The sequence below is a fragment of the Pseudomonas capeferrum genome, assembly GCF_000731675.1.
Taxonomy (GTDB): Bacteria; Pseudomonadota; Gammaproteobacteria; order Pseudomonadales; family Pseudomonadaceae; genus Aquipseudomonas; species Aquipseudomonas capeferrum.
This window is the reverse complement of the sequence record NZ_JMIT01000001.1, coordinates 225075-276234: the sequence shown is the minus strand read 5'-3', so window position 1 is coordinate 276234 and position 51160 is coordinate 225075. Positions and strand designations below refer to the sequence as shown.

Here is a 51160-nt window from a genome sequence, read left to right as displayed (position 1 = left end):
AGCTGCACACAGGCTGGCTGGGCGGCTGTGCTGGTCTTGTCGATCGAGCCGAAGGTCTTGCTGGTGGATACCGAGCCAGCCTTGACCGTTTTGGCCTCGAGCGATCCCTCGGCCTGCTGTTGGTACAGCTTGCCCTGGGATGCGCACTTGGCCAGCCGGGCGCCGGCCTCCTTCACGTCGTCGGGGATGTCGTCCAGGTCGATGCCAACCAGGTTGAGCGCGGTCAGGTAGGCATTCGCCTCGAAGACCGCTTCTTCCTTGTCGGCGTCGGGAGCCCAGGTAGCCCCGAGGATGCTATCCACGTCGGCCACGGTGATGTAGGTAGCCATCCGGCCTCCGCTTGAGTTAAGTGGGGCCAAGGCCCCGGGATTACTGCTTGTCGAGCTCGGCGACCTGTTTCTGGAGCGACTCTTTCGAGGCGTTGGCGCGGTAGGTGACGCCAGCCTTGTCCAGAGCGGCCTTCAATGCCTCGACCTCTGGGTCGACGGCAGCAGCTTTGAGGGCTTCGATCTGCTTCAGCAGGTCGGCCTTCTCTTGCTCCAGGTCGATTACCTTCTGGACTTCGCCGTCGCGCTCGCGCTGCAAGCTGGCGATGCCGGCATTAACCGCTTCCAACACCTGGAACAGGCGGCAGGCTGTTTCGCCAATCTCACCCTCTGGGTGCTCCAGGCTCTGCACTGCGAACGATTCAACGATTACGCCAATGGCGGCCAGTTCAGCAGTCAATTGATCGACCACGTCCTGGCTCATCCCGCCAGCCTCGACAACAACGGCCACGGCCTTCAGTTCGGGGCGAATGGTCACCTCCGGGACGTCCTTGGCCTCGCCCTTGCGGCTGGTGGCGGCGTTGGCGTCGAGGATGACCAGGCCATGCTCTTTGGCCAATGCCTTCACATCTTCCTGGTACTGGTGGAACGGGCCGGCCAGGTACCAGATGTTGTTCTTGCTCATGAGCTTGTCCTCAGCAGGCCGGGCCATATGCCCAGCCCACCGTCAGGGATTACTTGGAGGCGTCACCGATCAGAGCTACACCGGCAGTGTGCTTGATGCTGGTGGCGGTCTTGTCCCAGTTCGTACCAGTGGCCAGTTCGGCATCGGTCGGAGACTTACCGCCGGCGGTCACATCCCAGGTGTAGCCCTTGAGGCCCAGACCGAAGGTGTAATCGGTCTGCAGAGTGGTCTCGATCCGCTCTTTGCCGTTGTTGGTCTGGACGTTGCTGATGATGTCGCGACCGTCGTGCACCAGAGCCGCACCCTGGACCAGGGACAGGATGATTTCCTTGTCCGGGGTGCCATCCTGCATCAGGGCCGGGGCATCGGTCACAACCGAGACCTTGCCCAGGATGTCGATCACGCGGACGTTACCGGCCTGGAACAGTTGCTGCTGGTTGGCAAGGTTCTGGCCTACCAGCTTGTGGTAGGTGGTGCCCTGCATCACCTGGGTGACCAGGTTCTGGCTAGCATCGCCGAACTTCGCGTGAGCGTTGTTCAGGCCGGCGTACGTGATGCCGGCGGTGGCCGACACGTCGTTGACGGCAGCGGCCTGGGCAGTGATCGCTGCGACCAGGGCGGCGATGGCGGTGTTCAGTTGATCCTTGAGCAGGATCTCGGCGAACGCGCGGGACGCAACTTCGATGCCTTGGGCGGTCGGGCGCTCCAGCCAGGTCATCTGCGACGGCTCGTAGCGGATCGGGCCGAAGCCGCCAGCCACCTTGACCGAGGTGTTTTTCAGCTCGGTCAGGTCGGTGATCGGAGCGGTGCCGTTGGCGGCGTAGCGATCAACGCGGCGCTGGGCGGCGGCCAGGGTCTGGAAGAACGACTCCTGCAGGAAGTCGCCGGTGAAGCCGTCCGGGGACAGCACGATGGCGCCGCGGCTGGCGGCGTTGAACGCAACGAGCATCTGGTCCAGCGTCTCGATGGTCGCCGGCATGATGTATTCGTTGAAAACCTGCATTTGCGACAGGGACATGGGTGTATTTCCTTATTTCAATGGAAGGTCTGGGAACCGGCTGGCCAGTGCCGCCGTGCGTTCCTCTTTGGTGCCGCCGATGTTGCCTCTTGCGGCCCCGCCGCCTTTTCCAGCACCCCCGGCCCCGCCGCCGGATGCCTTGCTACCAGCGATCAGCGGGCCAAAGGCCGGATCGTTGGTGAATTCTGCTTTCAGCTCGTCCAGCGTTGCCGCTGAGAGCTTGCCGGCCGCGTCGAGAACGACGACGGTGGGTCTGCCGTCGCGCTGCTCGACGCTCAGCCGGCGCTCGATGTGGGGAAGCAATGCCTTGGCGCTGCCAGGGACAGCCAGGGTGGTCGCGATCTCGGTAGCGGTGCGGCCCACGGTCAGATCCCGGATCTGGCCTTGCAGGGTGCTGTTGGTGCTTTCGAGCTGGCCGGTCAGTTCTGCCTCACGGCGCGCGTACTTCTCGGACCAGGATCTTTCGAGCTCCTCGACGTTGCCCGACTTGCGGGCCGCCTCTTCGCGCTCGAGGCGAGCGGTTTCCTCGGCCTCCTTGCGCGCCTTCTCGGCCGCCTTCTTCTCGCCGAGCAGTTCGTCGACCTTGGCCTTCAGGCCGGTGACGTCTTCCTGCTGCGGGAGCCCGTCGATGCCGAGGACGAACTTGCCGTCCTTCTCGACATAAAGGGCCTGGATGGATTCGTCGACGCCTTCGAGGCTGTCCAGTTGGAATTTCAAGGTCATTGCTGTCTCCCAGAGACTTGGTGCAGGCCCTGCCTGCGGGCATAAAAAAGCCCCGCACTGGGCGAGGCCTTGGAATTGCGCGCCACGTTCAACGAGGCAGCGTTTTGTGGCGCGGCAGCTCATAACGAAAAAGCCCCGGCGGATGCCAGGGCTTTCGTTGATGTCTGCAGCTCAGGGTTTGTCGAAGTCGTCTTCGAGCTTTTGCAGTACTGCATCTGCCATTTTCTTGCTGAATTCTTTCCAGGCTTTTCCGCCGTCAAAAACGCCAACGCCTTGGGCAAGATTTGCCTGATGCTCACGCCGAGCCTCTTGAATCAACTCCTTCGCGCTTTTTTCGTTGGTCGTCATGATCGCTCCCGACTGTATTTCAAGCCCACCCTACCGCTCAGAATACTCCAGAACTGGTGTTCAGCTTCTGACTGAGTGTGCTCGCGTTCAAGCTCGCCTCGATTGACCAAATCATACACACGTTTGATGGCTTCTTGCTCGACCTGGTCTGACAGCTTGTCTACGACCTCGCCGCTTGGCCATCCGTTGTCAGCAACCATGGTATAGCGCAGGGTCGGGCCAACAGCTCGCAGCTCATGAAGACCAATGTAGGATGCCAGCTCAACATCCTCAATTGAGAACGGGCTATTGCCCGGATGATTGTGCGTGAATGTCGTCCCCCTCAGCTTGCCAAACTCGCTCTCTGGGAAACCAACACGATCAGGCTGGCCCTGGCGCTGAAGCAGGATCGAGCCGTCGTCACCAATGAACGCCCCCGTTTCCAGTGCGTCCCCACGAATCCGATTTTCGATCTCGACTGCGGCACGCCGCGCAGGCGTGGAGACATCCGGTTTTCTGATGGGATAACCAGTGTCATACACCGTGAACTCGCCGGTCGGTTGCCTGAAGGTAACCGCTTCGCGTTGCCGCAGCTGCTGTAGGGTGAGCGTCTTTCCGTTGTCGTCTACGAACTTGTCCAGCGTCAGCTCGCCCTTGCTAAACAACTCATAGCGGGCCGGGCCGAGCACGTCCTTTTGGAACGATGGAGGCTGCCGCGCCAGCCATTCGCCGTAGCTGGTCTTGCTGCTCACCTGCTCGACGCCATTCGGGCCAATAGCCGGCCTGGTGGAGCCGGGGATTTCGCGGGCGAACTCGTCTTTCAGCACCGGGATGAGCGTGGTCCGGCACCGCCAGTGATACGGCGGCTTAGGCCCATCCAGCGGAATGATCGTCTGGTCGATGCTCATGCAGAACAGCGTTGTGCGGCTATCCAGGGTGGCGATCCGGCGCATCCCTTTGAGGATGTCGTCGTTGTCCTTGAGCACTTCCACGCGCGCCGTGGTGGCGATGTGGTTGGTCATGGTGTTGACGAGGGCCTGCGCCTGATCGCGTTGCTGGACGCCCAATGAGGTCAAGCGGCGACTGATTTGGCCGGACGTCTCGCCCAGCGCGGAACCCATGCGGATCTCGCTGATGATCTCAGCGCTCTTCTTGGTGCCGTATTGGTCGAGCGCGCCGTTGATGCTGATGCGCTGGCGGCCTTTGCCGACCTCCAGGTCGAGTGGATCAGCCAGTGCAGCCGCGGCGACCTGCTCGATGCTCGGCCTATTCAGCTGGACGACTGTCTTCACGACCTTGCCCAGCAGGGTCATGTTGAACTCGGCCTCGTAGCCACCGAATTCGGTCAGGTCGAGCACGGCCTGCTGCTTCATCTCGCCGTATACGCCCGTCAGCTCGCCCTGTAGCTCTTGAATCTGCTTCTCGTACCGTTGGGTGCCGTAACGGCTCAATCCTTCTGATACGCGCGATTTGGCGGTGCGGATGGCCTTGGTGATGAACTTCGCCAGGCGCTTGAGGCTTCCCCCGGCGTAGCGCTGCACGTGCACCTGGTGGCGAGTCGCCGCGTCGGACAGGTAGCCGTCACTGCTCATCGCCGCCCTCTCCGGTGTCGTTGCCGGTTACCGGCGGTTGCTGAGCTAGGTCATCGTCGATTTTCTCGTCGCTGCGATCCGCCTCCAGCACGCCACCCTGACGAAGATTGACCCGTACATCCCGCTTGGCGATGAAGCCCTGCTGCCACAGCTGGATCTGGGCCAGGATGTCCTGGGCGGTCATCGTCTCGTCGAAGAATGACTGGTTGAGCCAGAAGACCGTCCCGTCCTCGTCTGGATCGCCCATCATGAAGCGCTCGGCGTCGAGGATGGCCCGCTTGAGGGCCTCAGACACGTTGCCAGCAATGGTGCCCAGCACACTGTTGTCCGAGCTGTAGCGGATGCGCACGGCCTCAGCAGTCTCGGCGCCGCCCGCCTTCTGGACGATACGCGCGCCGATCATCAGCATCTGCTCTTCCTTGTCCTTCAGCAGCGTCCGAGCCAGTTGACTTTCGGTTGCTTGGACCAAGATTGCGGTACCGCTCTTGCCGAGGTTGTAGCCGCGGGTCGAGCCGATATGCATGCCGTTCGGGTTCAGCTTGGCGAAGTCGTCGGCGGTGATGTCCGTGGTGATGAACAGCGTGGGCTGACTGCTGATGAAGCCGCTCTCCTCCACCGTGGCGCTATTGCCGTAGTGCAAGATGTTGACGTCAGCCAGGTCTTCCAGAGGCGACTTGTCGATGCTCGCGTCGTTGTTCTGGGCGCCGTAGAAGCTGAACAGTATGTGATTGAAGGGCTGGCCGTTCTTGTCGAGTGGCTCGGTCTCTGTAAAGGTGCTCTTGTCTTCGCTGTACACGCGTTGGATGTAACGCCCATCGGCCAGCAGCAAGACGCGATATTGAATTCCAGTGGTTCGCTCTAGGCTCTCAGCGCTGAACTCCGAAACGCGTTCCTCCAAGCAGACATAGACCAGGCGCTTCACGCCATCGACCACCTGCTCGTCCCAGTCGATGATCGACTCGGCGCCGTAGTGGTGAATTAGCGCGCTGCGCCCCTGCATGTCAGCCATAGAAGACACGCCCTCAACCGCAGGGAAGTCCACAAGGAACCCACCCCGACCGGCGTCCAGGCACTCGCCCACGGCATCCTTGGACAGCTGCTCCAGGCTCGTTCCGTCGCCGCTGGCATTCTCCTTGAGGTACTCGACCCCGGCGGGCAACTCCAGCTCTGCAGTCTTGCGGAAGACGGCGCCCAGCAGGCCAGTGCGCGTGCGCCCGGTGATGTTCAGGAACATCGCCCGCTTCTTGTACTGCTTGTACCGCGCCTGGTTCTCGGGAGACTTGTTCTCCGGGTCCGGCATCGGCAGGTAGATATCGTGCTTGCGCACCTCGCGGGCGCCCGCCACGCAGCGCTTGACCAGCTGCCAGCCGGGCAAGGCCTCCGAGTACTCTGCCCGGGGGAGGAAATTAGGCATGGATGGCCTCAGAAAGTGAACGAGATTGGAACGTGAGTGACCGGCCTGCTGATCGGGTAGTCGTGGTGGATGAAGTAGCCCCCCGCGTCGTTCGCGTGGTCCACGCCGGACTTCTTGTCGGGCTCGCCGTTTGGTGCCCACACCTGCTGTTCCAGGCCGTCCGCGTAGGTCGGGCAGCGCAGCGGATTGATCAGGTAGCGGCGTTCGCCATTCGCGTTGCAGAACATCGCGTTCATGGCGTTGATGCGATCTTTCACGGGGGGGTTGGCGTCGGGCGCGATCACACTGAATCCAGCCTGGCGCAAGATGGCGATGTCCGTTTCGCTGGCATTGACCGACTTGCGCGAGCCGCCAGAGGCGTCGGGATAGATCCTGATCTCGCAGGTCTTCTCGTAATCTCTGCCGTTGTGCCGCCAGTACCGCTCCTTGATGCGCCGGATCATGTCCGGGGTATCGAAGCCATCGATCAGCTCATCCACCGCCCTGGGCTTGCCGTCTGCGCGCTTGACGTGCGTGATCGCAGCCATCTTGCCGACGTTGAAGTCCATGCCGATGAACAGCGGCTCGCCCGCCTCGACCGTGTCGAAACAGGAGTTCAGCTTGCGGTCGTAGGCGTGGTAGATCGACCCGGCATTCAGGTTGACGAACTGGCCGTTCAGGTAGGCCAAGATCAACTGGGCCGGGTACGACTCCATCAGCGACGGGATGTAGTCCGGCGGCAGGTTCAGCTCGTTGTCGAACGTGCTCGCCTGCACCAGGCCGTACATGGCGTTCAGCGCCGGCTTCTCGCGCAGCTGCTTCACGAACTGCTGAAAGACGAACTTGAACCCCTCGGGCGTCGTTGTGACGTCTACGCCGTTCTTCAGCCCGTCCACGTTGTAGCGCATGCGGGCGATGATCTTGCGCCAAGCCGTCTCGGCCTTGAGCTTGGGCAGGACGTCCAGCTCATCGACTAAGGCGTGCCCGATCTTGAAGCCGACAATGGTCTGCGGCTTCTCCATCGAGCGGCAGATGGTCGTGCTGCGGTACTGGCCGCCGCTGTAGAACTCGACCTCTTTGTCGCTTTCCTTTGTCTTGACCTTCAGGCCCCAGTCGAAGGCGACTTCCTCGATGGTCGGGAAGAAGATGTCGCGAATCTGCGGGTAGGTCGGGGCGAAGTAGCCGGAGTTGATCCGTGGCCATTCCCACACGTGTTTGCAGATGCCAGCGCAGCCTACCCAGGTCTTGCCCGAGCCGAAACCGGCCACGAACCCGCGAAACTTGTGCGGCATGTTGATGAACTTGGACTGCGGGACGTTAAGCGTCGGCATCTGACTTCCTCGCGTCCCGGACAACCACCTCTACCCGCTGCGGGGCGAGGCCATCGTCGCCACCACCATCCTGCAGGCGCGTGATCTCGGCGCGCTTCTTCTCGATCTCCAGCCTCTTCAGCTCAGCATCAAGGTCGGCATGGCCAGCAGGCACGAACATGCCCAGGTGTCGGCCGATATCGACCAGAGCGCCCTTCTTGTCGTGCAGCTTGACCTTCAGGCCGTCGCGCCCCTGAGATACCTCAGCGATGGCAGCAGCCGTGTCATCGTCAATCTCGGTGGAGTCGACCAAGGCCAGCCCGTGGTACGGAACCATGTCCTCTGCGCACTCTTCCTCACCGTCAACCATGCGGACCATCGTCTCACCCCAGCGGACCACCTTTCGGATGTCGCTGAAACCGATCTTGGCTAGTTCGCGCAGCACCATGTCCTGGGTGATTCCGGTACGAGTGGAGCGTGACTCCATGCCTTTGGCTACCGCGGCAGAAACCATAACATTTGATAACAGGCGAGCACTCTGGACTTGTGCCGTCTTCTTGCTGTAGCCCGCACGGATAGCGGCCTGCGTGGCATTCAGGTCTATCAGATACTCGTCGACGAAGCGCTGCTGTTTTGCTGTCAGCGCCATAGGGATTCCTTGAGACTTTGGTGCCTCGCTTAACTTGAATTTGAAGATATCGCCCATTGCTGGTAAGCAATGGCTTTCAACTACAGCATGGAGTGCCGAAGTGGTCTCATATCCAATCTACGTAACTCGCAACAGCTATCGGGGCAACGACATAAAGAAGCGAGCCAAGGCAAGTCAGGACAACCAGGACGCCGCCCGGATCGAAGAAGCTTGCAACAGACTGATCCAAAATCAGACCCAGCCTATTCAGTCCTACCTTTGGATGGAGGTAAGCAGAGAGTCTGGCGTCGACTACGAAACCGTTCGCCGCCTTGGTTACAGCATTGATGGGGGCTCGAACGGGTTTACCGCTACGAAACCAGGCCTGAGCCAGGAGTAGATCCGGCAAGCCATGCGCGGCAACGACCTGTAGCAAGTGAACTCATTCACGCCGCGCCACGAAACAGCGCATATCGATTTTGTGGCGCGGATTACCTGTAGCTCACTGGCGATCAGCGAGCACAGACGATACGAATGCCTCGCAGGCCTTGTAGTCTTCGCTGCTGCTCCCATGCATGTCTCGGTAGCAGTAGCCAGCATCCCAGGCATCGCCAAGCGTCGCCTCAAGTCTGGCAAGCTCGGCTTGGTACCAGGCGAGAGCTTCACTTTGGCTGCCCCAGGCTTTGCCCCTCGCCTCGTCAATCACGTAGTCGTCGCCGCTCATTTTGAAGCTCCACGCTGAATCTTCGATATGCGGAATGATATCAGCCCTACATAGAGGGGCGTGGCGCGGATCAGCCGAAAACGTGCCCGCGACGGGCCCAGGCATAGGCCACCACCCCAGCGTGGAGCACCACACCAAATGGATTGACCCAGTGGCCTTGCAGAGCGGTGACGAATGCACCGAACCCGCCAATGGCCACCAGGTAGAAGGCGACACTCAGCAGCGGCTGATCCACCGGGCGGACCTTGCGTAGGTAGTCGCATGCAGCGAGCACGACCATGACGCACAGGAACACGTCCAGGGCCGTCATCGCTGAAACCAGGATGTTGTTCATATCAGGCACCTCGCGCCGTGACGAACGACCCCATGGCAGCTTTGAGCGCGGGGATGATGTTCATTGCGGTGAGGCCAAGCACGAACGCTACTCCACACAGCAGATCATCGGTGACCGCTAGATCAAGCTTCGGGGCGAGCCAGGCGGTAACGGGCTGGGTCAGATAGACCGAGAATCCAAATCCAGTGGCAACGGCAGTCGCGGCCTGGAATCGGGTCAGATCCTTCAGGAAACCCAGGGAGAGGATCGAGCCGATGAATGCAGCCATCACCACCCCGTACTTGCCGAGCACTACGCTCGCGGCGGCGCTTGTTGGTTCGGCCATGTTGGTTTCCTATAAATCCCAAATAACTCATAAATGAGTTGCATCATATCATTTATGGTGTATACTGAACTCATCAACCACACAACGGAGGGCAGATGAAATGTAACGAGTTCAAGCGGTGGCTGTTGGCAAGAGGGGTAGAGATTTCGAATACGGCAAAGGGAAGCCACTTCAAACTCTACTTCAACGGCAAACAGACAACCCTTCCAGACCACGGGGCCAAGGAGATGGCCGAAGGGACTAGAAGAGCAATCATCAAACAACTGGGCCTCAAGGATTGAGGCTCTACCCTTTGAGCTCGAAAGACATCTGCCCTGAGGTAATGCCATGTACGACTATGCAATCAACGTAACCCAGGAGGCCGGGTCTTTCTGGTCATCGTGTGACGACATCCCAGAAGCGCACAGCGCGGGCGATACGCTCGAAGAGCTGTTGCGCTTGGCTGCTGAAGGTCTTGAGGTGGCGCTGTCGATCTATGTCGACCAGCTGCGCCCTATTCCGCCTGCGTCGCCAGCCAAGGAGGGCCAGCACGTTATCCGGCTGTCCGCTCTCGTGAACGCGAAGATCGCGCTGTGGAACGCTATGCGGGAAAAGGGTATGCGCAAGGCCGATCTGTGCCGCACGCTGGGCGCCGTACAGAGCAAGGTGGATCGTCTTCTCGACTTCGAACACAGCTCGAAGATCGAGCAAGTCGAGATCGCCCTGGCCGCGCTCGGCAAACGCTTGGTGGTGTCTGTCGAGCCGGCCTGAAATTGCGTGGGTCTTTCCCCACCTGTCCGCCGAAGACCATTCCAGCGCTGGCACCCTGATGCACCAGTCTCGCCGGTCCAGTCTCGCGCCATCCACCTGCATAGTGAGGGAGTGGATGCGCGGGCTGCCGGTGTTTTTCCGTACACCACGCTACCGGCTAGCAGTGTCCAGGCTGTCCTGTTAGGGCCTGCCCTGGCTGCAGTTGCGTTTCTTGCTGGAACAAAAATCCCGGCGCGTGGCCGGGACTCTTGAGGCCCTATTCGGGCAATAAAAACCCGGCGCCTGGCCGGGTTTGGGTGAGCCGCTCAGGCTCGTGTGGAAAGAGGAATTGCACCAGCAGCAACGCAGCTATACCAGACGGCGGACAAACCTTGAGAAACCGGTGTAACCAGCAAATCCAAGACGTCTTTCATCATAAAGCTAACCTCCTTCGCAGACGTAACTGCTGCGATCAGCGAATCTATTTGAGGAACTGCAGAAACTGCTACAGCCAGAGCAAACAAACCCGCCATCCGGAAAGCCGGCATAGCCACTGGAATCGAACCAGTCTTCCCCCGAAGCTATTGGTCACTCCTAAACGCGCAGGAATGACAGGATGGGCGCATATTGGCTCATTGGCTCACTCGCCGTCAAGCGACATTTGCCACCAAAAGGCCTTCATGGTCGAGAATGTGCTGGGCCTCGACCAAAGCGGCGTCTACTTCGCGCTCCAGAGCCTTGCGGATATCGCGCCTCCAGCGCTCCTGAGTCTTGATCGGGTGCGGCTCGTTGCTCCAGTTGTCCATCTCGTACCAGGCGGCTGGCAGGACGCTGGTACTGCGCTTACCGTCCACACCTGGCAGCTTGGGCATGGCCCAGGTCAGGATCGCGCAGTGGCGGAAACGCTCTGGCGCCGGCGAGCGATGAGAACGAGTGATTTCCTCGATCGCTGCATGCTTCCTGTCGACGTGCGTCGAGTACTTCGCCACCAGGTGCCGCCAGTGCTCCGATGCGAGGTTTTTATGAAGCCGGCTGAACACCATGCAGTCGAAGAGGAATGCAGCCTCCTTGCCCACGATGGCGCCCTTCTGCTTGGCCGCTTGAACCTTCGGCTCGAAGTCACACCCTCCCGCGCTGTTGATCGTTTCCGCCGCCAGAGCGCGAACCACTGCCGATACCACGTTCTGATAGTTCATTGCCCACCCCCTGCCCGCTTGGCCTCGCTCAAAATGAATTCTTCGTAGCAGCGCTTGCGGCGCACTGCGCCCGCCCAGGACAACGCCACACCACCCACCACCATGAGGGTGGCCAAAATCAGGAATCCCCATGCTGGTGTCATGCTGCAGCCCTCCTCAGGTCTTTGAGCTTCTGCCTGTACAGGGCCTTGATGGCCTGCAGGTCTTCGATGGTGTAGCGCCGGACTGATTGGTCCCTTTCCAGGGTCTCTACAGCTTCCAGGCCAATGCGCTTGATGAGGCCGATCCGGTAGTCCGCCACGTTCCCGGATAGGTATCGGTTGTCGTGCTTCGACTGTGCGTGGCAGTTGTTCTCGTCGAAGCGCAGGTGCGGGGCGGCACCCGTGCTGCGATAGTGACCGGCATCTACGGCGTTGCCGTTCCAGTCGAGCGGTCGCCCGCTGGAGATGCATGCATAACCCGCCAAACGATCTCTCTCGCGGATGTATGCGTTGAACGCCTGTTGCGCCTCCCGTAGGTGCTCCCCCTTCGTTTTCAACTTCTCGCGGCGTTCCTGGAGGTCCTGGCGTGCCTGCTTGGTAATGGCCTGGGCCGCCACCTTCTGCACCTTCGAATCCTTCGACATCGCCAGCGCACAGGCGATGCTGCACACCTTCTGCGTGGTCATGGCTGGTTTGAAGGGCTTGCCGCAACCTGGTGCCTTGCACTTCTTCGGCTTGATCTCCTTGGCCAATGTCATGCCGCCTCCTCACTCAGCAGGTCACCAAAGAACACCCCCTGCGGCGCGAACTCGGCCACGATGCGGTCCGTGTACTGGCAGCCCTGGGCCCGGTCGAACAACCGCGTAACCGGGAACCCATCCGGCCCGAACATGGCGCACGGCCCCATCAGGCGCAGCTTCACGTCGTAGTCCAGGTGGATGAACGACTCAGCCCAGCCGGCGCGGAACTCAGCGCAGCCGGCGCGCATGATCGGCACGCCCAGGTGCAGCTTGCAGTAACGACGCACGTCCTCGATGTCGCCCATCTCGGTGCTCTTGGCGATACGTTCGTACATGGCGAACCACAGTGCGTTTTGATCCAGTGTGCGGTCCTTGCCCGGGCGCATGCTGACCACGACGAATTTCTTGTCGCGGAACAGGCGGGTGAGCATGGTGATGGCCTCGGAGAGCTTGGCCTGGCTGTTGACGCTGATCTTCTCAGTCATGGCCAAACTCCTTCAGCAGGTTGCGCGCTGCCATGACGGCCCACTTGTCGCCAGAGGTTCTACTGACTTCTGCCAGGAAGCTGCGCATCTTTTCGTTCTCGGCCAGAAGACTCAGGACGACCTGTGGTGAGGCCTCGGCAACGAACGCAGCGTCCGTGTCGGTAGCCCAGTCGGACTCGAACAGAATGGAGATGCCCACGCCAGAGGATGTTGGAAGATCAACGAAGACAATCGGGTTTTCGTCGTCACCATCACCAGGCCCGTAGCGCCAATCACCTACAGTCGGGCCCTCGGCGAGGGCCCTAAGCTTCGTGTGGTTGATGTTCATGGCCAGACCCTCTGCATGATTTTGAGATTGGCGTACGCAGCCCCTAAAAAAACCAGCCCCCAGGCATGCGCATCGGAAAAGAACAGCCCAGCGGCGGCGCAAGACACCAACAGACCAATAACGCCTACAGCGCGCTTCATGGCGCCACCTTCAGGCCCTGGGCCTCGATGGCGGCGATTACTTCATCGACATGAGCCCATTCCATATCACCAACGTCCACCACCACGACCTCGCGGCTGGCCAGCCAGCCTTCCCAGCGGGCGTTTTGTTCGCCGATGGTGTGGATGTTTTTCAAGCTCCAAACATCAACGACCTCGTACATCCCGATGCTTTCCTTCCAAGCCACGCCGGCAGGCACTGGGAACTTTGCTTCAAACTGCCCACGACTGATGTCGCGCATCTTGTTGGTGTCCATCAGTGCTTCTCCTGCATGGCTTTGCCGATCTCGGCGGCGGCGCGGACGATGGCGCGGCGGGGGCATAATTCTGAGAGGCCTATCAGGACAGGGCCTTTCCAGTAAACGCCGGTGAAGTCTTCGCCAAAGCTCACGGTGAGCTCGAGGGTGTGAGCCAGGCGCATTGCCTCGCCGTCGTCGACGAGCGGTTGCCATACCTGGGATTGGTCGGCATCCACATACCAAACTCCGGTCAAATCAACTTCTGACCCGAGAATCATCAACACCTTTCCAAAGCCGCCCGGCATTCCTGCCGCCTTCGCCGCTAGCTCAATCAATTCACGATCTTCCATGCTCACACCCCCTACCCGGCCGGCTGCCCGGCGCGCTTGATGTTCAACTTGGCCAGCAGGTGTGCACGGCACGCGGCTGCACCACTGGGAATTTGCTGGACTTCCAGCAGACGCACCTGGCGCTGGGCGGCGTGCTCGTCTGCGAGCTCCAGCAGGCTTTTCTGGCTGTCGTGGCCGATGCCCGTGGCAATCCTCCCGGCTAGCGGTTCGCCTTCCTGAGCGCGGCGCAGGACGATCTGGTAGGCACGATCGAAGCGGGCCAGTAGCCCCTTGTCGTTCTGCTGGGCGGAGCGCAGGTCGAACAGACCGGTGGCCACGGCGGCGATCTTCACGCCGTCGTGGCTGTACATGCCCATCAGTGCCTCGATCCATGCATCCGCAGGAGCAGGCATACCGAAATCCTCAGGCGTCGGCTGGCACATGGCGATGAACTCGCCCACGCTCGGCGCAAAGGGCTTCTTGAGCTTGCGGCACTTCTCGATACCGAACTCGATCTGCTCGAGCGTGCGGATGCCCTCGGAGGCAAACTCCTTGATCCACTCCTCCTTGGCAGCGGCCAGGGCTTCGGTGGATGGCCACGCTTGGCGCCAGGCCGGGAAGATCCCGCGCAGCCGACGGAAAAGGTCGTTCACCACCTCGGCGGTTTCGAGCGAGACCACCAACGGCCCACCATGAAGCTCCGGCGGACGGTTCTGCATCGCAGCCATCAGTTGGTTTGCTGATTTCATGGGCGCACCATCAGCCCTTCGGCCCAGGTTGAGTCGTTGAAGTCAGGTTCGTTGGTGTGGCGCCGCTGGCCCTGCTGTGCACCCGGCAGCACCTTCTCCGGGAACAGGCCGGTCCAGCCGTTGCTGATGGACTGGTTGATCACGGCGTCAGGTGCGTGGTGTCCGGCCAAGGTCTTGGCTTGGCGGTCGCAGGTGGTCTTGGTCAGGCGCTTGCCGATCTCTTTGCGGTGCTGGCACCAGTCGGCCCATACGGAGGGGGTTACGTTGGTAGGGCAGGCAGTCAGAGGGTCGAACTTCGAAGACTTGCGCGAAGCGGTCGAGGACGCCTTGGCGGCCGCGCGCTCACCCTCAGTTGTACTGTTGCTCTTTGTATTACTCTCCTCCGCCTTTTCCGAATAGGGGTCACCGCCTTTTCCGAATAGGGTCGCCGGGTTTTCCGAATAGGTATTCGACTTTCCGAATAGGTTCGAAAGGCGCACGCGGCGCTCGACAACCTGGCGGCCATCACGGATCAGCTCCACCCGCAAAAGGCCCTTGGCCGACAGAGCACTGATGATCTCTGACACGCGGGAACTCGACAGGCCGAAGAACCTGGCGAAGTGGCTATTGCTGGCGTAGCAGCCGCGCACAGGGTCTTGCAGGCTACCGATCTCAACCATCATCACCTTCTCGGTGATCGACAGGGAGTGATCAAGCCAGACCTCGGCAGGGATCCAGACGCCCTTGAATTGACGCGGGATGTCGGTCATTGGCCGGGGTCCTCGTCTTGCCGAAGTTGAGACTCGGCAGCGGCGCGCGTGATGGCTGCGCGTGTGGTAGCGAACATGCAGCCGGCGAAATACTCACTGGTTGCATTGGCCATACGGATACCGTCTTGGAGAACCTCGACCCAGTTGGAGTGCATGACTACCTGAAGCCTCAGTTTCACTACCAGGCGCAGTGCGTCGCCGTCGTCTTGCAGTGGGTCCCAAGTGCGCGTCACATCGCAGTGCAGCTCTTCGCAGAAGCCGATCCAGTAGGTCCAGCCAGCACCCATGCTGCTTTCGATGAGATTGGCGTCATCGAATGCTGTGGCTGCCAACTTCAATAACTGGGCATCTGTCATTTGGTAGATGCTCATGCTGCACCCCGCACGGCCTTGTCGTGGGTGTGCAGGCCGTCCCAGTTCTTCTTCATGGGCAGCTCGCCGGCCAGGTAGAGGTCGTAGAGGCGTGCTGCACCCTTTCGTAGCAGAATCGGCGTGTAGGCGATGAACGCCTCTTTGCCATGCGGCGTGATCTCGTTGTGGTGCTCAGTCATGTAGCGGTCGCGAGCATAGGAAGTGACGCGCCAGCGAGTGCCGGACCGCCCCTCAGTGAAAAGCCAGTTCTTCTCCTTCAGGTAGGCGTTCACCTGCATGACGTTGATGCCATTCAGCTGCTTGCAGAACTGCGCTGCCGTCTCGCCTTCCTTGAACAGGTTCTCCAGGTGGTCGATCTTCTTGGCCTGGGCCTCGACCTGGACGGTGAGCAGTACGCGGGCCTTCTCCGACTCCAAGGCCATCTGAAGGATTTCCAGCTTGCTCAGGTCGGCGGGCGCGGGCGGCTCTGCCTTGGCGAGGCGCCAGAATTCTTTGACCAGACGCTTTTTGAACTCACGGACGATGGCCGTGTTGCGCATGTAGGTAAGCAGCAAGGTCGCCTGCTGCTCGTTCATCAGCGCTATTTCGCGGGACTGCATGCCTCCTGCAGTCTCGAAGGGTTCGATTTGGAATCGCACCCCTCCGAACTCGCTGAAGTCGGCCTGGTACTTGCGAACCAAGGCAATCACGCTGGCGTGCTCATTTCCGGTTTCGTGGGCGATGGTACCGGTGGTGGTCACCGCTTCACCGTCGACAATGGCCACGATTGGAGTCCGCGCCACGAAATCGTGGTTCGCATTTTGTGGCGCGGGCCGGTTGAGGGCCTGTACACTTTGGGTCTGCATATGCATAATTCCCTTCAGAGTTTTGTGTTGCAGAGAGCCGGGGTGCCACCCGGCTTTTTTGTGTCCGTAATTCGGGCTTATCAGGGCCTGTTCAGGCCTTGCGCTGGAACGGAAGAACCGCTCCCCTCGCGTTTCGAGGTTTCGTTCGGCTGGCCAGCTCTCGATCAATCAGCTCCGCTGCTAGCGCTTCCGGGGTGATCCCCCGCTTTCGCGCCTCTCGCTCAAGCAAATCCATCGATCCCGGGTCCAGACCGAATTGTTCGGTCGGCATAGGGCCTCCTCGCGGCCTTCAGGCTGCGGTTTGATCGCCGGTATTCTCCGAAGCCAGGGCAGCAAGCTGCGCTTCCAGCAGTTCGCGGCACAGCACGGCGCGCTGGGTGCGGTGATACGCGGCTAATGCCTGTATCAGGTTGAAAGTGTCCTCATCGACCCGGACCTTGATCTCGCGGTCATGCAGGTGCTTGGGGTTGGCGTACATGCTTTGGTGGCTCCTTGCGGCTATGGAATTGGTTACGCAGCGCCCTTCAGCGCTTTGCGTGCAAACGGAATGAGGTCTGGGCGCAGTCCGGCGATGGTGATTTCGCCGTTGGATGCGTCTTGCAGGCGTTCAGCAAGATCGACAGAAGCCTTCCGATGACCACCTGCGAGCTGCCAGAGATGGCCGACAGTGGTCTTCGCTGCGGCTGCTACATCCCGCCGGCGATCGTTGGTGGCGGTGGCCAACCATTCACGGAGGTGATCATTCATGTGGGTTCTCCTTACACATACTGCGAAATTTAGCTCATGGCTAATGTTCGAGCAAGAGGAATTTAGCCTTGCGCACATTTAGCATCGAGCTAAACGCTGGCATTCTTCGCGGCATGGATATCTACGAAATTCGCAAGCACAACCTGGTCAGGCTGATTGGCAGTCAGAGGAAAGGGTCCTGCGCCGAGCGCTGGGGGATGGCTCCTGCGCATCTGAGTCAGATCCTTTCGGACAAGACGGCAAAGAACCTAGGCGATGATGTAGCCCGGAGAATTGAGGGCATCGAGGGCCTGCCTCGCGGCTGGTTCGATTCGATAACACTGGATGACGCTATTCCGAACTCGAACCTCAATGGATTCGAGCCGGCGGCCGAACCAGTTATGTCTGCTGCCGATCTCGTTAAACAGATGCTCGCCAAAAGCGGGAGAGGTATTTCTGAAGAAACCCGCCAAAGGCTCCTGGCTGCCGCCGAAGAACCCGAAGATGCCGAAACCGCGCGCGATAATGGGGTTGTGACGGGCGATTTCACCCGGCCTGGCCTAGTGGGTGACGAGGTCTGGATTGCGCACTACGACGTGCGCGGGGCCATGGGCGATGGGGAAACCACTCACGATTTCCCTGAGATGCTGCAGGACGTGAGGGTGAGCCCCACTCACCTGCGCGAGCTGGGTATCGAGTTCAAGGAGCACTTCCACCTGAAGTTGGTCACCGGTCGAGGCCAGTCGATGGCCCCCACGATCAAGAACCGCGATCCGCTCATCGTCGACGTCAGCATCCGCGATTTCGTAGGGGATGGGATCTACTACTTCTCCTGGGGCGGCCACGAGTACATCAAGCGGCTGCAGATCGCGGACGAAGAGTACTTCGAGATGATCTCTGACAACCCGAAGCACAAGGATCGGATGATCCGCAGGGAAGAGACCTACATTCAGGCCAGGGTGTTGCTGGTATGGAATGCGCACCTGGTGTAGTCATGGCCCTCAGCAAGCCCAACTGGCAGCTGAGGCGATATCTCTATACTCCAATTAGCATCAATGTTCCTATACTGTGCCAGTTGCTATTCCGAGAGTAGACTGGCCGGAATGATCGCTCGCTCTCAAAGCGAATAAATTTATGCTACAGTAACACACAGATTAAAAATTAAATTCATACAACCTTTCGAGCATAACATGGCAACTAAATCAATTTGTCTCTTCAACCATAAAGGTGGCGTTAGCAAGACAACTACCACTTTTAACCTCGGCTGGAGCTTAGCAAGGCTGGGCCACAAGGTGCTTATCGTTGATTTAGACTCCCAGAGCAATCTCACTGGATTGGTAATGGGATACACGTCTATCAATGATGACGAAATGGAAGCTTTCTACGAGAGCCGCTCCAACCTCACAATGCAACCAATTGTAGAGGCTTTGATTAACGGCATATCTCCAGCAGAATTCATAAAAAACGACAAAGGGCAGCTAACCTCTACTGGCCATCCAAATTTAACGTTGTTACCTGGCCACCTTGATGTTGCAGACCTTGATGCGCAAATTAGTGTATCCTTAAAAATCGCATCCGGAATTCCAGCAACTCGCAACATCCCAGGTAACCTTCCGCTAGTGCTACAAGAAATTGCGAAATCCTCCGGAGCAGATTACGTCCTGTATGATCTAAGCCCGAACGTTGGAGGACTGAACGAGGTAATCTTAATGTCCAGCGATTACTTCATAGTTCCTGCATCACCAGACTACTTCTGCTTACAGGCCATAGGCTCGCTCGAAAAAAATATCAAAAAATGGCATAGGGAAATAACTCGCTTCAAAGAAGACAACGGCTTCGACAGCAAGTCATTCCCTATTAAAAATAAGCCAAAATTTATGGGCGCAATACAGCAGCGCTATCGCCCTAGAAATGATAAGCCAGCCAAATCTTTCGACGCCTGGATTAATAAAATACGAAACGCCATCGATATCAAGCTGGCCCCAACGCTTGAAAAGATTGACTGCATTATTCCGAGAGCGGAAGTTCAAAAGCAACTGGAGGGAACCGGCTTGAGCGCGTACGATCTAGCTCACATCCCAGACTTTAACTCGCTCATTGCTATCAGCCAGCAACTCTCCAAACCAGTTTTCGCGCTAACCGATGAAGAGATTAAAACTGTAGGCAAAGTCTTTGGGCATGCAGAGCTAACAATGATCGAAAGCCGAGATCGTTTTGATGAAGTATTTGAGGAACTTGGAAAACGAATAGTTTCCCTGACAAGCTGAAAGATCAGCATCTGTAGCAAAGAGCCCGCCCTTATGCGGGCTTTTTTGCCCATCAGAAAGGTGCCCCCTCCTCCAGCTTCTCCTCCTCCCAATCCTTCTCTACGACCAAGTCGTCGCGATCCTCGGCGCTCTGCAGCTCCCATCGCACCGTCACGCTCTCATCGTCATTGAAGGTCAGGTCAAGCTCTGGCGTCTCGGCTAACAGCCCCATCACCTCCTCCCATTCCATGTCGCCATCCGTGTCCAGGCGATGGATCGTCACCCAGCGCTGTGTCTGCGCCAGAGGGTGATTAATCATCGACGATACGCGGAGCCCTAGCCGCTCAACTCCGCTCATTTCCTGGCGCGGCTTGGGGGTGGACTTCTTCTGCTTGGACATTCTCCCTCCTTGACTGCTGTATATTCGTACAGTGCTTTAGGAAAGCATATCTCACTGCTAAATCCACCGTAAAGCCCTAGACGGAAAATTTTCGCTCCGAGGTAATTTGTCGCCCAGCGAAAATAATTTAGCTCTGAGCTATTGACGTAATTTTAGCGTGAGGCTAAATTTCACCTCAAGCAGTCACCGAACAGGGACTGCGGAGGCCCTCAAGCCTCACACCATCTGGACACGCCAGATAGCAGACGGCAGCGAAATGCCGATCCAGGCCCCGCTAGGCGAAAGCATCAAGCGGACCCGACCTGAACAAGCTCTTTAGAAAACGAGATTTCCGGCCCTTTGACTGGGCCGGATGCTCTCCAGGTGACCTTGGCGACAGGGTCTCGTGGAAAGCAGGAGTAGATATGAGTCGAATCACTCACGCAGAACTTCTTCAGTTCGCTCATTACGACCCAGAGACCGGTGTTTTCACTCGCGCGTCTGACGGTTACGTCATGGGTAAGCCAGATCGGAAAGGGTATCTGTCAACGTGGATACCCCCGCACAACTACCGGGTTCACCGGCTCGCATGGTTCTACATGACGGGTGAGTGGCCGACTGCCGAGATAGACCATATCAACGGCAAGACTGACGACAACGCTTGGCAGAATTTGCGCGAATGCACCCACCAGCAAAACAACCACAACCAAGGCAAGCGTGCGCATAACACGTCCGGCTTCAAGAACGTCAGCTGGAACAAGCGCCAAGGGAAGTGGCACGTTCAGGTCTGTCTGAACTACCAAGTTCATCACGGCGGCTTGTTCGATGATGTGCACGAGGCGGACCGTGCGGCGTGCGCTTTACGCAAAAAGCTACACGGCGAATTCGCCAACCACGGATAAATCAACCGTCCTGGAGGGCAAGGCGATGGCAAAGCGGCCAACCAACCGCATCAAGTACAAGCTCTGGGATCCGAACTCCACCATGGAGTACGACGGCACTATCGACGAAGGCATCTACTACGCAGCATGGAGCCTGTCGCTGGAAGATCGGAAAGTGCTCATCGGCAAGCTGGTAGAGCAGCAAGCAAGCGCCACGGCAAAGTCAGCCAGCGCCACGTCAGCCTGACGTTAACTGCCCGATGCCCTGCTCCCCATCGCAGGCTGCATCGGTGATCCACATTGAACGCGAGTTGATCGCCGCGAATTGTGAGCCTGGGTAGCGCCTCGCCCTTTGGTGAGGCGTCCGGTCACCCGGTTTGCCCCGGAATGTGGATCACCGATGCAGTTTTCATCGATTTAAAGCGCATCACCGTGAGCCTTATGCAAGTTAAGGCGCACCACAGTAAACCTTAATAGACGTACACGCAGGCGAATCCGGGGCCTAACCGGCCAGACCAGATGCATGTGAGGTAGCGCTCACCGCCTGCACCCCTTCCCTTCACTTAGACCGCATTGGCGGGTGCCAGGCTGGCTTTTCACGCCCAGTTTGGTCACTGCGCCTGGCGCCCGACCAATGCGGTTGCCGCGCGAGCAAACGAACATGAGCGAACTCGGATATTGCGAGGGCGATACCTGCGGCCGTGACGGCTGCGAGGGCGTCATCGAATCGCACGATGTGCAGAACTGCTGCTGCCATATCAACCCACCCTGCGGGGCATGCACCGCGCCACGCGGCTACTGCGAGGCTTGTGGCTGGGAAGAGTCGGAAGACCCGCCGCCAGCGCCTGAGGCATACAAGGGCAAGCCATGGCAGCCGCCAGAGCCGCGCCCGCTGGACCCTAGCAAGGTCGATTGGCGGTTCGTGCCTCACACCCACTTCTCGATGATCAAGGAAGGGGTATATCCACCGCACATGACCCGCGAGGAGGTTGAGCGCGAGGTCATTGGCACCTTCGGCGGCCGCTTCGAGCAATTCGGCAATGGCCGCTTCAAGTACATCGCATACACCGACTGAACCCACCACCTGGAGGCGACCATGGGCGCACTTCGAGCAGAACAATGGCATTACGATGAGCAGTTGCCTCCGGCGGTGAGTGAAAGCGCCGATGAGGAAGCTGTGCGCATCTGGATCGACAACGGCGTTGCCGAGCTTCTGGCACGCCGGGACTACCTGTTCCCGCTTAAGGGCAAGCAGGTCGGCGTCACCTTCGATCGGCTGGCTCTGGCAGTCGATGAGCACGCCATGTGCGAGCTGAGCGGAAGCGGCAGCAACACGGTGCTTGGTCGCCTGCTGCTGGACACCACGATAGGCACCCAGGGAGACGCCAAGATTTCGGCTATCGAGATCTTGTCGGTTCGTGACCCAGCCAAGCTGTTCGAGCAGCTGGCCCGCGATCTTCTGGAACCCGTCGCCAAAGAAGGAGTTCTGGCCCAGGCCGAGGAGGCTCAATGAAAAGCCCTCACGTCCTGATCGACGAAGAGCTTGAGGCCATGGCTCACCCTGAGACGCCACTGTCCTGGCAGGCCATGGTCCTCAAGCTCCTCACTGAAATGCTGGCCGACCAGCGCATCACCATCGAAGAGTTCAACCACTACTGCGGGCGCCTCAACAAGATCGTTGATGGGCGCAAGGAGGTCGCGTGAGCAAGATTGATTGGGCTCGTTGCCCTGAGGCAACCCACTTTGACCCTGTGGACCAGAACTTCCTGCGCGAGGTTGGTGAGGCGCTTTTGCTGTTCAACAACAAGCGTGGGTGGACAGTGCCGCTGTATACCGCGTACGGCCTGCGCATCGAAGACTGCCATCGCCCGCTGATCAAGCGCCCCGAGTGGAGTGGCGAGGGCCTGCCCTCGGCTGGAGAAATAGTCGAGCGCCTCGACATCAATGCCAACTGGGTCAACTCGCTGGTCATGTATGTGGGCACTGATCGCGTGGTGCTCCGCGACCCATCCGGTCAAGAGTTCGTGCCAAAGCTCCAAGAGCTTGCTGATTCGTCGGAGTTCAAGCGCTTCCGGCCAGCTAGGACAGCCGAGCAGTTGAGCGCCGAGCAGAAAGCTGCTGAAGACAGGAAGCGTCTGATCGACGAAATGTACCAAGGCCTGTCGCACAGCAACGCCAGCGAGACACGGCGCATTTGCGCCGAGATCTTCGACAAGGGCTACCGCAAGCAGGAGGCAACATGACCACGCCACCCATCACCACGCTCATCGACGAGCAGATCGCCGAACTGCCCGAGGCTCAGGCTATGCCGGCCGACCGCGTCCTGATGCTGTTCAAGGGCCCGACTCTGTTCGACGCGAAGAGGGCTGCAGCTGAAGCCTTCATCGAGAATCCCGAGGCAGTCACCCGCAGTTGGTGGATGTGCGGCGAGTGGACGGTCGGGTATGAGGTTCGGGCATGAGGAACCGATTCCCTGGCACCTGCTACCGCTGCGGCGGCCATGTTGCCAAAGGTGCAGGCCACTTCGAACGCTACCAAGGCGGGTGGCGGACCCAGCACGCCGACTGCGCAATCAAGGCGCGGGAGGAAAAGCTGAGGAGCCTTCAGCCATGACGAGCTACCAGCGTGCCCGCCGATTCGCCACCTGGCGCGGCAGCTTCATCGCCCTCACCTTCTGCACCGGCTGGCTCCTCCTGAGCGCCCTGGCCGGCACCATCACACAGTAACCACTTAATCAGCGCCCACCGCATGGATGGCGCGGGAGAAACGCATGTCCGCAGAAAAAGAACTGATCGTCGCTCCTCCGCAGGAAACAGCCCTGGCGGTGTATAGCGCTGAAAAGGGCCTTGAGCCTTGGCTGCAGCAGATCCGCGTCAAGATCGACGAGTTCTTGGCAGTTGTGCCGGACCTGAAAACGGTCAAAGGCCGCAAAGAAATTGCGTCGATGGCCTATGAGGTTGCACGCACCAAGACTGCAATCGAAAACAAGGGCAAGGAGCTGTCTGCCGAGCAGAAGAAGGTGCCAGCCCGCATCGATGCTGAGCGCAAGCGGGTTTGGGACATTCTTGAATCCTGGCAGAAGGAGGTGCGCAAACCTCTGGATGACTGGCAGGCCACCGAGGATGCGCGCATCGACCGCCACAACGACCGCCTGAACTGGCTGAAGACGCTAGCAGACGACCTGGGCGAACTGAACTCCCTGCAACTCAAAGGCCTTATTGCCGAAGCCGAAGGCATGCAACTGGGGGCTCACTGGGAGGAATTCGAGGCAGAAGCGGCAAACACCAAGGATAAGGTGCTGACCAGCTTGCGGGCAGCGCTCCAGAAGCGCGAGCAGTTCGAGGCGGAGCAAGCCGAACTGGCCCGCCTGCGCCGCGAAGCAGAAGAGCGCGCCGAACAAGACCGCATCCGGGTGGCACAGGAAGCCGCTGTCGAGCTGGAACGCCAGCGCGTGGCTCAGGAACAGCAGGAGGCGCGAGAAGCCGCCGCCCGCCGCGAGCAGGAGCTGATTGACCAAGCTGCTGCGCAGGAGCGCGAAGCCGAGAACCAGCGCCTTCAGCTCAAGCTGCAGGCCGAGCAAGCCGAGCGGGGGCGGATTCAGGCCGAGGCTGACCGAGTTGCCGCCGAGCAACGGATGGAGCAAGAACGCCAGGACGCTGCCCGCCGGGAGGAGGAAGCCGCCGAGCAGGCTCGCCAGGAAGAACGCCGCCGCGCCGATGCAGCAGCAGCCGAGATCCTTCGCCAGCAAGAGGCCCGCGAGCGCGATAAGGCACACCGCGCCAGCATCAACCGCGCCGCCCTGGAGGCCTTTGTCGCCGGCGGCATGACAGAGGAATGCGCCAAGCAAGCGATCACCCTGATCGCACAGCGCAAGATCCCGAACATCGCCATTTCCTACTGAGGCACCCACCATGAGCAGCACGATCATTGTGCCGGAGCAGCGCCGCCAGGTGGCCGCGCCCGCGCAGGCAGACAGCAGCATCCTCGCCGTAATCAGCCGGGCGGCCACCGACCCAACCTGCGACATCGACAAGCTTGAGCGCCTGATGGCGATGCACGAGCGCATGCAAGCCCGCGACGCCGAGGCTGAATTCAACGCGGCCATGGCTGCCATGCAGAGCGACATCCCGAGCATTGCCGAGCGCGGCGCCATCGTAGTGAACGGCCAGAAGCGCAGCGACTATGCAACATTTGAGGACATCAACGACGTCATCAAGCCCATCATGCAGGCCCACGGGTTCGCGATCACCTTCAAGGTCGAGAACACGCCGGGCGGCATGAGCGTCACCGGCATCCTGATGCACCGCGCCGGCCACCGTGAAAGCACCACCATGCTGCTGCCGCTCGACACCAGCGGCAGCAAGAACGCTGTCCAGGCAGTCGGATCGTCTACCAGCTATGGCAAGCGCTACGTCATGAGCGCCCTGCTCAACCTCACCACCCGGGGCGAGGACGACGATGGCCATGCAGCCGTGCCGACGGCGAATGTCACCAGCGTTCAGGCGGCCGGCATCAGCGCCCTGCTCGACCGCTGCACACAGACGACCCGCGACTGGTTCATTGGCGAATACGGCTCGGCCGAATGCGTGCCGAAGGGCCGCCACGACATTCTGGTCGCGCAACTGAACAAGGCCATCAAGGCTGCGGAGGCTGCAAATGCAGATAGTCAGTGACATCGAACAAGGCACCCAGGCCTGGCTGGACCTGCGCCTAGGCATCATCACCTGCAGCGAGCTGGACTGCCTGCTGGTGAACGGCAAGGGCGAGGCCGGATTCGGCACCGGCGCCTTCACCTACATGAACACGCTGATCGGCGAACGCATCACCGGTGAAGCGGCGGACCCGTTCAGCGGAAATCGGCATACCGAGCGCGGCCATGAACTGGAGTGCGTTGCACGCAACCTCTACCGCGACAGCGAAGAGGTCGAAACGACCGAGGTGGGGATCATCCTCAATCACGGCATCGGCTACTCGCCAGATGCCCTGGTAGGCGAAAAGGGCCTGACCGAGATCAAAACCAAGCTGCCGAAGCTGCAGGTCGACGTGATCCTGGGCGGCGAGATCCCGAAAGAGCACGTAGCGCAGTGCCAGGGCGGCCTGTGGGTGTCCGAGCGCGAGTGGATCGACTTCATCTGCTACTGGCCGGGCATGCCGCTGTTCGTGAAGCGCGCCTACCGGGACGAAGCGATGATCCGCAAGCTCTCTGAGCGCGTGAAAACCTTCTACGAAATCCTCGACGAGCGCATGAATCGGGTGCTCGGCATCGCAGCATAGGGGGCAGTATGAACCCATCAATCGACCTGGAGGCCGCACAAGCGGCCTTCTTGGCCTCTGGAGGCAGCATCATCGTTCTCGACGGCTTCCAGTACGCACCGCACCGCCCGCACCGCGACCTTGAACAGGTACGAGCTACCCAGCCAAAGCCGCCGAGCCAGAAGGCTCTGAAACGGCAGAAGCAGCTTGCCGAGCTTCGGGAAATGGCCAAGACCATGACCTACGCCCAAGCTATGGAGCGAACCGGTCTGGCACAAACCACACTTTACCGCGCCGCCCAGGACGGAGGGTTTGCGTTCCAGCCCGACCCTCGCCGTTTCCGTGGCGAAAAGAACAGGGTCTATGCAGACCCCGCCGAGGACAAAGCTCTTGCCGCCAAGATCGCCGAGCTTCGTGATGCAGGCCTAAACCGAGCCCAGGCCAAGGCCAAGCTTGGCATCTCTGACCGAAAATTCTGCCGGGTCATCCACCTATTCGGCGTCGAATACCCGAAGGTTGAGGGGAAGCGATGCGACGGTCCAGTTTGAAAAATCAGGTTCGCCAGCGCCGGCGGCAAGAACAGTTCCACCTGCCGCCCAGCGGCCTCACGGAGCACAGACATGCAGAAAGCACCCTCTGGAGTCGTAACCCTGCCGGCCTGGATGAATCGGCCGGTGAAGAAGCTGTACAACACCCGCAGCGGCGGCCAGTACCGGCCTGATGATGTGGCCATGGCTTTCGCGTTGAGCCTGCGCTTCCACGACAGCACCGACCACCTGCGCAGGCTGGCCCGGCGCCTGGTCGACAAAGTCTGCCTTGAGCACCAGCCGAACATGAAGCGCCTGGCCCGAGAGCCGGACGATGCGAAGGTGTTCGACGCAGCGCTCAAGATCATCAACCGGGTGTGCGACCTGCTAGACATCGGGCAGGGCACCACCTTTGTGCGCAATGGAGGCGATGATGGCTCTGACGCAGCAGCAGCGTGATGAGCGCCGGCGCGAGAAGCAGGAACGCCTGGGCGAGCAGGATTTGCGCTTGAAGGTGACCTCCACCCACGCCAGCCAGCTTGCTGACCTGATGTCCTGGGGCGAGATTGAGGAAAGCGGCGAAGCGCTCACCTTGCTGATCTACAACGCCCACAAGCTTGGTCGTTCGAAGTTCCCGTACTTCGCCGCCGTCGCCCACCTTGAGATCGAAAGCGATCAGCACATCAAGGCAGATCGAACTGAAATCAGACTCATGGCAAGGCGCGGCACCATCCAGCAGATCGATGAAATGGGCGAGTGGATCAATGCCACCGACCTGAGCTTCATCGTCCGCCTGCTGATAGGGCGCGCCCATGCACTAGGGCCGATTCAGGCCCTCATGCTTCTGGCGCTTCCTCCGCGCCACGATTTCATTATCAGCAATTCCGTGGCGCGCAGGCTCTACGAGTGGCGCATTCAGCGCGAGCTTCGTGCGCCAGACATCAGGCTTGGCGCAGACCCTGACGATAAAGGCTTGCTGCTGCTAGACAGCGCATAAACAAACCATGCACGGAGAAAGCCATGAGCGATAACCAGACGCCGATGGGCCGCATGGACCACGGAAAGACAGCGTGCGGACGCATCGTCATGAGCCGCTGGGATCAGCCTGAGCGGCCGGATAACGAGGCTGACCGCCGTAGATTCATCAGGGGCGTGCATCGAAGCGGGTTCATCCACTCCACGCAGGTTCGATATGAAGGCGACCAGATGCCTGACTGGGTTGGCCAGAGCCATTGCCAGGACCTCAACTGCAGGTGCCAGGAGTTCCTGAATCGAGCCTGATCCTCCGGCGCTGCCCGCCAGCGCCTTCCCCTATTCAGAAGCCGATAACTTGGCTCCTACTTCTTACTCCTGACATCGCGCCACTCGGCAAATACCGTCCACCATTGCTGGAAGAATGGCTCCACGCAGCGGCGGCGACCTAACTCAATCAATGAGGTCTCTAGCGCTTCAGCCTTAGGCAATGCTTTTGCCACGTAAAGATGTGCATCGTGCGAAGAGCCTTCCTCTAGCAGTCCAAAGAGTTCCTTCTGAAGCTCAAACCAGCAGTCCTGGACCTGCTGCGAATCTGCCTCGTTGAATAGGATTTGTATTAACACCATGTCGCGCTCTAACTCATGGCGTGCAACGGGCCAGTTTTCCGCGAGCACCTTCTTTTCGTACACAGTCAGCCCATCAACCTCATATTCGTTGGACCGGCTTTGCAGAAATCGAACGATCAGGTTGGCTCGGATGAGGGCTTGGCCAGTCTTGTCATAGCGTTCAGCCCAAAGCTTCTCATGCTTCGTCTTGAGCACAGCCGAATAGGCTGCAACAGCTGCAGCGATAAGGGTCAACATCGTTGTAAGCATCAGAACTCCCGGGATCGGCTCGATATCTAGCCGCTCACATTTAACCCACTTCAACGAATCACGCCACCCCGGCGAGGACCGCCCATGTCTGCATTTCAGAAAAAGAACCCGCTCGACTTCAAAACCCAGTACGGCCTTGGCTTCGATCCGCAAGACGACGAGATCGTGGTCGACTTCTTCTGCGGTGGCGGCGGCGCCGGTACCGGGCTGGAAATGGGCTTGGGCCGACCGGTGACCGTGGCCAAGAACCACAGCCCTGCGGCCATCAGCATGCACACCGCCAACCACCCGGCTGCGCGCCACTTCACCACCGATGTTTTCGAGGGCGACCCGGACGAGGAATGCCAGGGTCGTGCCGTGGGATGGTTCCACATGAGCCCGGACTGCACTCACCACAGCCAGGCCGCTGGCGGCCAGCCGCGCAAACGCGAGATTCGCAACTTGTCGTGGATCGGCTTGAAGTGGGCCGGCAAGAAGGCGCCCCGCGTGATCAGCCTGGAGAACGTGAAGCAGATCCTGCAGTGGGGCCCGCTGATCGCCAAGCGCGACAAGGCCACTGGGCGGGTGATGAAGTTGGACGGCACCGTGGCCGCCGTTGGCGAGCGTGTGCCGGTGCAGCAGCAGTTCCTTGTGCCCGACCCGAAACGCCGCGGCATCACCTGGCGTCGGTTCGTGCAGTTGCTCGAAGGAATCGGTTACCAGGTGGAATGGCGAATCATCAAGGCCTGTGACTTCGGTGCGCCAACCAGCCGGGAACGCCTCTTCATGATCGCCCGCTGCGACGGACAACCGATCGTGTGGCCGGAGCCCACCCACGCCAAGAACCCAACCAAGGGCCAGCAGAAGTGGCGCACCGCCGCCGACTGCATCGACTGGAGCGTGCCGAGCAAAAGCATTTTCGGTCGGAAGAAAGACCTCGCGGCCGCCACGTTGCGCCGGGTAGCCAAGGGCATGAAGAAGTTCGTGCTGGACAACCCGCAGCCCTTCATCGTGCCGATAGCCAACTGGTCGGGCGAGCTAGCCCAGTCGGCAGAGGAGCCGCTGCGCACAGTTACCTCCTGGCCACGAGGCGGTTCGTTCGCGATGGCCAGCCCAACCCTGGTACAGACCGGATACGGTGAGCGTGAGGGTCAGCAGCCACGAGCACCTGGCCTGGATCAGCCGTTGGGAACAGTCGTCGCGGGCGGCGTTAAGCACGCACTGGCATCCGCGCACCTGGTGAAGTTCCGCTTCAACAGCGAGGGTTCGGCCGTCACCGATCCGGTACCCACAGTCACCAGTGGCGGTAACTACAAGCGGCCAGCAGGTGCAGCCCACGCGATGGGAATGTGCACCGCCTTCATCGAGCAGGCCAACGGCGGATTCAACACCACGCCAGCCAAGGGCGCGGACGAGCCACTGACCACGGTGACCAACACTGGCAGCCAGCAGCGCCTGGTGACGGCCAGCCTGGCCACGCTGCGTCGCAACTGCGTAGGCCGTACGGTAAATGAGCCGGTACCGACCATGACCGCCGGTGCCGAGCATCACGCCCTGGTCGAGTACAAGCTATCACCGGAGCACGAGGAAGGCGCCCTGCGCGTCGCCGCGTTCCTGATCAGCTACTACGGGACGGAGAACACCAGCGCATGCGATGCCCCAGCGCCGACAGTGACCACCAAGGATCGCCTGGGCCTGGTCACCGTGTTCGTGAGGGGAACGCCGTATGTGATCGTCGACATCTGCCTGCGGATGCTGCAGCCGCACGAGCTCTACCGCGCCCAAGGCTTCCCCGCCAGCTACATCATCGATAAGGGCGCCGACGGCAAGCCGTTCACCAAAACCGAACAGGTGCACATGTGTGGCAATAGCGTTAGCCCGCCACCAATGGCTGCCTTAGCCCGCGCCAACGACCCTTGGCGTGCCGCAGAGCGCCAGAGCAAAGCCGCGTAAGGGGAATTTGATGATCCATTACCACGGCACGCCGATAGGCGGTACGCGGCAAGATGCAGCAAGGCTGCTGGCTGGCCGGCACGCCTTGGTGCCGTTCCCGCGGCAGGACGACATGGGCATCGTCGCCGAAGCATGCCAGTCCTTCGTCTTTGACAACGGAGCGTTCACGGTCTGGAAGAAAGGCGGCCAGGTGGACGTGCACGGCTACATGCGCTGGGTGGACGACTGGCACCGGCACCCTGGCTTCGACTGGGCATTGATCCCTGATGTGATCGACGGAGACGAAGAAGCCAACGACCGCTTGCTCGAGCAATGGCCTGGCCACCTGCCGGGCGTGCCGGTCTGGCACATGCATGAGCCGATCGAGCGGCTGGAGCGCCTGGCAAAGGCCTGGCGAACTGTCGCCCTGGGCAGTTCTGGACAGTGGCGATCACCCGGCACTGCAGCCTGGTGGAAGCGCATGGGCTCGGCGATGGATGCCATCTGCGACGACCATGGCCGCCCAATTTGCCGCCTGCATGGCCTGCGCATGCTTGACCCCGCGATTTTCCAGAGCCTGCCGCTGGCATCGGCTGACAGCACGAACGCCGCAGTGAACGGCGGCAGCATCAGCCGGTTCGGCATGTACACCCCGCCATCGGCAGGTCAGCGCGCCAGCGTGATCGCTGACCGGATCGAAGCGCACAACAGTTCGCCGATCTGGTGCAGGGAAGCCCAAGTAGAAATGGCGCTTTAGAAAACTGCGTCCCACCTCACTTCGTCAGGATCTTGCGTCTCTACAAAGCGCTCCCATTTCTGAGAGCAGGTCTTGCACTTGTAGCCTGTAACCAAGAACACACCTTGCTCTTCAGTCCCGTAATGCTCAAACAACGAGGTTACACCCTCCTTGTCAACTTCATTCATAGCTGAGGCACAGCAATCTTCGGGTTGCAAATGCATTTTCTAGAACTCCTTTTGATGAGCGCCGAATATACCGGCGAGGTATCCCCATGCCCACAGAAACCCGATCCAGCAACACCGAGATGGTCAGCGTGCCGCGTGAAACCATCGAGCAAGCGGAAAAGCTGCTGCAGGAAGACAACCGTTGCACCATGGCTCGAGAGTTTCGCACCATCCTGGCCAAGCCAGCCGATCAGCACCAGGGCGAGCCGGTTGCCTACGCAGACCCCAGGTCATTTGAGAACTTAAAGTCTTTTGGGCGTCTTGGCGGTATCTATCTGCATGAATGGATGTGGGCCGAACCAGAGCCTGGCATGGTTCCGCTCTACACCCACGCAGCGCAGGGCGAGCCGGTGGCGTATCTGTGCAAATCCGAAGGCGCGAAGTGGCTCCAATATGGCAGCAAGGTAGGCGACCCGTGGAAGCCTGGGGAAGTGGAGGTCACACCACTATTCGCTCACGCCGATCCTGGCGAGGTTGAGCGGCTGCGCGAAGAGGTAGAGAAGCAGCGTCGACTCAAGATGCATGTTGCCGAGAACCTGCAGAACGCCCTGGACAACTGCTCGGTCTATCGCGCCCAGCTGGCAGAGCAGAGCGCACTGCTGCAGCTGGGCTTGGAAATGATCAACCGCGGCATCGTCAGCTTCGACGATCAGATCGAATACCGGCAGAAGCTGGCCGCCCTGTCCGCCAGCGCAGAGCCGAGCGCGCCGGTTGAGCGCGATGAGTTCGAAAAAGAATTCCCAGTCCCGGGCGGCGTCAGGTTCCTTGAGGCGGATAACTGCTACGTCGACGAACGCTTTGATTATGAAGGCGGCGGCTCATACCAGCCCGCATGGGAGGCATGGCAGGCCCGCGCCGCCCTGGAGTGAAAGCAGTAACCCTTCCCATTCTGTAACCCCTCTCCCCTCTATTCACTGCCGCCATATGGCGGCCAAGGAATCCCCGTGCGCGAAGAAAAAGTCGTGATGTACGAATCCCCCGAAGCCGCCAGCATTCAGACCGTTACCGGATGGGTCGATCCTTCCGGCCGGTTCTGGGGCAAGGACGAGCACATGGCCCGCTACTGCGGGTCGACACATCGGCGCTGCGCCAAAAAACCTGACCATCCAATTCATGCCACTAACGGGTGGTGCGCGGTCTGTCACACAGAGAGCCGGGCAGCCAAATTCGCAGCCATGCCGAAGCGCGTATGGGCCGGCGAAGCGATCACTGAATACGACGGCGACCGGTACTTCTTCGACGAGGAAGAGCTGCGCGACTACCTGATCGAGCATGAGATCGATCTGACCGACCTGAGACTGGTCTTCTGCACGCCGAACTACCCCAGCGAGATCGATCCAGGCGACCACTTCTGTGATGACCTGCCAGAAGATGGCGAGATCAACGACGACCAGCTGCTTGCAGCGTTCGAACTGCTCAACGAGATGATCCGCAAGTGCCCGCCATTGTCTTGGTCTCCGGGTCATGAGGCGGTCGTGCTGCCGCAGGCCTTCATCGATATGGTTGCCCATGAACGCTTGGAGGCCCAGGAATGACCCGCCTCGCCCTCTGCCTCCTGCTGCTGGCCACCGGCGCCAGCGCAGACCCGCTGCCGCATGGCGTCCGCGTGTTCCATGACGATGAGCGCGGCGCGACCTGCTGGCTGTACGGCTTCAGCTCGCCCGGCGGTATCAGCTGCATCCCCGACAGCCAGCTGCAGGCCGGCAACGAGCGCCAGCGCTCCCCGCTCGAAACACAACCCGAACCTACGCCCGCACTGGCGCCTGGGCGCTGGATTGATGAGAGGTATGAGCTGTGAAAGCACTATCAATCAAGCAGCCATGGGCCTGGCTAATCATTCATGGCGGCAAGGACGTCGAGAATCGAACCTGGCATACAAAGTTCCGTGGTCGGTTCTTGGTGCACGCATCCAAGGGGATGACCAAGGCCGATTACATGGCTGCCCTTGAGGTAGTCAGTGGCGCTGCAAGCTTTGAAGTCTTGAGGGGGCTCCCGATGATGGAAGATCTTCAGCGCGGTGGCATCGTCGGCTCAGTCGAACTGATCGATAGCGTCGATCACAGCGACTCGCCCTGGTATACGGGCGCCAAGGGCTTCGTGCTGCGCGATCCGAAGCCTTTGCCATTCACCCCGTTCAAAGGCCAGCTTCAGTTCTTCGAAGTGCCGGCGGAGCTTCTGCCATGACCGACCTGATCGAAGTGAAGACGGCAGACCTGGTGGGCGAGGCCCTGGGGTGGGCCGTGGGCAAGGCGGAAGGCCTGGATGTGTTCCTGGCCCCGCCAGAGTACGGCAACCCCTGGCGCGTGTTTGCCCGGTACCGCGCCACGGTGACCGAGCACATCAAGCGCTTCAACCCTTGGGAAGACTGGGCGCTGGGCGGGCCATTGATCGATAAGCACCGCGTTCAAACGAGCTTCAACGGTAGCGGCTTCAGCCGAAGCCCAACCGGAGAACACTGGTGCGCGTACGTGTGCAAGGCCAGCGGCCAGGAGGTCTTTCCAAGCGGTGGCGGCCCGAGCACCCTCACTGCCGCCTGCCAAGCAATAGCGCAGGCCAAGCTTGGCGATACCGTCCAGGTGCCTAAGGAACTGGTCGCGGCCGCAACACATAAGTGCGGCCGCATGAGCTCGAACTAACTTCCTTTCTTTAGAGGATTCAGAAGAAGAGCGGCATCAAGCATTGCTTGAACTTCGTCCCTCTCTTTCTTCCTGTGCTGGACCTGCTCCCTATCCAAAGCCGGCCCCTTTTTTTTGCTACTAGGATCGGAATTGTCGTACTCCGGAAAATCCTCGAAAAAATCCACCCAATCATTCACTTCAAGATCCCTCTTCGTAAGGTGAGGGGCGCATTAAAACGCTATTCCAACCTAAAGCAAAGATCAAATCCCCATAACCCAAGCCCGCCGACATGCGCGGGCATGGAGAGCTATTGCCATGACGAATCACAAATACACGCCCGGCCCATGGGAAGTCCTGAACGAAACCGAGGTTTTCACCGGTCTCGGCGCCGACAGCGGCGATGGCGTGAAAGCACTCCCCTCTGACGGCTGGATGATCGCTGACTGCGGCGACTGCGTGACCTTCACCGAGATCGGCCCTGCGGAACTCGGCCGAGACCTGCGCCGGGCAAACGCCAAGTTGATCGCCTCGGCGCCCCTGCTGCTGGACGACCTGACCTCTGCCGCAGCCCAGTTGCGCAAGTACGAAACCCTGCATCGAGCCAAGGGTACCGCTGACAGCCTGGCTAAAGCCGAGGTCAACGCTGAGTTGGCGTCACGGTTCGAACAGACCATCGCCCAGGCCACGAACTGACCACCAACCTGCCGCCACCGGCGGCGTGGAGACCCACATGGCGAATGCCACAGCAGCAAAGCCTTCAAGCATTCAGCCGCGGTTCATCCGGTTTGGCGATGCGCCTGGGTATCTCGGCATGTGTCGGGATGAGTTCAACAAGACGGTCAGGCCGAACGTGCGTGAATTCCCTATCGGAAAACAGGGCGTAGCCTTCGACCGCCAGGAGCTCGACGAGTGGGCTGACGCCTACATCGAAGCCAGGGCAATTGAAAAAGCCACCGGACAGGACAACAATCGGCCCCGCAGCGAGCGCCGAGGAGATGATACATGGCGCGAAAAACGATCACCGGCCTCTACGAGAAGGGCGGTGTCTGGCAAATCGACAAAGTCTACAAAGGGGAGCGAATTCGAGAAAGTACTGGAACTGGTGACCGGGAAGAGGCAGAGCAGTACCTGATCCATAAGCTGGAAAAGCTGCGTCAGCAGAAGGTTTACGGCGTACGGCAGATACGGACATTCGAGGAAGCGGCAATGCGCTACCTCCTTGAGGTCAAGGATCAGCCATCAATTCACCTCACCGCATTGTGCATGAAGCAGCTACACCCATACCTCGGGCATTTGCCACTGACGCACATTGACGACCAGGCGCTGGAGCCCTTCATCCGGGATCGCCAGACGGAAAAAGTGCTGCCAGACGGTTCCATCGAGAAGGCGGTGAGCAACCGGACAATCAACATCGCGATCGAGCGCGCAGTTCGGGTTCTGACCCTCTGCGCAAGAAAGTGGCGTGATGATGATCGGCGGCCTTGGCTGGACAGCGTGCCAATGCTGAAAAAGCTCGAGGAGAAGAAGTCGAGCAGGAAGCCCTACCCGATGTCATGGGAGGAGCAGTCGATTCTGTTTGGCGAATTGCCGGGGCACCTGCAAACGATGGCTCTGTTCAAGGTGAACACAGGTTGCCGGGAGCAGGAGGTGTGCAAGCTCAGGTGGGATTGGGAGATATCGGTGCCGGAACTTGGGACCAGTGTTTTCCTGATCCCCGCTGACTTCGGCGGGAGACACGCCCGGTCGGGCGTAAAGAATGGCGACGAGCGCCTGGTAGTGCTCAACAGCGTGGCCAAGTCGATCATTGAGCGGCAGCGCGGGGTCAGCAATGAATGGGTTTTCCCATACAACGGCACCGCGATGCACCGGATGAACGACTCAGCCTGGAAGAAGGCTCGGGTGAGAGCGGCGAAACTCTGGCAGGAGGAAAACCTTCGCCCCGCTCACCCTGGGTACGCCTCGATCAGGATTCACGACTTGAAGCACACCTTCGGCCGCCGACTGCGGGCCGCGGGCGTTACTGAAGAAGATCGAAAGTCACTGCTTGGGCACAAGAACGGCAGCATCACCAGTCATTACTCCGGCGCTGAGCTGGGAAAGCTGATTGAGGCTGCGAACATGGTATCAACAACGGACTCGCGTGGGCCGGTGCTGACAATACTGAAGAGGAAAATCGGATGATGTCCCGAAAAAGTCCCCACACGAAGAAATGAAAAAGCCACCCGTAGGTGGCTAAGTCATTGGGATTATTGGTCGGGACGGAGTGATTCGAACACTCGACCCCTTGCACCCCATGCAAGTGCGCTACCGGGCTGCGCTACGCCCCGACTCTATTCTCGATACTGCTGAGAACGATGAAGAATCTACCCTAACCTTTTGATAAATGAAAGCTTTTTCTCAAAAAATTTCCATTCGTCGGAGCAGATCACTTCTTCAACACCACCAACACATCCTCCAACTCAACAATCATCTGCCGAATCAGCTGCTTGTACTGGCTTGACTCATCCTTCACCTCATCACTGGAGAGCCTTAACCGCGCCCCGCCAATGGTGAACCCCTGATCATAAAGCAGCGCCCGAATCTGGCGGATCATCAGCACATCCTGGCGCTGGTAATACCGCCGATTCCCCCGCCGCTTCACAGGGTTCAGCTGAGGGAACTCCTGCTCCCAATACCGCAGCACGTGCGGTTTTACCGCACAAAGCTCGCTCACTTCACCAATGGTGAAGTAGCGCTTGCCCGGTATGGGGGGCAGTTCGTCGTTATTGCTTGGTTCCAGCATAGGCCTCAACCCGGGCCTTCAACTTCTGCCCTGGACGAAAGGTGACGACGCGGCGAGCGGTGATCGGGATCTCTTCCCCAGTCTTGGGGTTGCGGCCCGGCCGCTGGCGTTTGTCGCGAAGGTCAAAGTTGCCGAAACCGGACAGCTTGACCTGCTCGTTCTCTTCAAGTGCGTGCCGAATTTCTTCGAAAAACAGCTCGACCAACTCCTTGGCCTCACGCTTGTTAAGCCCCAGCTCCTCGTACAGCCTTTCGGCCATCTCAGCTTTCGTCAGAGCACCCATGCCGTTATTTCCTTAACGTGGTGTTCAACCTTTGTTCAAGCGAGGTGAGGATGTTTTGCAGGGTAGTGTTCACCTCATCGTCGTTAAGAGTGCGCGATGGATGCTGCCAGGTCAAGCCGACGGCCAGGCTTTTTCTATCAGGATCAATGCCTTTACCTTGGTAGACATCAAACAGCCTGAGGTCTGTGAGCCATTCGCCTGCATTGTCACGAATTAATTCAAGCACCGCGCTAGAAGCTACATCACGTCCTGCGATCAAGGCCAGGTCACGACGGGTTTCTGGGAACTTGGACAGTTCGCTGAACTTTGGCAGGCGGCCTTCGACCACGTCGCCCAACACCAGCTCGAACAGGAACACTGGGCGGTCCAGGTCCAGGGCTTTGGCAAGCTCCGGGTGGATGGCGCCGAGGTAACCGACTGGCTTGCCGTCGCGCTCGATGAGGGCGGTCTGGCCTGGGTGCAGGGCGGGGTGTTTGCCGGCGCTGAAGGTGAAGTCGCTCAGGGCGCCGGAATAGCCCAGCAGGGCTTCGACGTCGGCTTTGACGTCGAAGAAGTCGATGCCGTCGCGGCCGTTCGCCCAGCCTTCTGGCAGGCGGCTGCCGGTGACGACGCCGGCGATCATCGGCTGCTGCTCGAGGTTACCGAGCTGGCCGACGAAGCGCAGGCCGCTTTCGAACAGGCGTACGCGGTCTTGCTGGCGGTTGAGGTTGTGCTGCAGCGCCTTGACCAGGCCCGGCCACAGGGACGCGCGCATGGCGGCCATGTCGTTGGAGATCGGGTTGGCCAGCAGCAGTGGCTCGACGCCAGGGCTGAACAGCTCGAACAGTTTCGGGTCGATGAAGCTGTAGGTGATGGCTTCCTGGTAGCCACGGGCAACCAGCAGGCGGCGCAGGTTCGGCAGGTCACCGCGGGTTTCCGGCTTGCCCTGGGGCGCGAGGCGCGCTTGTGGGTAGCGGACCGGGAGGTTGTTGTAGCCGTACAGGCGGGCCAGCTCTTCGATCAGATCGACTTCCAGGCTGATGTCGAAGCGGTGGCTTGGGACGTTGACGGTCCACTGCCCTGCCCCATTGGCCGTGGTGGTCAGCTCCAGGGCGTTGAGCAGTTGCTCGACCTGGGCTGGGTCCATCTGCATGCCGAGCATTTGAGTGATGCGTTCGGCGCGCAGGGTCACCGGGGCGACCTGCGGCAGGTGCTGTTCGCTGACGGCCTCGACGATCGGGCCGGCTTCGCCGCCGACGGTTTCCAGGATCAGCGCGGTGGCGCGTTCCATGGCTTCGCGGGCCAGCTGCGAGTCGACGCCGCGCTCGTAGCGGTGCGAGGCGTCGGTGTGCAGGCCGTAGGAACGGGCCTTGCCGGCAACGGAGATCGGCTCGAAGAAGGCGCTTTCGAGGAACAGGTCGCGGGTTTTCTCGGTATTGACGCCGCTGTGCTCGCCACCCATGACGCCGGCAATGGCCAGGGCGCGAGTATGGTCGGCGATAACCAGGGTGTCGGCGCGCAGGGCAACTTCCTGGCCGTCGAGCAGGACGAGCTTCTCGCCCTCTTCGGCCATGCGCACGCGGATGCCGCCGTTGATTTCGGCAAGGTCGAAGGCGTGCATCGGCTGGCCGAGCTCGAGCATCACGTAGTTGGTGATGTCGACGGCGGCATCGATGCTGCGCACGTCACTGCGGCGCAGGCGTTCGACCATCCACAGTGGGGTCGGCCTGGACAGGTCGACGTTGCGGATGACGCGGCCCAGGTAGCGTGGGCAGGCAGCCGGGGCGGACACTTCGACCGGGCGCACTTCATCGTGGGCAGCCGGCACGGCTGGCACTACCGGGCGGGTGACCGGGACGTTGTACAGCGCGCTGACGTCGCGGGCCAGGCCGGCCAGGGACAGGCAGTCACCGCGGTTCGGGGTCAGGCCGATTTCGATGCTGGCATCGTCCAGGCTCAGGTACTGGCGTATGTCCTGGCCAACCGGGGCATCGGCAGCCAGTTCGAGCAGGCCGTCGTTTTCTTCGCTGATCTGCAGCTCAGCCGCCGAGCACAGCATGCCGAACGACTCGACGCCGCGCAGCTTGGCCTTCTTGATCTTGAAGTCGCCTGGCAGTTCGGCGCCGATCATGGCAAACGGGATCTTGATGCCCGGGCGCGCATTGGGGGCGCCGCACACTACCTGGAAGGTTTCCTGGCCGTTGCTGACCTGGCAGACGCGCAGTTTGTCGGCGTCCGGGTGTTGTTCGGTGGCGAGGATTTCGCCCACGACGATGCCGCTGAACTGGCCGGCAGCGGGGGTCACGCTATCGACTTCAAGGCCGGCCATGGACAGGCGGGCGACCAGTTCGTCACGGGAGACTTGCGGGTTTACCCAACCGCGCAGCCACTGTTCACTGAATTTCATGCTGTTCTCCTGAAAGTTGCGTCGGGCATTGACCTAGCGGAATTGCGCGAGGAAGCGCAGGTCGTTGTCGAAGAACAGACGCAAATCGTTGACGCCATAGCGCAGCATGGCCAGGCGCTCGGCGCCCATGCCGAAGGCGAAGCCCTGGAACTCTTCAGGGTCGATGCCGGACATGCGCAGCACGTTCGGGTGGACCATGCCGCAGCCCATGACTTCGAGCCAGCCGGTCTGCTTGCACACGCGGCAGCCGTTGCCGGAACACATCACGCACTGGATATCGACTTCGGCGGACGGCTCGGTGAAGGGGAAGAACGACGGGCGGAAGCGCACGGCCAGTTCTTTTTCGAAGAACACGCGCAGGAATTCTTCGATGGTGCCCTTGAGGTCGGCAAAGTTGATATCGCGATCGATCAGCAGGCCTTCGACCTGGTGGAACATCGGCGAGTGGGGGATATCCGAGTCGCAGCGGTAGACGCGGCCCGGGCAGACAATGCGGATGGGCGGCTGAGTGGACTCCATGGTCCGCACTTGCACCGGCGAGGTGTGGGTGCGCAGCAGCATGTTGGCATTGAAATAGAAGGTGTCGTGCATCGCCCGGGCCGGGTGGTGGCCGGGGATATTGAGCGCTTCGAAGTTGTGGTAGTCGTCTTCGACCTCTGGGCCTTCGGCGATGCCGTAGCCGATGTGGGTGAAGAACTGCTCGATGCGCTCGAGTGTACGAGTAATCGGGTGCAAGCCACCGGTGGTCTGGCCACGGCCTGGCAGGGTGACGTCAATGCATTCGGCAGCCAGGCGAGCGCTGAGCTCGGCTTCTTCAAAGGCGGCCTTGCGTGCGTTGAGCACCACGGTGACGCGTTCCTTGGCGTCGTTGATCAGCGCGCCGACTTTCGGCCGCTCTTCGGCTGGCAGGTTGCCCAGGGTCTTCATCACCTGGGTCAGCTCGCCTTTCTTGCCGAGATATTGAACCCGGATCTGTTCCAGGGCATTGATGTCTTCAGCGCGCTCTACGGCCTCAAGGGCTTGGGAGACCAGCGCATCCAGGTTTTCCATGTACAGACTCCAGATACGAAAATAGGGGAAGAGCTTTGAAGGCTCTTCCCCTATCGATGACGTTCAATGCCCGACGGCGCAAGCGCCGCCGGGTGATTGTCGCGGGTACTTAAGCCAGAACGGCTTTAGCTTTCTCGACAATCGCAGCAAACGCCGCTTTTTCGTTCACTGCCAGATCGGCCAGAACCTTACGGTCGATTTCGATCGACGCTTTTTTCAGGCCAGCAATCAGACGGCTGTAAGACAGGCCGTTGTTGCGTGCACCAGCGTTGATACGAGCGATCCACAGTGCGCGGAACTGACGCTTCTTCTGGCGACGGTCACGGTAGGCGTATTGACCGGCCTTGATGACAGCCTGCTTGGCAACACGGAATACGCGCGAACGTGCACCGTAGTAACCTTTAGCCAGTTTCAGAATTTTTTTGTGACGCTTACGAGCGATAACGCCGCGCTTTACACGAGCCATGAGTAACTTCCTCTATCTTTGACCAGAATTAACGAACGCGCAGCATGCGCGCGACTTTCGCGACGTCAGACGGGTGCAGCATGCTGCTACCACGCAGTTGACGCTTACGCTTGGTCGACATTTTGGTCAGGATGTGGCTCTTGAAAGCGTGCTTGTGCTTGAAGCCGGTAGCCGTTTTCAGGAAACGCTTCGCAGCACCGCTTTTGGTTTTCATTTTTGGCATGTTGGAACTCCGCATTCGATAAAATTACACATAATCATCAGGCCTGCCGTGCCCGGGAGATTACTTCTTTTTCTTGGGGGCGATGACCATCATAAGCTGGCGTCCTTCCATCTTAGGATGCTGCTCAACGGTGCCGTATTCGGCGAGGTCAGCTTCGACCCGCTTCAACAGCTCCATGCCCAGCTCCTGGTGGGCCATCTCACGACCACGGAATCTCAGAGAGATCTTGGCCTTGTCCCCATCGGTAAGGAAACGTACCAGGTTGCGTAGTTTTACCTGGTAATCCCCATCCTCCGTCCCTGGACGAAACTTGATTTCTTTGATCTGGATGATCTTCTGGTTCTTCTTCGCCGCAGCCTGCTGCTTTTTCTTCTCGAAGAGGCTTTTGCCGTAGTCGAGGACCTTGCAGACAGGAGGTACGGCGTCGGCAGAAATTTCTACCAGATCCAGCTTCGCTTCTTCAGCGATACGAAGCGCTTCGTGGATCGAGACGATGCCCAGCTGCTCACCGTCAGCACCGATTAAGCGAACCTCTTGAGCCGAGATATTCTCGTTGATCGGGGCCTTCGGTGCAGCACGTTTATCGTTTCTCATTTCACGCTTAATAGTCATTACTCCGATTCTTGGCGACCACGCCGGGAAACCGCTTGTGTCAGCAGCTCAGCGAATTGCGCGACGGGCATGGAGCCCAGGTCTGCGCCTTCGCGAGTACGCACAGCGACGGTTTGCGTTTCGACTTCGCGATCCCCTATAACCAAAAGGTACGGGACCTTGAGCAAAGTATGCTCGCGGATTTTAAAGCCGATCTTCTCATTTCTCAAGTCCGACTTGGCACGGAAACCGCTACCGTTCAGAGATTTCTCTACCTGAAGGGCGAAATCGGCCTGTTTGTCGGTGATGTTCATGATCACCGCCTGGGTCGGCGCCAGCCAAGCCGGGAACACGCCAGCATAGTGCTCGATGAGCATGCCGATGAAGCGTTCGAACGAGCCGAGAATGGCGCGATGCAGCATGACCGGGCGCTTACGGCTGTTATCTTCGGCGATGTAGCTGGCATCCAGACGCTCTGGGAGGTTCGGATCGTACTGCAGGGTACCACACTGCCAGTTACGGCCGAGGCAGTCGCGCAGGGTAAATTCGATTTTCGGGCCGTAGAAGGCACCCTCCCCCGGTTGATATTCCCACTCCAGGCCCGATTCATTCAAGGCATCGGCCAGTGCACCTTCGGCACGGTCCCACAGCTCTTCAGAGCCCACACGCTTGGCTGGGCGGGTCGACAGCTTCATGGCGATGTCGCTGAAACCGAAGTCTTTGTAGACGTCCAGGGTCAGCTTGATGAAGTCGGCGGCTTCTTTCTTTACCTGGTCTTCGGTGCAGAAGATGTGCGCGTCGTCCTGGGTAAAGCCACGCACACGCATGATGCCATGCAGGGCGCCGGACGGCTCGTTACGGTGGCAGGCACCGAACTCGGCCAGGCGCATCGGCAGGTCGCGGTACGACTTCAGGCCCTGGTTGAACACCTGCACGTGGCACGGGCAGTTCATCGGCTTGACCGCGTAGTCGCGGTTTTCCGACGAAGTGGTGAACATGTTCTCGGCGTAGTTGGACCAGTGGCCGGAACGCTCCCAGAGAATACGGTCAACGACCTGCGGGGTCTTGATCTCGAGGTAGTTGTTGTCGCGCTGGACCTTGCGCATGTACTGCTCGAGCACCTGATAGACGGTCCAGCCGTCCGGGTGCCAGAACACCATGCCCGGGGCTTCTTCCTGCAGGTGGAAGAGGTCGAGCTGCTTGCCGATCTTGCGGTGGTCGCGTTTTTCGGCTTCTTCGATGCGCTGGATGTAAGCAGCCAGCTGCTTCTTGTCAGCCCAGGCGGTGCCGTAGACGCGTTGCAGCTGCTCGTTCTTGGCATCGCCGCGCCAGTAGGCGCCGGACAGCTTGGTCAGCTTGAATGCCTTGAGGAAGCGCGTGTTCGGCACGTGCGGGCCGCGGCACATGTCGACGTATTCTTCGTGGTAGTACAGGCCCATGGCCTGTTCGTCCGGCATGTCTTCGACCAGGCGCAGCTTGTAGTCTTCGCCACGGGCCTTGAACACGTCGATGACTTCGGCGCGCGGGGTCATCTTCTTGACGACGTCGTAGTCCTTCTCGATCAGCTGCAGCATGCGCTTTTCGATGGCGGCCATGTCTTCTGGGGTGAAGGGGCGCTCATAGGCGATGTCGTAATAGAAGCCTTCGTCAATCACCGGGCCGATCACCATCTTGGCGGTCGGGTACAGCTGCTTCACCGCGTGGCCGATCAGGTGGGCGCACGAGTGACGGATGATCTCCAGTCCCTCTTCATCTTTAGGGGTGATGATCTGCAGGGTGGCGTCGTGAGTGATCAGGTCGCTAGCGTCGACCAGCTTGCCGTCAACCTTGCCGGCCAGGGTGGCCTTGGCCAGGCCTGCACCAATGGAGGCTGCGACTTCGGCTACGGATACGGCGTGATCAAACGAGCGCTGACTGCCATCGGGAAGAGTAATAGTGGGCATGGCGCCTCCTCTCCTAGTGGTGACCCCTACCAAAGGTCACGTGGGTTGGGATGAGCCAGTACAAGATCCGCGCTGTCTTTCTCAAGAGAAAGCCTGCCTCACAGTGGCAGAAGCCTTTCGGCTTACCAGGGGCGAACCAGAGTGACTGGAAAGTAAGAAATAGCTGCAGGCCGCGGCTGCGGTGCTGCAAGCCGAGCATGCTAGCACGCGGGGTTGGGCGCTATGCAGAAATATTTGGAAATTACACCGCAGGGGTGAACTTCCGCGGAAAATTCCCTATCAGACTTTGGGAAGCATCCTACTCTTGATGAGACCTAAACCAAGGAGTGTCTGGTTATGAGATTTCCGTCTCTTCTGGCCCTGAGCGTTGCTGGCGCCCTGCTGCTACCTGTGGCCGCCAATGCGGGTGAATTCCCGGCTGGCGCGAAGCAAAACTACATGACCCAGTGCACCGAGGCCGCCACCGGCCAGGGCCTGGACGCCAAATCGGCGCAGCAGCACTGCACCTGTGGCGCAACCGCTATCGAAAAGAACTTCAGCACTGAGGAAATCAAGGACCTGGACAGCAAGGACGGCGTTGACGCTGCCTTGATGCAGAAGGCACAGAAGGTCGTGCAGCAAGCGTGCATGAAGGGCTGAAACCATAAAGCCGGGGGGTTCGCCACCCCGTGTTTGCGCTGGATCAACATTTGGCGAAGGTAAAAGGCGCTAGATGCGCAGAATTAGACTATGATGTGTCCTGTGCTTCGAAGCCTCGGCAACATCGCACTACTGAAAAAAATCAAATCTGGAGATTCACCCCATGTCCAATCGCCAAACCGGCACCGTTAAATGGTTCAATGATGAGAAAGGCTTCGGCTTCATCACCCCACAAGGCGGCGGCGACGACCTGTTCGTACACTTCAAGGCCATCGAATCTGACGGCTTCAAGAGCCTGAAAGAAGGCCAGACTGTTTCCTTCGTAGCCGAAAAAGGCCAGAAGGGCATGCAGGCTGCACAGGTTCGTCCGGAGTAATTCGGGTAGCTGTAAAAAAACCCGCCCTGGTGGCGGGTTTTTTTATGGGGTTTGCAAAGGCTCAACCACAGTTGACGCGCGTGACCACACCTTGCTCGTCCACATTCAGGTTAAGACGCTCGGAGCGGTACTCCAGCGTCACCACGTCATGCGGCTTGAGGATACGTGCCATCTGCGAGCCACTGGCCTTGCGCGCCTGCTCCAGAAGCTCTGCACTGCCCGGCTTGCCGATGGCGAAATCGGCACCGCTGGCCTCACAACGACCGTCGTTGCCTGCTGGCGCGGCAGGGGCGCCACCACCAGAGTTGCCACCTGTACTGCAACCAGCCAGGACAGCAGCCACCGCCAGGGTTGCCAGGTAAGCACGGGTACGGAACATGAATCCTCCTAAAATCGATCTGGGCACTGTCTGATCCGACAGCTGCGCGCATAGTTTGTTGCAAAACCGCACAAGTCTGCCTGAACACGCCCTAGGAGGCGAAATGCAATCGTGACCGGATTTTGCACAATGGGCTTGGTTTGCTGCGCAAAGCTTTTTATTCTTAGGTCGCAGAGTCATTGACGCAACGGCATGATTTACTGCAAAAAGTGGAGCGCACCGTGCCTCCAGCGAACACCAGGGTCCGGTGTTCGCCCTTCCGTCCCAGGCCCCCAGTGAGAGCCTTTCATGAGCAGCCACAGCATCGATGCCGATATCAAGGTCAAATGGGCCGAGGGCCAGAGCGCCTACAGCCCCAGCACACCGGAAGAGTTGCTACTGATTGCCATCGACCTGCTGGTACGCGATCGCGGCAGTGAAGCGGCGCGCAGCTTCATCGACCAGGTGCTCGAACGCTTCGCACCCCATCCGGCTATTGCAATCGAGCCAGGCGCGCGCTGAGCAGGTCGAACACGCCCTGGGCGTCTCCCTCCTCCACCCACATCACGTTGGCGGGATGTTTAAGCACGCCATACCAGTCGGCGATAGTCTGCCCCAAGGTCGGGCCTTCGCGGCTGTCGATGGCCAAGTGAATGCGCCGGCCGCTGAACAGTTCGGGTTTCAGTAGGTAGGCAATGACGCTGGCGTCGTGCACCGGCCCGCCGGGCATGCCGTACAGGTCCATGTCATGGGTAATGTAGGCGTTGAGAATGTCCACCACCCGCTGGCTGGCCCGGTTGTTCACCGCTGCAAGCTGCTTGAGGCGTGCCTCGCTGGTGAGCAGTTTGTGGGTGACATCCAGCGGCAGATAGGTCAGCGGCACACCACTGGCCAGCACCACCTCGGCGGCATGCGGGTCGGCGTAGAGGTTGAATTCTGCGGCGGGGGTGATGTTGCCGCCATTGAAGTGGGCGCCGCCCATGACCACCACCTCTTTGATGCCTTTGGCGATTTCCGGGCGCTGGATGAGTGCCAGGGCCAGGTTGGTCTGCGGGCCTAGCATGGCGATGGTGATGCTGTTGGGCTTGGCGGCGCCGAGGGTGTCGACCAGGTACTGCACGGCATTGCCCTGGGCCAGGGGCTTTTTCGGCTCATGCACCGGAACGCCGGTCAGGCCTTCTTCGCCATGGACGTCGGCAGCGTATATGGGGGCGCGCACCAGCGGGCGCCCTGCCCCGGCGTAGACGGGGATGTCTTCGCGGCCAGCCCATTCGCGGGCCAGGCGGGCGTTGCGTGAGGTTTTGTCGAGGCGCACGTTGCCGGCCACGGTGGTAATGGCGCGGATGTTCAGCTCATCGGGCGAGGCCATGGCCAGGAACAGCGCGACCACGTCGTCGGCGCCGGGGTCGGTGTCGATGATCAGGTCGCGTGGGGCGGCCTGGAGGGTGGTGGTGGCAGCTGCAGCCATGAAAGTGAGTCCTTGTAGCAGGGGTTTGAGCATGAGGCACTCCTGTTGCCTTGGGGTATTTACCGGGTTTTGTAGGCGCGGCGATGCGATCAGAACGTAACGCCTGAGATCAAAGCAATGTTGCTGTACGGCTGGCACTCCCCCGTGCGCACCACGGCCCGCGCGCTGCGTGAGAGCACTTTGAAATCTTCATGGGGCATCCATTCCCGTTTGCCCAACTTGCCGCGCAAGCGCTCGATTTCCACCAGCCCGGGCGGCACCACTTTCTGCATTTCCTCGGCCAGCACATGCCGCTCCACCTGCAACTCGCTCAGCACCACGCGCAAGACACTGGCGAAATCCGGTATGCCCGGGGTCAACGCCAGGTCGATCAGCTCGACGCCCGGCGGCACCGGCAACCCGGCATCGCCGATCACCAGAATATCGCCATGCCCCAACCCCGCAATGACCCGTGACAGGGCGACATTGAGCAGCGCGGTCTTCTTCATGGCTGCAGCTCCGCAAGGTAAGGGATCGACGGCTGCGCCCCGGCGCGAGTGACCGACAAGGCCGCTGCGCGCTGGCCGAGCGCGATCGCCTCGCCCTCCTCCAGCCCACGCACCAGGGCGGCAGCAAAGCCACCGATGAAGGTGTCGCCTGCCGCCGTGGTGTCCAGCGGTTGCACGCTGGGCGCGGGAAAGTGCCGATGGCCCTGTTCGGTCACCAGCAAGGCGCCTTGGGCGCCGAGGGTGATGATCACTTTGCCAGCCCCCAGTTGCAGCAGCCGTTCGCCGGCGCGCCGGGCGCTGGCCTGGTCGCTGACGGCGATCCCGGTCAGGGCTTCGGCCTCGCTTTCGTTGGGGGCCAGGTAATCGATATGGGCGAACCATGCCGGTGGCAACGGCCCGGTGGCGGGTGCCGGGTTGAGAATGACCTGCTTACCCAGCTCACGCCCCCTCGCCAACGTCCAGGCCACGGTGTCGTACGGCACCTCCAACTGGCAGATGATGACCTCGGCCGCTTGCAGCAGCGCGTCGAAGCGCTGCACCGCCTGCGGTGTCAGCAAACCATTGCCGCCAGGGATGATGACGATGCAATTCTGGCTGGCGGCATCGACGGTGATCAGCGCCACACCACTGGAAACCCCTTCGCACACGCTCACTGCCTGGCAGTCGATACCTTCTACTTCCAGCGCCTTGCGCAGTTGCTGGCCGTAGGCGTCGTCGCCCACGTTGCCGATCATCGCCACGCTGCCGCCCAGCCGCGCCACCGCCACCGCCTGGTTGGCACCCTTGCCGCCGGGCACGGTGAAAAAGGCCTCGCCGGGCAGGGTCTCACCGGCCCGTGGCAGGCGCTGGGCGCGGGCCACCAGGTCCATGTTGAGGCTACCGACCACCACTACCTTGGCATGCATGGGAATTCCTTAGCGGTAATCATTGAACAGGTCCGGGCGTGGCCCGGTGGACTCGCGCTGCACGATGCGCGGGGCAACGATGCGTTGCTCCGCCGAGCCTTGCCGGGGCGTGGCGATGCGTGAAAGCAGCAATGCAGCAGCGCTTTCGCCCAGCTCGCGGATCGACTGGCCCACGGTGGTCAGCGGCGGGTACACGTAGCGGCTGAGCTCAATGTCATCGAAGCCGATCACCGACAGCTCGCCCGGTACGTTGATATTGCGCTCGGCCGCAGCGCGCAGCACGCCAAAGCCGATCATGTCGTTGCCGGCAAAAATCGCCGTGGGCCGATTGCCATCCAGCAACTGTGCCGCCGCCCCGTGGCCGCCCGGGCTGGTGAAGTCGCAATGCAGCACGCGGCTCGCCCCCACCGCTGCGCCCGCCTCGCCCATGGCGCGACGGAAACCGGCCAGGCGCAGTTGGCTGACGCCGGTTTCGGCCGGGCCGCCGATGTAGGCGATGTCGCGATGGCCAAGCTCAAGCAGGTGCCGGGTGGCGAGGTAGGCGCCGTGCTCGTGGTCGATGCGTACCAGGTCGGCGTCGACGCCATCCAGCTCACGGTCGACGATGACCATCGGCGTGCGCACGCAGGCCAGGCTGTGCAGCAGGTCGCTGTCCTCGCCCACGGACGCCACCACCAGGCCGTCGATGCGTTTCTCCAGCAGCACACGCAGGTAGCTGCGCTGCTTTTGCGGGTTGTCGTCGGAGTTGCACAGGATCACGCAGTAGCCGTTACGCTCGCAGGCGTCTTCGATGCCTCGTGCCAGTTCGGCGAAATACGGGTTCACGCTGTTGGGCACCAGCAAACCGATGGTGGCGGTGCTGCGCGCCTTGAGCGAACGCGCCACGGCACTGGGCACGTAGTCGAGTTCGACGATGGCGGCCTCGACCTTCAGGCGCACCTGTTCACTGACTGGGCGGGTCTTGTTCAGTACATGGGACACGGTGGTGTAGGAAATACCCGCCAGTGCCGCGACATCTTTAATGGTTGCCATGTTTTCAGTTCCGCCGGCCTGCACGCCGGCTACGGTAAGTGTCGAGCACCACGGCGATGACGATCACCGCCCCGGTAATGATGCGTTTGGTGGGTTCCGACGCGCCGATCTGCGCAAGCCCTGCGGCCAGCACCGAGATGATCAGCACGCCAAAGAAGGTACTGATCACCGAGCCGCGCCCGCCCATCAGGCTGGTGCCACCGATTACCACGGCGGCGATCACCTGCAGCTCCAGGCCCGACCCGGCGTTGGGGTCGGCGGCTTCCAGGCGTGAGATCTGGAACAGCGCTGCCAGGCCGGCTAGCAGGCCCATCAGGGCGAACACCAGCACTTTGTAGGGGCGCGGGTCGATGCCGGCCAGGCGCACGGCCTCTTCATTGGTGCCGATACCGATCAAGTAGCGGCCGAACACCGTACGGGTCAGCACCAGGTGCGCCAGCACGATCACCAGCAAGGCGATGATGAAGGCCGGCGAGATGCCGAACGCGACCGGGTCGGAGAACCAGGCGTAGGCGTCGCCGATATAGGCAGTACGCGAGTCGGTGAACTGATAGGCCAGGCCGCGCGCCATCTCCAGTACGCCGAGCGAGACAATGAACGACGGGATACGCCAGGCCACGGTGACGCCACCGGTGATGCTGCCAGCCAGGGCGGCCACGGCCATGCCGAGCAACGCCGAGGGCAGCACGCCCCAGCCCCAGCCGAGAATGGCCACGCTGACCGTGGAGGCCGCCAGCGCCAGCACCGAGCCGACCGACAGGTCGATGCCGCCGATGATCAGCACGAAGGTCATGCCGACCGCCAGTACCATCAGGTCGGGGATCTGATTGGCGAGGGTGCTGAAGGTGGCGTACGACCAGAAGTGGCTGCTGAGAAACGAGAACAGCACGATCATCGCCAATAAGGCGCCGGCCAGGCCCAGGTAGGTGCCCAGGCCGAAATACGTGCCAGTGCGGCGCACGGGGGCGGCGCTTTGGCTGTCGAGGGGGGTGGTTTTCATGCATCCGTCCTGGGCGCTGCGTCATGCAGCAGTGCGTCACGTTTCTGATAGCCGGCAAAGGCGGCGGCAAGTAGCTGGTCCTGGCTCCAGTGGTCACGCTCGAACGTGTCTATCAGGCGGCCGGCCGACAGCACGGCAATGCGGTCGCAGATCAGCATCAGTTCGCGCAGGTCGCTGGACACCACCACCAGGGCCTTACCCTGGCGCGCCAGCTCAGCCAGCAGGCCGTAGATGTCGAATTTGGCGCCGACGTCGATGCCTCGGGTCGGCTCGTCAAACAGCAGCACCTGGCAATCACGCTCCAGCCAGCGGCCGATTACCACCTTTTGCTGGTTGCCGCCCGACAATTCACCCACGGCCTGGTGCGGGCCGGCGCTGCGGATGCGCATGGCCTGAATCTGGCGCTCGGCCAGGGCCCTTTCTGCCGCGCCGTCTAACACACCGGCACGCGATACCGCGCCGAGGTTGCCCAAGGCGATATTGGCGCCGATCGACTGGGTCAACAGCAGGCCCTCGCCTTTGCGGTCTTCGGTAATCAGGGCGATGCCGGCTTTTACCGCCGCCTTCGGTGAGTCGATCGTCACGGCCTGTGGCGGCTGGCCCAGCGCGATGCTGCCGCTGTCGGCGCGGTCGGCACCGTAGATCAGGCGCAGCAGCTCGGTGCGGCCGGCGCCGATCAGGCCGGAGATACCGAAGATCTCCCCTGCCCTGACCTGGAATGATACGTCGCGCACCTTGTCGCCGCGGCTGAGCCGATCGACCTGCAGCAAGGGCGCGCCAATCTCGCGGCGGCCCAGATCGATGTGTTCGCCCAGCTCGCGGCCGACCATCAGGTTGACCAACTCGGCGCTGCTGTAACGCTGGATCGGTTCGTCGCACACCAGCTTGCCGTCGCGCAGCACCACAATCCGCTGCGCCACGCGCTGCAATTCTTCAAGGCGATGGGAGATATAGACGATGGCCACGCCGCGCTGGCGCAGGCGCTCGATCTGGGTGAACAACAGCTCCACCTCGCGGGCGGTTAGCATGGCAGTGGGTTCGTCGAAGATCAGCACGTGGCAATCGCCGATCAGGTTACGGGCGATCTCGACCATCTGCTGATGGCCGATGCCCAGCTCGCCGACTGGCGTGTCCGGGTCGATGGCGTCCAGGCCGACCTGGGCCATGGCCGCCGTGGCCAGTTGGCGCAGGCGCTTGTGGCTGATCCAGCCGAAGCGGCTGGGCAGGTTGTCGAGGAACAGGTTTTCGGCCACGGTCAACGTCGCCAGTAGGTTGAGTTCCTGCATGACCATGCGCACACCGAGGCGCTCCGCCTCGCTGCGGCTGCCAGGTGCGTAGGCCTGGCCGCGGTAGGTCATGTGCCCGGTGGTGGGCACTTCCAGGCCACTGATGAGCTTGGACAAGGTGCTCTTGCCGGCGCCGTTCTCGCCCGTCAGGGCCAGCACTTCACCGGCCCGCAGGCTCAGGCAGACGTCACCGAGCACGGGCTGGGCGTAGGTCTTGCCCAGCCCGCTGGCGGCGAGCACCACTTCATTTGCCGTAGCAGGCATAGCCCTCTCTCCTGGCGGGTATCAGGGCTGGGTGATGAGTTC

General features: G+C 60.5%; 75 protein-coding genes, 1 tRNA gene and 1 pseudogene (2 of these 77 only partly in view). 31 read left to right on the top strand and 46 right to left on the bottom strand.

Features of this window, described 5'->3' with window-relative positions; genetic code table 11:
• The 12 genes and pseudogenes from PC358_RS01525 to PC358_RS27535 all read right to left on the bottom strand — a co-directional run.
• Nucleotides 1-329, bottom strand: the 5' portion of a protein-coding gene (locus PC358_RS01525) for a hypothetical protein (protein WP_033697014.1). It extends 64 nt beyond the left edge of the window; only the first 329 of its 393 coding nucleotides appear in the window; the start codon lies at nt 327-329; the stop codon falls past the left edge of the window.
• Nucleotides 330-369: 40 nt separating this feature from the next.
• Nucleotides 370-951, bottom strand: coding sequence for a hypothetical protein (locus PC358_RS01520; protein ID WP_033697013.1), 582 nt, complete (start codon nt 949-951; stop codon nt 370-372).
• A gap of 49 nt (nt 952-1000) precedes the next feature.
• A complete protein-coding gene (locus PC358_RS01515; RefSeq protein ID WP_033697011.1) occupies nt 1001-1969 on the bottom strand; it encodes a major capsid protein in 969 nt (322 codons plus the stop codon).
• 12 nt (nt 1970-1981) lie between these two features.
• A complete protein-coding gene (locus PC358_RS01510) occupies nt 1982-2692 on the bottom strand; it encodes a hypothetical protein (RefSeq protein WP_033697009.1) in 711 nt (236 codons plus the stop codon).
• Nucleotides 2693-2863: 171 nt separating this feature from the next.
• Nucleotides 2864-3040, bottom strand: a complete 177-nt coding sequence (locus PC358_RS27650; protein WP_156056733.1) for a hypothetical protein — start codon at nt 3038-3040, stop codon at nt 2864-2866.
• Nucleotides 3041-3579: 539 nt separating this feature from the next.
• Nucleotides 3580-4611, bottom strand: a pseudogene (locus PC358_RS01505) (structural protein); the annotation flags it as partial.
• A complete protein-coding gene (locus tag PC358_RS01500; protein ID WP_033697008.1) occupies nt 4601-6025 on the bottom strand; it encodes a DUF4055 domain-containing protein in 1425 nt (474 codons plus the stop codon). The pseudogene PC358_RS01505 and the gene PC358_RS01500, both read right to left, overlap by 11 nt.
• An 8-nt stretch (nt 6026-6033) precedes the next feature.
• The gene (locus PC358_RS01495) at nt 6034-7335 is read right to left on the bottom strand and encodes a terminase large subunit domain-containing protein (protein ID WP_033697007.1); all 1302 of its coding nucleotides are present in this window, start codon (nt 7333-7335) and stop codon (nt 6034-6036) included.
• Entirely contained in the window at nt 7322-7963 is a 642-nt protein-coding gene (locus PC358_RS01490) for a terminase small subunit (RefSeq protein ID WP_081874697.1), read from the bottom strand. Before PC358_RS01490 ends, PC358_RS01495 begins: the two co-directional genes overlap by 14 nt.
• A 481-nt stretch (nt 7964-8444) precedes the next feature.
• Nucleotides 8445-8666 carry a hypothetical protein gene (locus PC358_RS01480; RefSeq protein ID WP_033697002.1) on the bottom strand — a complete coding sequence of 74 codons (222 nt, stop codon included), beginning with the start codon at nt 8664-8666 and terminating at the stop codon, nt 8445-8447.
• Between the two features lie 70 nt (nt 8667-8736).
• The gene (locus PC358_RS01475) at nt 8737-9000 is read right to left on the bottom strand and encodes a hypothetical protein (RefSeq protein WP_033696997.1); all 264 of its coding nucleotides are present in this window, start codon (nt 8998-9000) and stop codon (nt 8737-8739) included.
• A gap of 1 nt (nt 9001) precedes the next feature.
• On the bottom strand, nt 9002-9325 hold the full coding sequence (locus tag PC358_RS27535; RefSeq protein WP_033696995.1) for a hypothetical protein: 324 nt from the start codon (nt 9323-9325) through the stop codon (nt 9002-9004).
• A gap of 95 nt (nt 9326-9420) precedes the next feature.
• On the opposite strand from PC358_RS27535, the gene PC358_RS01465 reads away from it, so the two are divergent.
• On the top strand, nt 9421-9606 hold the full coding sequence (locus tag PC358_RS01465) for a type II toxin-antitoxin system HicA family toxin (protein ID WP_033696992.1): 186 nt from the start codon (nt 9421-9423) through the stop codon (nt 9604-9606).
• Nucleotides 9607-9652: 46 nt separating this feature from the next.
• Entirely contained in the window at nt 9653-10075 is a 423-nt protein-coding gene (locus tag PC358_RS01460; protein WP_033696990.1) for a type II toxin-antitoxin system HicB family antitoxin, read from the top strand.
• A 629-nt stretch (nt 10076-10704) separates the two neighbouring features.
• Here PC358_RS01460 and PC358_RS01455 read toward each other — a convergent pair.
• From PC358_RS01455 to PC358_RS01385, 15 genes are all read right to left on the bottom strand, one after another.
• Nucleotides 10705-11250, bottom strand: a complete 546-nt coding sequence (locus PC358_RS01455) for a hypothetical protein (protein WP_033696989.1) — start codon at nt 11248-11250, stop codon at nt 10705-10707.
• Nucleotides 11247-11393: a hypothetical protein gene (locus tag PC358_RS27875; RefSeq protein ID WP_167334454.1), complete on the bottom strand. Its 147-nt coding sequence runs from the start codon at nt 11391-11393 to the stop codon at nt 11247-11249. Before PC358_RS27875 ends, PC358_RS01455 begins: the two co-directional genes overlap by 4 nt.
• Nucleotides 11390-11989 (bottom strand): recombination protein NinG, encoded by a 600-nt coding sequence (locus PC358_RS01450; RefSeq protein WP_033696987.1) that lies wholly within the window; start codon nt 11987-11989, stop codon nt 11390-11392. The genes PC358_RS27875 and PC358_RS01450 overlap by 4 nt, the downstream gene beginning before the upstream one ends.
• Nucleotides 11986-12456 carry a NinB/YbcN family protein gene (locus PC358_RS01445; protein WP_033696985.1) on the bottom strand — a complete coding sequence of 157 codons (471 nt, stop codon included), beginning with the start codon at nt 12454-12456 and terminating at the stop codon, nt 11986-11988. Before PC358_RS01445 ends, PC358_RS01450 begins: the two co-directional genes overlap by 4 nt.
• On the bottom strand, nt 12449-12784 hold the full coding sequence (locus PC358_RS01440; RefSeq protein ID WP_033696984.1) for an ead/Ea22-like family protein: 336 nt from the start codon (nt 12782-12784) through the stop codon (nt 12449-12451). The genes PC358_RS01445 and PC358_RS01440 overlap by 8 nt, the downstream gene beginning before the upstream one ends.
• Nucleotides 12781-12924 carry a hypothetical protein gene (locus PC358_RS27830; RefSeq protein ID WP_162181143.1) on the bottom strand — a complete coding sequence of 48 codons (144 nt, stop codon included), beginning with the start codon at nt 12922-12924 and terminating at the stop codon, nt 12781-12783. The genes PC358_RS01440 and PC358_RS27830 overlap by 4 nt, the downstream gene beginning before the upstream one ends.
• A complete protein-coding gene (locus tag PC358_RS01435; RefSeq protein WP_033696982.1) occupies nt 12921-13199 on the bottom strand; it encodes a phiTE_015 family protein in 279 nt (92 codons plus the stop codon). The genes PC358_RS27830 and PC358_RS01435 overlap by 4 nt, the downstream gene beginning before the upstream one ends.
• Complete coding sequence (locus tag PC358_RS01430) at nt 13199-13531, bottom strand: hypothetical protein (RefSeq protein WP_156056731.1); 333 nt, start codon at nt 13529-13531, stop codon at nt 13199-13201. Before PC358_RS01430 ends, PC358_RS01435 begins: the two co-directional genes overlap by 1 nt.
• A gap of 11 nt (nt 13532-13542) precedes the next feature.
• Nucleotides 13543-14259, bottom strand: a complete 717-nt coding sequence (locus tag PC358_RS01420) for a replication protein P (RefSeq protein WP_033696981.1) — start codon at nt 14257-14259, stop codon at nt 13543-13545.
• Complete coding sequence (locus tag PC358_RS28040; protein WP_241380828.1) at nt 14256-15008, bottom strand: helix-turn-helix domain-containing protein; 753 nt, start codon at nt 15006-15008, stop codon at nt 14256-14258. The genes PC358_RS01420 and PC358_RS28040 overlap by 4 nt, the downstream gene beginning before the upstream one ends.
• A complete protein-coding gene (locus PC358_RS26615; protein WP_050506026.1) occupies nt 15005-15379 on the bottom strand; it encodes a hypothetical protein in 375 nt (124 codons plus the stop codon). The genes PC358_RS28040 and PC358_RS26615 overlap by 4 nt, the downstream gene beginning before the upstream one ends.
• Nucleotides 15376-16230, bottom strand: coding sequence for a Rha family transcriptional regulator (locus PC358_RS01400; protein WP_033696980.1), 855 nt, complete (start codon nt 16228-16230; stop codon nt 15376-15378). Before PC358_RS01400 ends, PC358_RS26615 begins: the two co-directional genes overlap by 4 nt.
• 85 nt (nt 16231-16315) lie before the next feature.
• A complete protein-coding gene (locus tag PC358_RS01395; RefSeq protein ID WP_033696979.1) occupies nt 16316-16495 on the bottom strand; it encodes a hypothetical protein in 180 nt (59 codons plus the stop codon).
• A gap of 18 nt (nt 16496-16513) precedes the next feature.
• On the bottom strand, nt 16514-16702 hold the full coding sequence (locus tag PC358_RS01390; RefSeq protein WP_004573832.1) for a hypothetical protein: 189 nt from the start codon (nt 16700-16702) through the stop codon (nt 16514-16516).
• A gap of 32 nt (nt 16703-16734) precedes the next feature.
• A complete protein-coding gene (locus PC358_RS01385; RefSeq protein ID WP_033696977.1) occupies nt 16735-16971 on the bottom strand; it encodes a helix-turn-helix domain-containing protein in 237 nt (78 codons plus the stop codon).
• A gap of 113 nt (nt 16972-17084) precedes the next feature.
• Here PC358_RS01385 and PC358_RS01380 point away from each other — a divergent pair, with 113 nt between their 5' ends.
• Together PC358_RS01380 and PC358_RS01375 are read left to right on the top strand one after the other, a co-directional pair.
• A complete protein-coding gene (locus PC358_RS01380; RefSeq protein WP_033699948.1) occupies nt 17085-17942 on the top strand; it encodes a S24 family peptidase in 858 nt (285 codons plus the stop codon).
• 198 nt (nt 17943-18140) lie between these two features.
• Nucleotides 18141-19217, top strand: coding sequence for a ParA family protein (locus PC358_RS01375; RefSeq protein WP_033696976.1), 1077 nt, complete (start codon nt 18141-18143; stop codon nt 19215-19217).
• A 52-nt stretch (nt 19218-19269) separates the two neighbouring features.
• On the opposite strand, the gene PC358_RS01370 is transcribed toward PC358_RS01375, so the two are convergent.
• Nucleotides 19270-19596 (bottom strand): DUF1654 domain-containing protein, encoded by a 327-nt coding sequence (locus tag PC358_RS01370; protein ID WP_033696975.1) that lies wholly within the window; start codon nt 19594-19596, stop codon nt 19270-19272.
• 404 nt (nt 19597-20000) lie between these two features.
• Between PC358_RS01370 and PC358_RS01365 the strand changes: the two genes are divergently transcribed.
• The 14 genes from PC358_RS01365 (at nt 20001) to PC358_RS01300 (ending at nt 27517) form a co-directional block, all read left to right on the top strand.
• Nucleotides 20001-20477, top strand: a complete 477-nt coding sequence (locus tag PC358_RS01365; RefSeq protein WP_033696973.1) for an HNH endonuclease — start codon at nt 20001-20003, stop codon at nt 20475-20477.
• A 25-nt stretch (nt 20478-20502) separates the two neighbouring features.
• Entirely contained in the window at nt 20503-20703 is a 201-nt protein-coding gene (locus PC358_RS01360) for a hypothetical protein (RefSeq protein ID WP_033696972.1), read from the top strand.
• A gap of 414 nt (nt 20704-21117) precedes the next feature.
• Nucleotides 21118-21531, top strand: coding sequence for a hypothetical protein (locus PC358_RS01355; RefSeq protein WP_033699946.1), 414 nt, complete (start codon nt 21118-21120; stop codon nt 21529-21531).
• A gap of 21 nt (nt 21532-21552) precedes the next feature.
• A complete protein-coding gene (locus tag PC358_RS01350; RefSeq protein WP_033696970.1) occupies nt 21553-21969 on the top strand; it encodes a hypothetical protein in 417 nt (138 codons plus the stop codon).
• Nucleotides 21966-22160 carry a hypothetical protein gene (locus tag PC358_RS01345; protein ID WP_014859727.1) on the top strand — a complete coding sequence of 65 codons (195 nt, stop codon included), beginning with the start codon at nt 21966-21968 and terminating at the stop codon, nt 22158-22160. Before PC358_RS01350 ends, PC358_RS01345 begins: the two co-directional genes overlap by 4 nt.
• On the top strand, nt 22157-22699 hold the full coding sequence (locus PC358_RS01340) for a hypothetical protein (protein ID WP_033696968.1): 543 nt from the start codon (nt 22157-22159) through the stop codon (nt 22697-22699). The genes PC358_RS01345 and PC358_RS01340 overlap by 4 nt, the downstream gene beginning before the upstream one ends.
• The gene (locus PC358_RS01335; RefSeq protein WP_033696967.1) at nt 22696-22917 is read left to right on the top strand and encodes a hypothetical protein; all 222 of its coding nucleotides are present in this window, start codon (nt 22696-22698) and stop codon (nt 22915-22917) included. Before PC358_RS01340 ends, PC358_RS01335 begins: the two co-directional genes overlap by 4 nt.
• A 309-nt stretch (nt 22918-23226) precedes the next feature.
• A complete protein-coding gene (locus PC358_RS01330) occupies nt 23227-24357 on the top strand; it encodes a coiled-coil domain-containing protein (protein WP_033696966.1) in 1131 nt (376 codons plus the stop codon).
• A 10-nt stretch (nt 24358-24367) separates the two neighbouring features.
• Nucleotides 24368-25129, top strand: coding sequence for an ERF family protein (locus PC358_RS01325; RefSeq protein ID WP_033696964.1), 762 nt, complete (start codon nt 24368-24370; stop codon nt 25127-25129).
• Nucleotides 25113-25730 (top strand): lambda exonuclease family protein, encoded by a 618-nt coding sequence (locus tag PC358_RS01320; RefSeq protein WP_033696963.1) that lies wholly within the window; start codon nt 25113-25115, stop codon nt 25728-25730. The genes PC358_RS01325 and PC358_RS01320 overlap by 17 nt, the downstream gene beginning before the upstream one ends.
• Nucleotides 25731-25738: 8 nt before the next feature.
• A complete protein-coding gene (locus PC358_RS01315; RefSeq protein ID WP_050506025.1) occupies nt 25739-26257 on the top strand; it encodes a hypothetical protein in 519 nt (172 codons plus the stop codon).
• A gap of 72 nt (nt 26258-26329) precedes the next feature.
• Nucleotides 26330-26695: a DUF7740 domain-containing protein gene (locus PC358_RS01310; protein ID WP_033696962.1), complete on the top strand. Its 366-nt coding sequence runs from the start codon at nt 26330-26332 to the stop codon at nt 26693-26695.
• Complete coding sequence (locus PC358_RS27530; RefSeq protein ID WP_081874696.1) at nt 26670-27233, top strand: hypothetical protein; 564 nt, start codon at nt 26670-26672, stop codon at nt 27231-27233. The genes PC358_RS01310 and PC358_RS27530 overlap by 26 nt, the downstream gene beginning before the upstream one ends.
• A 23-nt stretch (nt 27234-27256) precedes the next feature.
• Nucleotides 27257-27517: a hypothetical protein gene (locus PC358_RS01300; protein WP_033696960.1), complete on the top strand. Its 261-nt coding sequence runs from the start codon at nt 27257-27259 to the stop codon at nt 27515-27517.
• Nucleotides 27518-27573: 56 nt separating this feature from the next.
• Here the strand turns inward: PC358_RS01300 and PC358_RS01295 are convergent, their stop codons facing one another.
• The gene (locus PC358_RS01295) at nt 27574-28086 is read right to left on the bottom strand and encodes a hypothetical protein (RefSeq protein WP_033696959.1); all 513 of its coding nucleotides are present in this window, start codon (nt 28084-28086) and stop codon (nt 27574-27576) included.
• A gap of 84 nt (nt 28087-28170) precedes the next feature.
• Here PC358_RS01295 and PC358_RS01290 point away from each other — a divergent pair, with 84 nt between their 5' ends.
• From PC358_RS01290 to PC358_RS01240, 10 genes are all read left to right on the top strand, one after another.
• The gene (locus tag PC358_RS01290; protein WP_033696958.1) at nt 28171-30018 is read left to right on the top strand and encodes a DNA cytosine methyltransferase; all 1848 of its coding nucleotides are present in this window, start codon (nt 28171-28173) and stop codon (nt 30016-30018) included.
• Nucleotides 30019-30028: 10 nt separating this feature from the next.
• Nucleotides 30029-30754 (top strand): hypothetical protein, encoded by a 726-nt coding sequence (locus tag PC358_RS01285; protein WP_033696957.1) that lies wholly within the window; start codon nt 30029-30031, stop codon nt 30752-30754.
• A 253-nt stretch (nt 30755-31007) separates the two neighbouring features.
• Entirely contained in the window at nt 31008-31829 is an 822-nt protein-coding gene (locus PC358_RS01275; protein WP_033696955.1) for a hypothetical protein, read from the top strand.
• Between the two features lie 75 nt (nt 31830-31904).
• Nucleotides 31905-32495: a hypothetical protein gene (locus tag PC358_RS01270; RefSeq protein WP_050506024.1), complete on the top strand. Its 591-nt coding sequence runs from the start codon at nt 31905-31907 to the stop codon at nt 32493-32495.
• Nucleotides 32492-32758 carry a hypothetical protein gene (locus PC358_RS01265; protein WP_033696954.1) on the top strand — a complete coding sequence of 89 codons (267 nt, stop codon included), beginning with the start codon at nt 32492-32494 and terminating at the stop codon, nt 32756-32758. The genes PC358_RS01270 and PC358_RS01265 overlap by 4 nt, the downstream gene beginning before the upstream one ends.
• Nucleotides 32755-33144: an ASCH domain-containing protein gene (locus PC358_RS01260; protein WP_033696953.1), complete on the top strand. Its 390-nt coding sequence runs from the start codon at nt 32755-32757 to the stop codon at nt 33142-33144. The genes PC358_RS01265 and PC358_RS01260 overlap by 4 nt, the downstream gene beginning before the upstream one ends.
• On the top strand, nt 33141-33596 hold the full coding sequence (locus PC358_RS01255) for a DUF2591 domain-containing protein (RefSeq protein ID WP_050506023.1): 456 nt from the start codon (nt 33141-33143) through the stop codon (nt 33594-33596). Before PC358_RS01260 ends, PC358_RS01255 begins: the two co-directional genes overlap by 4 nt.
• Before the next feature lie 297 nt (nt 33597-33893).
• Nucleotides 33894-34271 (top strand): hypothetical protein, encoded by a 378-nt coding sequence (locus PC358_RS27525; RefSeq protein ID WP_033696951.1) that lies wholly within the window; start codon nt 33894-33896, stop codon nt 34269-34271.
• A gap of 37 nt (nt 34272-34308) precedes the next feature.
• Nucleotides 34309-34710, top strand: coding sequence for a hypothetical protein (locus tag PC358_RS28035; protein ID WP_238347530.1), 402 nt, complete (start codon nt 34309-34311; stop codon nt 34708-34710).
• Complete coding sequence (locus tag PC358_RS01240; protein ID WP_241380829.1) at nt 34596-35759, top strand: tyrosine-type recombinase/integrase; 1164 nt, start codon at nt 34596-34598, stop codon at nt 35757-35759. The genes PC358_RS28035 and PC358_RS01240 overlap by 115 nt, the downstream gene beginning before the upstream one ends.
• Nucleotides 35760-35828: 69 nt before the next feature.
• Here PC358_RS01240 and PC358_RS01235 read toward each other — a convergent pair.
• The 9 genes from PC358_RS01235 to thrS all read right to left on the bottom strand — a co-directional run bounded on the left by PC358_RS01235 (nt 35829) and on the right by thrS (nt 43302).
• A tRNA-Pro gene (locus PC358_RS01235) sits at nt 35829-35905 on the bottom strand.
• Nucleotides 35906-36003: 98 nt separating this feature from the next.
• Complete coding sequence (locus PC358_RS01230; RefSeq protein WP_033696949.1) at nt 36004-36360, bottom strand: MerR family transcriptional regulator; 357 nt, start codon at nt 36358-36360, stop codon at nt 36004-36006.
• Nucleotides 36341-36643 (bottom strand): integration host factor subunit alpha, encoded by a 303-nt coding sequence (gene ihfA, locus PC358_RS01225; RefSeq protein WP_033696948.1) that lies wholly within the window; start codon nt 36641-36643, stop codon nt 36341-36343. The genes PC358_RS01230 and ihfA overlap by 20 nt, the downstream gene beginning before the upstream one ends.
• Nucleotides 36644-36647: 4 nt before the next feature.
• Nucleotides 36648-39029, bottom strand: coding sequence for a phenylalanine--tRNA ligase subunit beta (pheT, locus tag PC358_RS01220; protein ID WP_033696947.1), 2382 nt, complete (start codon nt 39027-39029; stop codon nt 36648-36650).
• 33 nt (nt 39030-39062) lie between these two features.
• A complete protein-coding gene (gene pheS, locus PC358_RS01215; protein ID WP_033696946.1) occupies nt 39063-40079 on the bottom strand; it encodes a phenylalanine--tRNA ligase subunit alpha in 1017 nt (338 codons plus the stop codon).
• 109 nt (nt 40080-40188) lie between these two features.
• Entirely contained in the window at nt 40189-40545 is a 357-nt protein-coding gene (rplT, locus tag PC358_RS01210) for a 50S ribosomal protein L20 (RefSeq protein ID WP_009394046.1), read from the bottom strand.
• A gap of 28 nt (nt 40546-40573) precedes the next feature.
• Nucleotides 40574-40768 carry a 50S ribosomal protein L35 gene (gene rpmI, locus PC358_RS01205; RefSeq protein ID WP_028696462.1) on the bottom strand — a complete coding sequence of 65 codons (195 nt, stop codon included), beginning with the start codon at nt 40766-40768 and terminating at the stop codon, nt 40574-40576.
• Nucleotides 40769-40828: 60 nt separating this feature from the next.
• On the bottom strand, nt 40829-41380 hold the full coding sequence (infC, locus tag PC358_RS01200) for a translation initiation factor IF-3 (RefSeq protein WP_177326478.1): 552 nt from the start codon (nt 41378-41380) through the stop codon (nt 40829-40831).
• Nucleotides 41380-43302, bottom strand: a complete 1923-nt coding sequence (thrS, locus tag PC358_RS01195) for a threonine--tRNA ligase (RefSeq protein ID WP_033696945.1) — start codon at nt 43300-43302, stop codon at nt 41380-41382. The genes infC and thrS overlap by 1 nt, the downstream gene beginning before the upstream one ends.
• Nucleotides 43303-43638: 336 nt before the next feature.
• Here thrS and PC358_RS01190 point away from each other — a divergent pair, with 336 nt between their 5' ends.
• Together PC358_RS01190 and PC358_RS01185 are read left to right on the top strand one after the other, a co-directional pair.
• Complete coding sequence (locus PC358_RS01190) at nt 43639-43941, top strand: hypothetical protein (protein ID WP_033696944.1); 303 nt, start codon at nt 43639-43641, stop codon at nt 43939-43941.
• A gap of 163 nt (nt 43942-44104) precedes the next feature.
• Entirely contained in the window at nt 44105-44317 is a 213-nt protein-coding gene (locus PC358_RS01185; protein WP_003179963.1) for a cold-shock protein, read from the top strand.
• Nucleotides 44318-44378: 61 nt separating this feature from the next.
• Here the strand turns inward: PC358_RS01185 and PC358_RS01180 are convergent, their stop codons facing one another.
• A complete protein-coding gene (locus tag PC358_RS01180) occupies nt 44379-44696 on the bottom strand; it encodes an I78 family peptidase inhibitor (protein ID WP_033696942.1) in 318 nt (105 codons plus the stop codon).
• A 288-nt stretch (nt 44697-44984) separates the two neighbouring features.
• Between PC358_RS01180 and PC358_RS01175 the strand changes: the two genes are divergently transcribed.
• Nucleotides 44985-45197, top strand: a complete 213-nt coding sequence (locus PC358_RS01175; protein WP_033696941.1) for a hypothetical protein — start codon at nt 44985-44987, stop codon at nt 45195-45197.
• Here the strand turns inward: PC358_RS01175 and PC358_RS01170 are convergent.
• The 7 genes in view from PC358_RS01170 to PC358_RS01140 are tightly spaced (at most 56 nt apart) and all read right to left on the bottom strand, a layout consistent with a single transcriptional unit that may run on beyond the window.
• Complete coding sequence (locus PC358_RS01170) at nt 45169-46176, bottom strand: nucleoside hydrolase (RefSeq protein WP_033696940.1); 1008 nt, start codon at nt 46174-46176, stop codon at nt 45169-45171. The two genes, PC358_RS01175 and PC358_RS01170, sit on opposite strands and share 29 nt — an antisense overlap.
• A gap of 56 nt (nt 46177-46232) precedes the next feature.
• On the bottom strand, nt 46233-46631 hold the full coding sequence (gene rbsD, locus PC358_RS01165) for a D-ribose pyranase (protein WP_033696939.1): 399 nt from the start codon (nt 46629-46631) through the stop codon (nt 46233-46235).
• Nucleotides 46628-47536 (bottom strand): ribokinase, encoded by a 909-nt coding sequence (rbsK, locus tag PC358_RS01160; protein ID WP_033696938.1) that lies wholly within the window; start codon nt 47534-47536, stop codon nt 46628-46630. The genes rbsD and rbsK overlap by 4 nt, the downstream gene beginning before the upstream one ends.
• A gap of 9 nt (nt 47537-47545) precedes the next feature.
• On the bottom strand, nt 47546-48568 hold the full coding sequence (locus PC358_RS01155) for a LacI family DNA-binding transcriptional regulator (RefSeq protein WP_033696937.1): 1023 nt from the start codon (nt 48566-48568) through the stop codon (nt 47546-47548).
• A gap of 4 nt (nt 48569-48572) precedes the next feature.
• Entirely contained in the window at nt 48573-49568 is a 996-nt protein-coding gene (locus PC358_RS01150; protein ID WP_033696936.1) for an ABC transporter permease, read from the bottom strand.
• Entirely contained in the window at nt 49565-51118 is a 1554-nt protein-coding gene (locus PC358_RS01145; protein WP_033696935.1) for a sugar ABC transporter ATP-binding protein, read from the bottom strand. Before PC358_RS01145 ends, PC358_RS01150 begins: the two co-directional genes overlap by 4 nt.
• A 21-nt stretch (nt 51119-51139) precedes the next feature.
• Nucleotides 51140-51160: the final stretch of a sugar ABC transporter substrate-binding protein gene (locus PC358_RS01140; protein ID WP_033696934.1), read on the bottom strand. The gene runs 936 nt beyond the window's last position; only the last 21 of its 957 coding nucleotides appear in the window; its start codon lies off the right edge, out of view; the stop codon is at nt 51140-51142.

Bases quoted from the DNA above. Each gene is read 5' to 3' on its own strand.
- PC358_RS01520 (WP_033697013.1), bottom strand. From the start codon at position 951: ATGAGCAAGAACAACATCTGGTACCTGGCCGGCCCGTTCCACCAGTAC.
- PC358_RS01515 (WP_033697011.1), bottom strand. From the start codon at position 1,969: ATGTCCCTGTCGCAAATGCAGGTTTTCAACGAATACATCATGCCGGCG.
- PC358_RS01510 (WP_033697009.1), bottom strand. From the start codon at position 2,692: ATGACCTTGAAATTCCAACTGGACAGCCTCGAAGGCGTCGACGAATCC.
- PC358_RS27650 (WP_156056733.1), bottom strand. From the start codon at position 3,040: ATGACGACCAACGAAAAAAGCGCGAAGGAGTTGATTCAAGAGGCTCGG.
- PC358_RS01500 (WP_033697008.1), bottom strand. From the start codon at position 6,025: ATGCCTAATTTCCTCCCCCGGGCAGAGTACTCGGAGGCCTTGCCCGGC.
- PC358_RS01495 (WP_033697007.1), bottom strand. From the start codon at position 7,335: ATGCCGACGCTTAACGTCCCGCAGTCCAAGTTCATCAACATGCCGCAC.
- PC358_RS01490 (WP_081874697.1), bottom strand. From the start codon at position 7,963: ATGGCGCTGACAGCAAAACAGCAGCGCTTCGTCGACGAGTATCTGATA.
- PC358_RS01480 (WP_033697002.1), bottom strand. From the start codon at position 8,666: ATGAGCGGCGACGACTACGTGATTGACGAGGCGAGGGGCAAAGCCTGG.
- PC358_RS01475 (WP_033696997.1), bottom strand. From the start codon at position 9,000: ATGAACAACATCCTGGTTTCAGCGATGACGGCCCTGGACGTGTTCCTG.
- PC358_RS27535 (WP_033696995.1), bottom strand. From the start codon at position 9,325: ATGGCCGAACCAACAAGCGCCGCCGCGAGCGTAGTGCTCGGCAAGTAC.
- PC358_RS01465 (WP_033696992.1), top strand. From the start codon at position 9,421: ATGAAATGTAACGAGTTCAAGCGGTGGCTGTTGGCAAGAGGGGTAGAG.
- PC358_RS01460 (WP_033696990.1), top strand. From the start codon at position 9,653: ATGTACGACTATGCAATCAACGTAACCCAGGAGGCCGGGTCTTTCTGG.
- PC358_RS01455 (WP_033696989.1), bottom strand. From the start codon at position 11,250: ATGAACTATCAGAACGTGGTATCGGCAGTGGTTCGCGCTCTGGCGGCG.
- PC358_RS27875 (WP_167334454.1), bottom strand. From the start codon at position 11,393: ATGACACCAGCATGGGGATTCCTGATTTTGGCCACCCTCATGGTGGTG.
- PC358_RS01450 (WP_033696987.1), bottom strand. From the start codon at position 11,989: ATGACATTGGCCAAGGAGATCAAGCCGAAGAAGTGCAAGGCACCAGGT.
- PC358_RS01445 (WP_033696985.1), bottom strand. From the start codon at position 12,456: ATGACTGAGAAGATCAGCGTCAACAGCCAGGCCAAGCTCTCCGAGGCC.
- PC358_RS01440 (WP_033696984.1), bottom strand. From the start codon at position 12,784: ATGAACATCAACCACACGAAGCTTAGGGCCCTCGCCGAGGGCCCGACT.
- PC358_RS27830 (WP_162181143.1), bottom strand. From the start codon at position 12,924: ATGAAGCGCGCTGTAGGCGTTATTGGTCTGTTGGTGTCTTGCGCCGCC.
- PC358_RS01435 (WP_033696982.1), bottom strand. From the start codon at position 13,199: ATGGACACCAACAAGATGCGCGACATCAGTCGTGGGCAGTTTGAAGCA.
- PC358_RS01430 (WP_156056731.1), bottom strand. From the start codon at position 13,531: ATGGAAGATCGTGAATTGATTGAGCTAGCGGCGAAGGCGGCAGGAATG.
- PC358_RS01420 (WP_033696981.1), bottom strand. From the start codon at position 14,259: ATGAAATCAGCAAACCAACTGATGGCTGCGATGCAGAACCGTCCGCCG.
- PC358_RS28040 (WP_241380828.1), bottom strand. From the start codon at position 15,008: ATGACCGACATCCCGCGTCAATTCAAGGGCGTCTGGATCCCTGCCGAG.
- PC358_RS26615 (WP_050506026.1), bottom strand. From the start codon at position 15,379: ATGAGCATCTACCAAATGACAGATGCCCAGTTATTGAAGTTGGCAGCC.
- PC358_RS01400 (WP_033696980.1), bottom strand. From the start codon at position 16,230: ATGCATATGCAGACCCAAAGTGTACAGGCCCTCAACCGGCCCGCGCCA.
- PC358_RS01395 (WP_033696979.1), bottom strand. From the start codon at position 16,495: ATGCCGACCGAACAATTCGGTCTGGACCCGGGATCGATGGATTTGCTT.
- PC358_RS01390 (WP_004573832.1), bottom strand. From the start codon at position 16,702: ATGTACGCCAACCCCAAGCACCTGCATGACCGCGAGATCAAGGTCCGG.
- PC358_RS01385 (WP_033696977.1), bottom strand. From the start codon at position 16,971: ATGAATGATCACCTCCGTGAATGGTTGGCCACCGCCACCAACGATCGC.
- PC358_RS01380 (WP_033699948.1), top strand. From the start codon at position 17,085: ATGGATATCTACGAAATTCGCAAGCACAACCTGGTCAGGCTGATTGGC.
- PC358_RS01375 (WP_033696976.1), top strand. From the start codon at position 18,141: ATGGCAACTAAATCAATTTGTCTCTTCAACCATAAAGGTGGCGTTAGC.
- PC358_RS01370 (WP_033696975.1), bottom strand. From the start codon at position 19,596: ATGTCCAAGCAGAAGAAGTCCACCCCCAAGCCGCGCCAGGAAATGAGC.
- PC358_RS01365 (WP_033696973.1), top strand. From the start codon at position 20,001: ATGAGTCGAATCACTCACGCAGAACTTCTTCAGTTCGCTCATTACGAC.
- PC358_RS01360 (WP_033696972.1), top strand. From the start codon at position 20,503: ATGGCAAAGCGGCCAACCAACCGCATCAAGTACAAGCTCTGGGATCCG.
- PC358_RS01355 (WP_033699946.1), top strand. From the start codon at position 21,118: ATGAGCGAACTCGGATATTGCGAGGGCGATACCTGCGGCCGTGACGGC.
- PC358_RS01350 (WP_033696970.1), top strand. From the start codon at position 21,553: ATGGGCGCACTTCGAGCAGAACAATGGCATTACGATGAGCAGTTGCCT.
- PC358_RS01345 (WP_014859727.1), top strand. From the start codon at position 21,966: ATGAAAAGCCCTCACGTCCTGATCGACGAAGAGCTTGAGGCCATGGCT.
- PC358_RS01335 (WP_033696967.1), top strand. From the start codon at position 22,696: ATGACCACGCCACCCATCACCACGCTCATCGACGAGCAGATCGCCGAA.
- PC358_RS01330 (WP_033696966.1), top strand. From the start codon at position 23,227: ATGTCCGCAGAAAAAGAACTGATCGTCGCTCCTCCGCAGGAAACAGCC.
- PC358_RS01325 (WP_033696964.1), top strand. From the start codon at position 24,368: ATGAGCAGCACGATCATTGTGCCGGAGCAGCGCCGCCAGGTGGCCGCG.
- PC358_RS01320 (WP_033696963.1), top strand. From the start codon at position 25,113: ATGCAGATAGTCAGTGACATCGAACAAGGCACCCAGGCCTGGCTGGAC.
- PC358_RS01315 (WP_050506025.1), top strand. From the start codon at position 25,739: ATGAACCCATCAATCGACCTGGAGGCCGCACAAGCGGCCTTCTTGGCC.
- PC358_RS01310 (WP_033696962.1), top strand. From the start codon at position 26,330: ATGCAGAAAGCACCCTCTGGAGTCGTAACCCTGCCGGCCTGGATGAAT.
- PC358_RS27530 (WP_081874696.1), top strand. From the start codon at position 26,670: ATGGCTCTGACGCAGCAGCAGCGTGATGAGCGCCGGCGCGAGAAGCAG.
- PC358_RS01300 (WP_033696960.1), top strand. From the start codon at position 27,257: ATGAGCGATAACCAGACGCCGATGGGCCGCATGGACCACGGAAAGACA.
- PC358_RS01295 (WP_033696959.1), bottom strand. From the start codon at position 28,086: ATGCTTACAACGATGTTGACCCTTATCGCTGCAGCTGTTGCAGCCTAT.
- PC358_RS01290 (WP_033696958.1), top strand. From the start codon at position 28,171: ATGTCTGCATTTCAGAAAAAGAACCCGCTCGACTTCAAAACCCAGTAC.
- PC358_RS01285 (WP_033696957.1), top strand. From the start codon at position 30,029: ATGATCCATTACCACGGCACGCCGATAGGCGGTACGCGGCAAGATGCA.
- PC358_RS01275 (WP_033696955.1), top strand. From the start codon at position 31,008: ATGCCCACAGAAACCCGATCCAGCAACACCGAGATGGTCAGCGTGCCG.
- PC358_RS01265 (WP_033696954.1), top strand. From the start codon at position 32,492: ATGACCCGCCTCGCCCTCTGCCTCCTGCTGCTGGCCACCGGCGCCAGC.
- PC358_RS01255 (WP_050506023.1), top strand. From the start codon at position 33,141: ATGACCGACCTGATCGAAGTGAAGACGGCAGACCTGGTGGGCGAGGCC.
- PC358_RS27525 (WP_033696951.1), top strand. From the start codon at position 33,894: ATGACGAATCACAAATACACGCCCGGCCCATGGGAAGTCCTGAACGAA.
- PC358_RS28035 (WP_238347530.1), top strand. From the start codon at position 34,309: ATGGCGAATGCCACAGCAGCAAAGCCTTCAAGCATTCAGCCGCGGTTC.
- PC358_RS01230 (WP_033696949.1), bottom strand. From the start codon at position 36,360: ATGCTGGAACCAAGCAATAACGACGAACTGCCCCCCATACCGGGCAAG.
- ihfA (WP_033696948.1), bottom strand. From the start codon at position 36,643: ATGGGTGCTCTGACGAAAGCTGAGATGGCCGAAAGGCTGTACGAGGAG.
- pheT (WP_033696947.1), bottom strand. From the start codon at position 39,029: ATGAAATTCAGTGAACAGTGGCTGCGCGGTTGGGTAAACCCGCAAGTC.
- pheS (WP_033696946.1), bottom strand. From the start codon at position 40,079: ATGGAAAACCTGGATGCGCTGGTCTCCCAAGCCCTTGAGGCCGTAGAG.
- rplT (WP_009394046.1), bottom strand. From the start codon at position 40,545: ATGGCTCGTGTAAAGCGCGGCGTTATCGCTCGTAAGCGTCACAAAAAA.
- rpmI (WP_028696462.1), bottom strand. From the start codon at position 40,768: ATGCCAAAAATGAAAACCAAAAGCGGTGCTGCGAAGCGTTTCCTGAAA.
- infC (WP_177326478.1), bottom strand. From the start codon at position 41,380: ATGACTATTAAGCGTGAAATGAGAAACGATAAACGTGCTGCACCGAAG.
- thrS (WP_033696945.1), bottom strand. From the start codon at position 43,302: ATGCCCACTATTACTCTTCCCGATGGCAGTCAGCGCTCGTTTGATCAC.
- PC358_RS01190 (WP_033696944.1), top strand. From the start codon at position 43,639: ATGAGATTTCCGTCTCTTCTGGCCCTGAGCGTTGCTGGCGCCCTGCTG.
- PC358_RS01185 (WP_003179963.1), top strand. From the start codon at position 44,105: ATGTCCAATCGCCAAACCGGCACCGTTAAATGGTTCAATGATGAGAAA.
- PC358_RS01180 (WP_033696942.1), bottom strand. From the start codon at position 44,696: ATGTTCCGTACCCGTGCTTACCTGGCAACCCTGGCGGTGGCTGCTGTC.
- PC358_RS01175 (WP_033696941.1), top strand. From the start codon at position 44,985: ATGAGCAGCCACAGCATCGATGCCGATATCAAGGTCAAATGGGCCGAG.
- PC358_RS01170 (WP_033696940.1), bottom strand. From the start codon at position 46,176: ATGCTCAAACCCCTGCTACAAGGACTCACTTTCATGGCTGCAGCTGCC.
- rbsD (WP_033696939.1), bottom strand. From the start codon at position 46,631: ATGAAGAAGACCGCGCTGCTCAATGTCGCCCTGTCACGGGTCATTGCG.
- rbsK (WP_033696938.1), bottom strand. From the start codon at position 47,536: ATGCATGCCAAGGTAGTGGTGGTCGGTAGCCTCAACATGGACCTGGTG.
- PC358_RS01155 (WP_033696937.1), bottom strand. From the start codon at position 48,568: ATGGCAACCATTAAAGATGTCGCGGCACTGGCGGGTATTTCCTACACC.
- PC358_RS01150 (WP_033696936.1), bottom strand. From the start codon at position 49,568: ATGAAAACCACCCCCCTCGACAGCCAAAGCGCCGCCCCCGTGCGCCGC.
- PC358_RS01145 (WP_033696935.1), bottom strand. From the start codon at position 51,118: ATGCCTGCTACGGCAAATGAAGTGGTGCTCGCCGCCAGCGGGCTGGGC.